Genomic DNA, 56,438 nt, shown 5'->3' on the forward strand with positions numbered 1-56,438 from the left:
GCTGAAGGGGACTTTCGTCGCGTGCGATGCGAGGAAAGTCCCCTTCAGCATCTTCAGGCCGGGAGTGGCCGTACCGGGTCGGAGCCGTCCTCGGGAGCCGGGTAGGGCTCGGCGGAGTCGGAGAGCACGGCCACCATCGCGGCACGGGTGCCGACCCCGAGCTTGGTGAAGATGCGCCGCATATGTGCCGAAACGGTGTACAGGCTGATGTCGAGCACGGTCGCGATCGCCCGGTTGGTGTAGCCGAGCCCGACCATGCGCGCGATCTCGTGCTCGCGCGGGCTGAGCACGTCGTGGGCGGCGGGCGCGATCGGGACCAGCAGGCACCGGACACCCAGTTCCGCGCAGTCCAGCAGCGGACGGCGCCGCGCCGCGTCCGGATCGGCCAGCTCGGACACCCGGCGCACGAGCGCGCGGACCAGATGCTGGACCAGCTCGTCGTCGACGGGCTCCTCGTGTCTTTCCGCCGGCCGCGCCCTGGCGGCCGTGCGTGTTCGTGGTTCGGACGTGGTCGTGGCCTGAGCCGACATGTCCTGCCTCCCCCAGAGTCCCCCCGGTTCCCTACCGACCAGGAACCCGTAAATCGGCCATTCCGCATCGTCGATTCGTGTGACACCCGGGTGAACTAGCTTTGTCGTGCTGCGGGTGAACGTGTGACTACCCGATGTCCTGGCCGCCGTGTGCACTGTCGGTCAGCGCTCACCGACGCTTCGCGCCGGGGATCTCACGGATCTGGGCTTCTTCATCGGTCATGCAGTCAAGGAGGAACATCATGAGCCGTTACCCGGCCATTCAGGGCGAGCTGGAAGACGAGTTGTCCCGCGAGCTCGAGGACGAGTTCGAGAGCGAGGTCGGCGGGCTCGCCCACGAGCTGGAAGATGAGCTCGAGGACGAGGCGTACTTCGAGTACGAAGACGAAGACGAGTTCGAGGACGAGGTCGGCGGGCTCGCCCACGAGCTGGAGGACGAGCTCGAGGACGAGGCGTACTTCGAGTACGAAGACGAGGACGAGGCCGAAGCCGAATTCGAGACGCTCGTCCGGGAGCTGGAAACCGAATTCGAACTCGAAGGCGAGGATTTCTCGAACCCCGCCCGCCGCATCTACTCCGACGCGGAAATGATGGCGCAGCTCGCTTTTCAGGCGGAGAACGCGGAATCGGAGGAAGAGGCGGAAGCATTCCTCGGCGCGCTCGCCCCGCTGGCTTTCCAGGCCGCGAAATGGGCGGCGCCGCATATCGCGAAGTACGCGCCGAAGATCATTCGCGGGGCGGTCAACCTCGGCAAGAAACTGTGGAGCAGGCCCGCCACCCGCGCCGCCGTCCGCCAGGTGCCCAAGATCCTCGGGCGCACGGTCCGCACACTCGGCAAGCACTACGCGGCGGGCAGGCCGATCGACGCCCACACCGTGTCCCGCGCGCTGGTGGGCCACGCCGTGCACGCCGCCGATCACTCGCGGCACCAGCAGCGCCGGCACCGCGGCCGTCCGCAGCAGCGACGGCGCGGGCACCGTCCGGCACACGCGCGGCGGCACGGTCACCGCAGGCAGCCGGTGCGGGCCAGGGCACGCGGGGGCAGCCGGCAGCGGCGCGGCCGGGGCCGTGCGCGCCGCCGTTAGCCCGCGTTCCGCCGCGTCCGGTGACCTCGTCGCGCTCACCGGGTCCCGGCGGGCGCGGCGCACGCTCACCACACCGGCCGCCGACGAGGAGCTGCGCACCTGGGTGCTGACCCAGGCGACCAACGTCGAACGGCATCTGGCGGCCCTGCGGCCGTTCCGGTGGTCCGAGTTCGGCGATCCGGCCACCGGCCCGAGCCGGGCCCATCTGGCCGCGGTCAACGCGATGATGTCGACCCTGCGCGCGCCGCTGTACACGGCGACGAGAGCGGCTCGCCGGGCGGCGGAAAGCGCGGCGGGGAATCCCACCGCCGCGCAGCTGGAGGGGCTGCTGTACACGAAGTCGCGCGCGCATCGCTGGGTGCGGACCACCGAGCGGGTGTGGGACTTCTACCTGGACCTGTTCAACCAGCGGCAGGGCGCGTTCGCCCCGTGGCTGGTCGCCTGCGACAGGGTCGCGCTCGACTGCTACCAGTACGCGTACCTCGGGATCGGCAGCTGGCGGTCGATCCCGTCGCCGCCGCCGTTCTGCTACCTCAAGACCGGTTCGGGGCCCGCCACCACCCGCCGCGGGATCCCGGTGCGCCGGCTGGCGAACCGGCTCAACCCGTTCCCGCTGATCCAGCTGCCGTATCACCGGCTGGTGAATCCGTGGACGCTGGGCGCGGTCCTGCACGAGGTCAGCCACAACCTGCAGAACGATCTCGGCCTGGCCAGGGCGATCCCGTTGCAGGTGGCCGCGCGCCTGACCGAGGCGGGGATCCCGCGTCCGCTGGTGTCGGTCTGGGTCCGCTGGAACCGGGAGACGTTCGCGGATCTGTCCGGGCTGCTGCTCGGCGGCCCGGAGATCGTCGGCTCGCTGTTCGACGTGATCGGGCGGACCGGGCCGGAGTCGCTCGGGTTCTCCCCGCGCGCGGTGCACCCGATCCCGTACCTGCGCGGGAAGCTGTCCGTCGAACTGTTGCGGCGCATGGGTTTTCCGCAGCGTGCCGAGGGATACGCGCGGCTGTGGCACCGGCTGTATCCCCGCCCGAAGCTCATCGACGCGCCGGCGGGGCTGCTGGCCACGGCGGGACGCGCCATCCCGGCCGTGGTCGACGCGATGTGCTTCACGTCGTTCCCTTCGCTCGGGCACCGGGCGCTCGCCGAAGTCCTGCGCTTCGAACCGAAGGAGCAGGCGATGATCGAGGAGTCGGCGCAGCGGCTGGCCGAGGGTGTCTCGCCGGGGGTGGTGCCGGAGCGGTTCCTGATCGGCGCGGTCCGGTTCGCGCTCGCACACCGGCTGGCACCGCCGAAGCGGCTGGTCGGCTACTTCATGGAGGAGCTGGGGAGGGAGTCGCGATGACGCTGGCCGACGCATTCGCCTTGCTGGGCAAGGAGATCCGGCGGCTGGCCGAGGCATGGCGCGAACTGGGCGTCAGCGTCGTGACGGATCGCCCGTCCGGGGTGGGCCTCGCGCTGGCCGATCACCTCGCCGAGGTGGTCACCGACGGCTCCGCGGAGCTGGTGCCCGCCGTGCACGCGATCGAGGGGCCGCCGGGTGCCGCGCCGCTGCACGCCGCGGCGGCGGCGCTGCTGCGGACGCGGCGGCGGCTCGACGACGAATTCAGCGCGTACACCCCGGTGAGCGAGCTGATGCGCGCGGTGCGCGGGCGCGGGGCGGACTGGCGCGGCTGGGCACAGAGCGTCCGGCGCGGCGTGGACCGCTGCGCGGAACCGCTGGCGGACGCGGAAACGGCGATGCTGCGTTGCTGGCGGGAAGTAGGAGAAGTGGCCGAACTCGACAAGTGTGGGGCATCCGATGACGATCAACGATGACCGCGGTGCGACGCTGCCGCGACCGCAGGACATTGACAGCGCGTATCCGATTCCGCCCGGCCAGCTGACCGTCGCGCCGGTCAACCCTGGCAAGCTCGCCGAACAGGCGATCGGTGACGTACTGGGCTGGAAATGGCGGGAGGGCGACACGAAGGGGTTCGTGGCCGCGCTGACCGGGAGCTTCAAGCTGACCGAGGTCCGCGGCCACACCGAGGCGGCGTGGACGCCGCGGGGCTACGCGATCCAGGCCGATCTGGGCGCGGTGACCGGTGGCCAGGCCTCGATGGCGGCGCGGGCGAGGAGCGCGGTGAAGGACTCGGTCGCCCTGCTCGACTCGCTCCGTCCACTTCGGACGAACGCGGACCCGGAGAACGCGGAGGGCTTCCGGTCGCTGGTCCGCCACGACCTCGAACAGATCCGGCAGGAACTGGAGAGCCCGCTCATCCGGGTGCCGAGGGTGGATCAGTTCTTCCTGCTGCTGCTGGGAAACGCGGCCGCGCTGACGGTTCCGCCCGGTACCGACCCCGATCGCGTCGGCGGCCACCTCGGCCAGTTGCGCGACGCCTTCGGGCTGGTGGGCGGCCAGGTGAACACCATCGAGGAGGAGCGGATCCAGACCTCCTTCATCACACTGACGGACTGGGTGGTCTCGTTGTTCCGAGGCTGGCGTGACGCGCGTGACCGGATCGACCCGTTCAACCAGCCGCCGGGCGGATCGCCGTTCTTCGGCCCCGCCGTCGTGGCGCTCTCGCAACTGCTCGCGGCCACCGCGCAGCAGGTCGACGAGGTCGTCGACATGCTCCGGCTGGTCTACATCCAGCAGGCCGACCTCGAGGTGCTGCGCGTGCCCGATCCCGACGGCGGTTCGATGTCGCTGGGCGGCCTGCTGCGGTGGGTCCGCGACTTCGCCACCTTCGAGGGTGGCCAGCTGATCGAGTCCGCGGGCAAGGAGGGCGTCAGCACGGCGTTCCTCCAGGTCGCGGTGCGGCTCCAGCGGATCGTCGCGTTCCTGCCGAGGCAGAGCCCGAACGGTGACAACCGCGACGTCCCCGGCAACTACCGCGCGACCCTGCCCCCTGGCTTCTTCAGCTCGCGGGTGCAGCGGGCCATCGACGAACTCGACGACCACCTCCAGGAGATCGTCCGGATCGCCCAGCCGATCCGCGGTCCGGAAGGGACCGATTCCGGCGGCCCGGACGACCCCGGCCCCGGTGGCCCGGACGGCCGTGGCGGCCCGACACCGCCGCCCGCGCCCCCGCAACGGAAGCAGACCGGGCAGTAGCCGGCCCCGGCAACTTGGAGGAACGTGATGGGCACCGAGAAGGAATACCGGGAACTGTTCGACCGGGTGGCCGCGCTGCGCGGCCAGGTCGCCGGCAAACTGTCGAACGAGCTGGGCAGCGACCCGAAACTGGGCGACGCGATCCTGAAGCAACTGGACGACATGCTCAGTGCCGTCGAGCTCGCGGAACGCGCGAAGCCGGGCCCGCCGGACGGCGGTCTCGCCCAGCTCGTCGGCCTCGGCGACAAGGCGGCGGGCGATCTGGGCCAGACCAGCATGCCGCCCGGGGTCGAACCCTACGACGAGACGGTCGCGTCGGAACGGATCATCGCCGTCGGCGATCTATACTACCTGTGGCAGCACGAGGCGAGCGGTGTGTTCCGGGTCGTGCAGAAGCTGCAGGAGCTGTTCCAGCGCGGCGCGATCCGGCTTTCGGACGGGCCGGGCGCGTTCGGCCTGTACCGCTTCGACCGCCGGGATGTCTTGCGCTACACGAAGAAGGACCGGCTCAGCGCGTACCGGCGCGTACTCGGCTACGGCAGGGGCCTCGGCTCGGCGAACGCCAGGCCGAACACCGATTTCCACCAGCTGTTCACCCAGTTCTCCAACCAGGTCGCGTTGTTCTGGCGGGACAAGCGGGTTTCGGACGTGATCAGGGAACGGGCGAACGATCCGAGCTTCGGCAGTATCGCGGTGGTCCGCCGCAGCGGGCTCGACCTGCGCAACAACCTGAAGTTCACCTCCTACGGCCATCTCAACGTGCTGCGCGTGGAGGTCATGCAGCTGCTGGCGGAGGCGTTCGCGATCCTCGGCGCGGAGGACGTGCTCGACCTGTTCGGCGCCACCAGCGCGTGGGACACCGTCGACGAGGTCCTGATCCGCTACTTCGACGAGCGGCTGATCTCCTCGCCGCGGCAGCGGATGGCGGTCACCGGGAGGCAGGTGCTGCGCTGGCTCGCGGCGCCGCACATCCTGGAGACGACGCGTTCGGAGTTCGAGGCGCTGCTGCTGGAGATCGCCGAACCCGCCGAGGAGTGGCTGGTTTCCGCGCAGTCGCTGCGGGTGGCCGACCGGACGTCGTCGCGGCAGATCCTGCCCTTCGACCGGCAACAGCCCGCCGGGGTGGCGACGCCCGCACCGCGGCGAGGCGAGCGGCCGGGGCGGGCGCGTGCCGCCGCGGGGAACGACCGGCGCAACGGCCAGCGGAACGGGGCGGTCGTGCCGCTGGCCGGGCGGTAGGGGACCGGCGGGCGGTGATCGCCACGTCCGATTACCGCCAGCCGGACGTCCGCACCGGACAGCAGACTGGCCGGTGTGAACGTGAATTCTCCAGTACACACCCCGATCGAACCCGGCATCCTCTACTTCGGCACGCCGGTCGTGCTGATCTCGACCCGCAACGAGGACGGCACCGCGAACCTGGCCCCGATGTCCTCGGTGTTCTGGCTCGGCTGGCGTGCCATGCTCGGCCTCGGTGCCCGCTCGAAGACGACACAGAACATGCTGCGCACCGGCGAATGCGTGCTGAACCTGCCCTCGGACGCGCTCGCGGACGCGGTCGACCGGCTCGCGCTGACCACCGGATCCGACCCGGTGCCGCCGAACAAGCGGAAGCGGGGTTACCGGTACGAGCCGGACAAGTTCGGCCGCGCGGGGCTGACGCCGATCCCGGCGGAGACCGTCGAGGCGCCGCGCGTCGCGGAATGCCCGGTGGTGATGGAGGCTCTCGTCGAAGGGGTGCACCCGATCGCGGAGGACGACGAGGCGCAGCGCGGCGGGATCGTCGCCATCGAGGTCCGCGTCCAGCGGGTCGGCGCGCACGACGACGTCCGCATGGCGGGCACGGACAACCGGATCGACCCGGACGCCTGGCGCCCCCTCATCATGAGCTTCCAGGAGCTGTACGGGCTCGGCCCCAAACTGCGGCCGTCGACGCTCGCGAGCATCCCCGAACGGCTGTACCGGAGCCCGGACATCGAACGCGCCCGCGAGGTGGGCGCCCGGGTGTCCTGACCTGAGTGTCCTTTGTGGACCTTTTCAGTTCGACGGCGTCGGCGCGGTGAAGGCTGGGGCGGCGGCCGCGATCCCGGCCGTCAGGGCGGCGCGGGCGGTGGCGTCGGCCGTCCCGGCGGGCTGTTCGGTCAGGAGGGCGACGACGTAGCGGCCGTCGACGACGCCGGTCGTGTTGAGCACGAGCGAGGAGTCCAGGATCATCCAGCCCTGCTTGACCAGCCAGCTCGACCCGGGCAGCCCGTCCGGGATCCCGAAATACTGCTGGTACCCGTCGTCGGCGGTCGGACGGGCGCCGGCCAGCGCGGTGAGGACCGGCTGGGCGACGTCGTGCGGGACGGTGTCCTCGAGGTAGTCGTAGACGCGGGCGACGTCGTCGGGGCTGGTGCGGGCCATGCCCCACTGGCCGGGATCGTCGGCGGGGGTGGTGGCGGTGAGCCCGATCAGCTCCGCCATCCGCGTCACGATGTCGCCCCCGCCGTCCTCTTCCCACAGCTGTGAAGCGATGGCGTCGTTGCTCCCGGCGAGCATGTCGGTCAGATCCGCGACGGTGGCGGCGTCCGGGACGTGCCAGCCGCCGCTGTGCGCGACGTCGAGGGCGATGAGCAGCTTCACCACGGAAGCCGTGTAGTACGGCTGGTCGGCACCCGAGGCGGCGAGGGTCCGCCCGGTGTCGCGGTCGCGGATCACGAAGCCGACCTCGGTGCCGGGTGACGCGGCCTTCACCGCGTTGGTGACCGCGGTCGCGATCTCGTCCGGGCTGGGCGGGGGAGCCGTCGAGGTGGTGGCCTGCGTGCTCGAAGGCGCTGACGTGCTGGGCGGGGCCGAGGACTTCGACGCGACGGGCGACGGCCGAGGCGGTGGCGGATCGGCGACAGGGTGCGCGCCCGCGGTGACGAACAAGCCCGAGGTGAGGACCAGCCCCGAGATTCCCGCCCCGGCCAGTGTCCAGCGGATGCGTCTGCTCATGCCCCGTCCAACGCCGGGAGCGGACCCGCCGTCGCCCGAAACGACCTGTAGGTTCCCTGTGTCTTGCTGTGGTTTCGCTGTGGGTACCCCGGTGCGGGGTCTACAAAGGACCGGGCGGCCGCCGCTTCGGGTCGACAGCGGGCGGATGGGGGTCGAAACTGGTCCGATGACCGCTGCTGGCCAGATCATCGGTGACCGCGTCCGCCTCCGGCCCGCCGGCGCCGCGGACGCTGTCCGGTTCGAGGAGATCCTGTCGCATCCGGAGGTGGCCCGGTGGTGGGCGGACGCCGAGGAGCCGGTCGCCGAGCAGGTGAAGTACCTGGTCGACCCGGAGGAGGACACGAGCACGTTCGCGATCGAGTTCGAGGGTGCCACGGTCGGGGTCGTGCTCGCGTTCGAGAAGACAGATCCGCAGTACCGGCACGCCGGGATCGACATCGCCCTGCATCCGGACTGGCAGCACCGCGGCCTCGGTGCCGACGCGATCCGTACGCTCGCGCTCCACCTGTTCACCGAGCGTGGCCACCACCGGCTGGTGATCGACCCCGCCGCGGAGAACGAGCAGGCTATCCGGCTGTACAAGTCGCTGGGTTTCCGCCCGGTCGGCACGATGCGCCGCTACGAGCGGGGCAGCGACGGCACCTGGCACGACGGGCTGCTGATGGACCTCCTGGCCGACGACCTCGCCGGGCCCGAGCCCGACGATCGTCGGTAGCCGCCGCGCCACTCACCCGAACGGGTCGACCGGGGCGATCCGCCGTGTCATCATGTCGCACGGCCGACGAGGTGGTCGGCGGGATCCTGGGGGTGCCACGGTGGTGCAACTGAAGACGGAACCGGCGCAGCTGCGGCGGGTGGCGGTGGCGAGCGCCATCGGCACGACCATCGAGTGGTACGACTACTTCATCTACAGCACGGCGGCCGCGCTCGTGTTCGGGCGCCAGTTCTTCACCACGCTCTCGCCCGCGTCCGGCACCCTCGCCGCGTTCGCGACCCTCGGCGTCGGGTTCCTCGCGCGCCCGGTCGGCGGCATCGTGTGGGGGCATTTCGGGGACCGGATCGGCCGCAAGGCGATGCTGGTGTTGTCGCTGGTGCTGATGGGGGTCGCGACCGTCGGGGTCGGCGTGCTCCCGACCTACGGCACGATCGGCGTGGCGGCCCCGATCCTGCTGCTGGCGCTGCGGCTGCTGCAGGGACTGTCCGCCGGCGGCGAGTGGGGCGGCGCCGCGCTGATGGCCGTGGAGCACGCGCCGGAGGGACGTCGCGGGCGGTACGGCTCGTTCTCGCAGATCGGTGTCCCGGCCGGGCTCATCCTGGCGCAGCTGGTGTTCTTCGTGCTCGACGCGGCACTGACCAAGGCCCAGTTCGAGAGCTGGGGCTGGCGGCTGCCGTTCCTGTTCAGCATCGTGCTGGTCGCGGTCGGCCTGGTGATCCGGCTGCGGATCGAGGAGTCACCCGTGTTCGCCGCGCTGCGGGACGATCGGGCGCGCAGCACCAAGCCGATGCTCGACGTGCTGCGCGAGCGGCCGAAGGAACTGCTGATCGCGTCCGGGAGCTTCATCGCCAACACCGCGATCGGGTACGTGTTCCTCGCCTACCTGCTTTCGTACGGCACCTCGGTGCTGAAGGTCAGCCGCACCGCGATGCTCGTGGTGGTGATCGTCGGCAGCGTGACGTGGCTGGTGAGCATCGTGGGCTCGGCGATCTGGTCCGACCGCGTCGGGCGGCGGCCGGTGTACCTGCTGGGGTCGGTTCTGCTCGTGGTGTGGTCGATCCCGTTCTTCTGGCTCGTGGACACGCGTGCCGCGTGGCTGCTCGGTGTCGCCGTCGTGGTGCTGAACATCGGCCTCGGCCTGACGTACGGGCCGCAGGCGGCGTTGTACGCGGAGTTGTTCGAGCCGCGCTACCGCTACAGCGGCGCGTCGTTCTCGTACGCGGTGGGAGCGGTGCTCGGCGGCGGGTTCGCACCGCTGATCGCGACGGCGTTGCAGGACGCGACCAAGACTTCGCTGTCGGTGTCGCTGTACATGGTCGCGGTGGGCCTGATCAGCCTGGCGGCCGTGCTCGCGTTGCCGCGCCGGACGGCTAAAGCCGGTTGAGGTCGACGGCGGCCGCCATCGCCTGGTAGCCCGCGTCGCCGGGGTGCAGGTGATCACCGGAGTCGTAGGCGGGCAGCATCCGCAGCGGATCGGCGGGATCGCGCACCGCGGCGTCGAAGTCGACGACGCCGTCGAACACCCCGCCGGTGCGGATGAAGGCGTTGACCGCCTGCCGTGTCCGCTCCAGGTTCTCGTTGTAGACACGCCAGCCCTTGAATGGGGTCAGGGTGGCGCCAAGGACGCGGATGCCGTGCGCCTTGGCCTGCGCGACGAGCTGGCGGTAGACGGAGATGATCCGCGCCGGGTCGGTCTGGTGCGGGTCCTGCTGGATGTCGTTGATACCTTCGAGCACGATCAGCGTCCGGACGCCGCCGAAGCCCAGCACGTCGTGGCCGAAGCGGGCCAGCGCGTTGCGGCCCGCCCCGGAACCGGGGACGTCGAGTAGCAGGCGGTTCGCGCTGATGCCCGCGTTCAGCACGCCGAGCGGCCGGTGCGCCGCGCGCAGCCGGTCGCTGAGGTAGTCCGGCCAGCGGTGGTTCGCCCCGGCCCGCGAGCCCGCGCCGTCGGTGATCGAGTCGCCGAGTGCCACGACCGCGCCCTGGCCGCCGTTCTGCACCTCAACGCCGGTGACGTAGTGCCACACCGCGGTCCGCTCGGTGAACGACGCGCCGGACTCCTCGGTGGTGAAGTCGCCGGCGCGGGTGAAGAACGACGTCTGCTGGGCGAGCGGGTGGAAGGTCACCGGGCCGGACTTGCCCGGCACGAAGGTGGTGACGAGCAGGTCGGCGTCGGCCGGGATCCGCAGCGGGGCCGCGTCGCTGAGCACGTCGGCACCGGCGGGCACCACCACCGTGGAGGATCCGCCGAAGGTCAGCGTCCGCACCGTTCCCGGTGTCGCACGTGGACTGTCCGAAGTGGACGCAAGTGCGACGGTCACGTGACCGAACGTCAGCGGTGCCGCGCCGAAGAGATTGGACAGCCGGACCCGCACCCCGGTCCCGCCGACGCTGCTGTGGACCACGTTGCGGATGGAGTAGTCCGGGTAGCCGTCCGGGGTGTTCGGCACGCCCGCCGCGGGGGCCGCGGACCAGGTGCCGACCCACCCACCCGGTGTCGGTTCCTGGTGCGCGCTGCTCGCCGTGGTGAGGGTGCCGAAGGTGAGCACAACCGCCGCGGTCAACCCCAGTAGCCGTCGCATACCGAAACAGTGCGCCGGAGCCTCGGAAGCGGGCGACCGCTGATCAGGTGACGGCGTCCCGCTGGACGGGAGGGGGCGGGCCCGCCCGGGCTGAGGTCGTCCGGACGGGCCCGCCGGACCGGCCGGTTGCCGCGACCGCGCCGGTCCTGGGGTGGCCCGGACCGGCGCGGGCCTGGAGGCTGGCCCGGCGGTCTCCGCGAAGCGACCCCGGAGGGCTGCGGGAGGCCCTCACCTCCAAGCACGGCCGCCGGGCCCCGGCGGTTCAGCACGGTCTTCATCGGGCGCCCAGCAGCGAACGCAGCGTGTAGAGCACGAGGACGTCCTCACCGGGTTCGAGGGTCTGTGGATTGAGGGCGATCGCGTCGCCGACCACGTTCACCGCGATCCGCGGATCGTTCTCCCACAACGCCTTCACCAGTGTCTCCGTCGTCCAGCCGGTGGCCGCCGAGACGTGGACGAGTGCGCGGCCGTGCGGCTGTCCCGCCTCACTCGGGTACCCGCGTTCGACCCGGACACCAGGCAGGCCGCCGAGGCCTTCCACCCAGCGCGTCACGGATTTCTCGTACTCGGCCAGCAGCGCGGGCTCGTCCTGCTGTAGCGACCACTCGACCGCGGCCAGCAGCCCGAGCATTTCCTCCTTCCCGACCTTCATGCCCCGGCCGACACCGTGCCGCGGCGACGCGTGCGCCCGGCAGCCCTCGATCACCGCGGTGCTCCCGAGCACCAGCCCGCTGGACTGCGGACCGCGCAAACCCTTGCCACCGCTGACAAGTACGGCGTCGGCACCGAGCCCGGCCGTGAAGTCCCAGAGCGACGAAATCGGCGGGATCTGCGCGGCGGCGTCGACGAGTACGGCCACCCCGCGGGCCTTGGCCAGTGCGACCACTTCGGACAGTGGTGGCGCGCCTTCGGCGTAGTGCGCGCCGGCGAACCAGAGCACACATGCCGTGTCGGCACCGATCGCCGCCTCCATCGAGGCGAGGTCGGCGCCGAACTCGACGATCTCGGCACCGAGCAGCCGCGCGTTGTAGTCGTACGGGTTGCGATGCCCCCGGAACATCGCAACCCGGGTCCTGGTCATCCCGGTCATCGCCGGGAATACCTCCACAGTGGACGGTTCCGGGCCGGTGACGCAGGCCGCCACCGAGAGTGTGATCCCGGCGGCCGCGCCGGAAGTCACGTACCCGGCGGTGTTCCCGGTCAGCTCGGCCAGCCGGGCACCGACCCGGCGCTGCAGCTCCGGCACGTCGACGAACTCGCACGAGGCCTCCGCCATGGCGACCACCGCCGGGGGAGCGAGCCGCGACCCGCCGAGCCGGGTCAGCGTGGCCGCCGCGTTGATCACCGGGCGCAGCCCCAGCTGCCGGTACCGTTCGGCTCTCACGCTGTGAACCTCGCCATCGGCTCGACGCCGAGCCAGCCCGCCAGCCACGCGTCGAGGGCACGCATGTCGATGGCGTCCTCGTCGGTCCGGCGGTAGGTGTCCATCCGGCCGCCGAACGCGCTGAGCAGTTCGTCGGTCCAGTGCCGAGGGGGGCCGCCGGGCAGCGTGATCAACGTCCGCGCGGTGACCGAGAGCGCGTGCCGCGCGGGTTCGAAATACGAGAGCGTGTCGACGATCCGCTCCTCGTCGCCGGGATGCCGCCGGAGATGGTCGTTGAGTTCTTCGAGCGGATACTCGCTGGTGGAATGGCGTAGCCGCAGCGCGTTGTGCAGCAGCGGCCCGGTGACCTCGACCGCGGTGAAACCGCGACGGCGGGCCGCGGTCAGCAGGGCGAGATCGTCGCCGACCAGACCGGCCCGGCCCGGGTCGAGTTCCGGGCGTCCCCACAGGAATTCGGCACCGCGGAGGCAGTCCGCGACGATGTCCCGGTAGACGTACGTCGCGGGATCGGTGATACCGCGGGTGAACAGGCCGGGGTAGGCCGCGGCGAACGGCTCGTCGGCTCGCCGTTGTCCCCGGTGCATGAGCGTGAACACGACGTACCGCAGCCGCTCGTGGTAATGCGGCGCGTTGTTCACGCTGCCGTGCCGGGGAAGCTCCAGCAGCCCGGGGAACGGGCCGGGGCCGGTCGGCACGCTGAGGTAGCCGAAGATGCGATAGCCACCCAGACTGTTCAACCGCACTTCGTAGCCGGAAAAGTCCTTTGTGGACCGTGACGGCATCGGGGTCAGGACCGCGTGTGCGGGCTCGTCGGCGAGTTCCGCGTCGAGGGCCGCCCAGTACTCGTCGAAGTTCACGCTATCGCTCCGCTCGGCTCGAGGAATCCGTCCAGGAACTTTTCGACCTCGGGCACGACCCACCGCAGCCCGGCGTGGTGCGCGCACCGCTCATAGGTGAGCAGCGTCTTCGGCTCCGGCAGCAGACGGAACACCGAGAACCCGGTTTCGGGCGGGCACACGTCGTCCTCCATGCCCAGATAGACCAGGATCGGCGCGCGGACGGCGCCGGCGAAGTTGAGACCGTCGTAATAGGACACCGTCTCGGTGATCAGCGCTTCGTCGTCGGGACGCACCCGCAGGTACTCGGTGATCTCCTCGTACGGGTAGGAATGCGTCAGCCGGGTCGCGGCCATGATCCCGCACAGGTACGGCGCCCCGGCCGCGACGCAGCGCACCAGGCCGGGCCGCAGCGCGGCGGAGATGATGCCGAGCCCGCCGCCCTGGCTCGACCCCCACACCCCGATCCGGCCGCCGTCCACGTCCGGCAGGTCCGCCACGACATCGAGCGCGCGGACGACGTCGACGTAGAACCCGCGGTAGGTGTAGGAGAACCGGTCGGTGATGTTGTCGACGAGCAGCCCGGGGAAGCCGGGGTTCACCACCGCGTTGGCCCGCAGCTTCCCGCGCGGGGCCAGATCGATGGCGACGTAGCCGCGTGCCGCCCACGACTTCATGATCGCGGGTTCGGAGATGTAGCCCGGAATGTGCAGCACCACCGGATAACCGCCGGGCGGCGCCGGTTCGGCGGGCGCGGCGTACCACGACGTGACCCGGACGCCGCCGAAACTGGTGTAGCTCAGCTCGCCGACCGTGACCCGCTCGGTCGACAGGTCGGGGCGGTGGATCAGCTCGGGAGCCGGGTCGACGGCTTCGGCCTGACGCAGCGTTTCGGCCCAGAACTCGTCGAAGTCGCCGGGTTTCCCGATGGTGATCGCGGCGGTCTCCGGCTTTCTGGGCGAAGGTGCCCCGGTCATCAGTTCACCTTTCCGTGTGGGCGGGTGCGAACAGCGCGGCGCCGCTCTCGGCGTCGAACAGGTAGAGCCGGTCCGGCCGGAACACGACCGACACCGGATCGTCATGGGAGGTGCGGAAGGGCGCCGGAACGCGGGCCTTGACCAGCGCGCCGATATCGACGGTGACGAGCACGTCGGCACCGAGTGGTTCGGCGACGAAGACCTTTCCCCGGCGGCCCTCGCCGTCCGGGCCGTTGAGCCGGAGGTCCTCGGGACGGACGCCGAGCACGACGTCGCGATCGGGGACGTCTCCGGCCCCGGCCGGGAGTTCCTGCTCCCAGGCCGGGCCGCGGAACAGCCGGCGCCCGCCGTCTTCGACGATCCGGCCACGCAGGAAGTTCATCGCCGGGCTGCCCATGAAGGAGGCCACGAACATGTTCGCGGGGCGGCGGTAGATCTCCTCGGGCGGGGCGCACTGCTGTAGTTCGCCCTCGTTGAGCACCGCGATCCGGTCCGACATCGTCATCGCTTCGACCTGGTCGTGGGTGACGTAGATGAACGTCCTGGCGAGGTCGGCGTGCAGCCGCTTCAGCTCCGCCCGCATGTCGACGCGCAGCTGAGCGTCCAGATTGGACAGTGGCTCGTCCAGCAGGTAGGCGCCGGCGTCGCGGATGATGGCCCGGCCGAGCGCCACCCGCTGACGCTGGCCGCCGGAGAGTTCCTTCGGTTTGCGGTCGAGCAGCTTCCCGATGTCCAGCGAGCGAGCGGTTTCCGTGACGCGGCGGGCGATCTCGTCCTTGGGCACCCGCATCATCCGCAAGGCGAACCCGATGTTCTGCGCGACGGTCTTGTGCGGATAGAGCGCGTAGCTCTGGAACACCATGGCGACGTCGCGCTTGTTGGCGGGCAGGTGGCCGACCGGCTCGTCGTCGAAGAACACCTGGCCCGAGCTGGCCCTTTCCAGTCCGCAGATCATCCGTAGTGTCGTCGACTTCCCGCAGCCGGACGGGCCGACGAGCGTCAGGAACTCGCGGTCGGCCACGGCCAGGTCGAGCCCGGCCACCGCGACGGCGTCGCCGTAGGCCTTGCGCAGGCCCGTCAACCTCACGTGCGCCATGACGTCACCCCTTCACCGAACCGGCCGCCATGCCCTGTACGAGCAGCCGCTGGAAGATCAGGACCAGGATCAGCGGCGGGAGGACGGCCAGCACGCCCGCGGCCGCCATCAGCGTGAACTGCGTGTTCAGGTCGGTCGCGAAGTTCGCGGCGACGACCGGCATCGTCTTCGCCGCCTTCGTCGAGGTCATGAACAGGGCGAACATGAACTCGTTCCACGCCGTCATGAACGAGAACACCGCGGCGGCCACGAGTCCTGGCGCGGCGACCGGCAGGAAGACCGTCCACATGGTACGGAACCAGCCGCAGCGGTCGACCCGCGCCGCGTCCTCCAGTTCCCTCGGTACCGCGCGGAAGAAGTCCTTGAGCACCCAGATCGTGACCGGCAGGGAGAAGGTCAGGTAGCTCAGGATCAGCGCGCCGTAGGTGTCGAGCAGGCCGAGCGAGCGCATCATGAGGTAGACCGGGATGATGATCGCCACGCTGGGCACCATGCGGGTCAGCAGGTAGCCGATCAGCAGGAGCTTGCCGCCGCGGAACTTCAGCCGGGAGAACGCATACGCCGCGGGCACCGCCAGTACCAGGTTCAGCACCGCGGTGGAGACCGCGACGACGAGGCTGTTGCCCAGCGCGAACGGAGTCTCCTCGATGGCCCGGCCGCCGACCAGCGCCTCGCCCGCGTTCGGCTTCAGGAAGCTCAGGTAGTTCTCGAGTGTCGGCTTCGCGGGAATCCATTGTGGAGGGACGGCGATCGCGTCGACCTCGTGCATGAAGCTCATCGCGAAGATCCAGTAGAACGGCATGAGCAGGTAGAGCGCGAAGCACGCGGCGATCGCGTAGACGACGATCTTCTTCCACGGCAGCCGGTACCGCAGGGGAACGGTGCTCACAGTTCGAAACTCCCCTTCCGGTAGAGCGCGGCGACGTAACCGACGGACACCAGCAACGTGATGAGCGTGATCACCCACGCGTAGGCGCTGCCGAGGCCGAAGTCGGTGTAGGTGAGCGCGGTGCGGATGTTCAGCACGGCGATGACGTCGGTCGCGTCGCCGGGACCGCCGCCGGTGAGCACGTAGATCGTGTCGAACGCCTTGAACGCGTTCATCGTCTCCAGGATCAGCACGATCAGCAGCGGATGCAGCAGCCAGGGCAGTGTCACCTGGCGGAACCGCTGGATCACGCCCGCTCTGTCCACAGTGGCCGCGTCGTACAGGTCCTTCGGGATCGTCGAGAGCCCGGCGAGCAACAGGATCACCGCGAACGGCAGCGTGTTCCACACCTGGGCGAACGCGGTCAGGAAGAACGCCCCGCCCGCCGACGACAACCAGGCCTGGTAATGGCCGATCAACCCGAGGCTACTGAGCAGTCCATTGAGGACACCGGTCTTGGCATCGAAGATCGTCCGCCACATCAGGCCGTTGACCACGCCCGGCATCGCCCACGGCAGCAGCGCCAGGCTGCGCAGCGCACCGCGGCCGAGGAACGTCTCGTTGAGTACCAGTGCCAGTGTCATCGCCAGTACGACGGTCATCGACACCACGACCAGGACGAACAGCGCGGTGGTACGCAGCGAGCCGAGGAAGGCGGGGTCGTGCCAGAGCGAAAGGTAGTTGTCCAGTCCGATGAACCGGGTCGCCTTGGGGCGCTTGAGGTTCTGCCGGTGCAGGCTGACCCAGAAGGAGTAGCCGATCGGATAGGCCACCAGCGCCAGCAGTACGACCATCGCGGGCCCGTTGAGGAGATAGGCGCGGTGGGTGTCGGTCAGTTTCGGCATCCCGCCCCCTACTCGTAACGCTTCGCGAGGGAACGGGCGGTGTCGTCGAGGCTCGCGGAAGCCGCGGCGGCCGTGGTCGCGCCGACGAGAATCCGCTGGGTCGCGCGTTGCAGGCTCTGTTCGAACTCCGGGTACCAGGGTACGGCGGTGACCGCGCGGGCCTTCGCGACGTGGGCGAGCTGCGCGTACACCTCGGGATCGGCGAACTTCCGCAGCACCCCGGTGATCTCGGGGTCGTCGGCGAGAGCGCGGTAGGCGTAGCCCAGTCCACGCTGGACGAACCAGAACCTCGCCGTGTAGGGCTTTCCCTCGGCGTCGAACCCGCCGACATAGTTGAGCAGCCGGAGGGCCTTCTCCCGGACCTCGGTGCGGGCGCCGAGGCAGTACATCCGGGTGCTGCTGACCGTGCCCCGCGTCCGGCCGTCGAGGCTGGGGAGTTGCGCGAGCCGGATCTTCCCCGCGGTCTTGGACTTCGCCGGGTCGTTGTAGTTGCGCAGGGTGTAACGGGAGGTGATCACGAACGCGTAGCGGCCCGCCATCACCGCGTTGTCCATCGGCACCGGCAGGAGTTGCAGGCACGCCGGGTCCAGCACTCGCGAGCGGCGGCTGACGCGCTCCAGCCATGCGAACACGCCGGTGAGCGCGGAACCGGACGCGCTCATCACCGGCCGCAGCCGCTCGTCGAAGAGATCGGCCTCGTTGGCGTACACGAGTCCCCACAACCAGAATCCGGCGGTGTCGGAGAGCTGGGCGGCCACCCCGATGGGGAACTCGAGGATCCCGGCCCGCTTGATCCGCAGCGCCTGCTCTTCGAGTTCGTCGAGTGTCTTCGGTGGCGCGGAAATCCCCGCCCGGCCGAGTATTTCCGCGTTGTACACCAGCGACTGCATGTCGGTGTAGTACGGCAGCCCGTAGCGTTTCCCCTGATACGTCATGGCCGCGGCGTTGGACGGGTAGACGGCGTCGTAGATCTCGTCGACGCCCGCGATGCCGTCGAGCGGCTGGAGGTATCCGGCTTCCACCGAACCGGCGAGCGAATCGTCGTACATGTAGAGCACGTCCGGTCCGCCGCCACCGAGGAACTCGGCGGTGATCTTCTGGATGAACTGCGAGCTGGTGATCGGCGTGTAGGACACCCCGACGTCCGGATTGAGCGTGGTGAACCGGGTGACGTTCTGCTGTACCAGCTGGGATTCGTAGTCCCAGCCCTCGAACCGGACCTTGCCGTCGCGGACTGTGCGGCCGCAGGCGGACAGCAGGGGGAGGGCGGCACCGAGGGAAGCGGCCTTCAGGAAGCTGCGGCGATCCATCGGCCTCCGTCCCGCGACCTACGTTCGGAAGTAGTGCGTTTCGACGATTCGAGCAGCATGACCCGGTGTCGCGCGCAGGTCAATGGCCGCGCGGCCGATCCGCATTTATGTATCCAGGTTCGTTGACAGCGCTGGGGATTCCTGCTGAAGTGCGCGCTCGATGCCGAGCCGGAACAACGTGGCGGGCCTGCCCTTACGATGGGTCTGCTCGCTGCCCTCGGGCGTCACGAGGCCGCCGGCGAGCAGGGTACGTAGTAGCCGGCGCCCACTCGGGTCGGTGATGCCGAGCGCGTTGGCGAGTTCGGCCGAGGACAACGTCCGGCCCCTCCTGCCGCGTTCCACGGCGACCAGGCGGGACAACGTCGCCGCGCTCAGCCCGACCCGCCGGGCCAGCTGTTCGAGTCGGGCGCCGTGATCGCGGTAGGTGAACTCGGCGGGTACGCCGTCGGGGCCCATCGGCCCGATGACCACCCCGGTGTCCTGGATGAGGTAGCCGGACGGACGTCCCTCGGCCTCGGCCCGCGCGGCGGCGCGTTCGGCGAGCGTGACGCAGGTGCGGGCCGAACCACCGATGCCGAACCCGGCGGCGACCCGGACGCCGAGTTTCTCGGTCGCCGCGCCCAGCACCGGCACGGTCAGCCACTGATGGGTCATCCGGTCGAACAACGCCTGGTGCGCCAGCACGATCACGCCGCGCCTGCCCCGGTTCTCGATCCAGGCGTCGGCGAACTCCGGCGTGTTGAGCAGCAGGTTCATCAGGCCGATCCGCGCGCGGTCGACGTCACGCTCGGGCGCGGCGACGAGGAAGACCCCCGCCGCGAAGCGGAACTCGGCGGCCTGGCGGGATTGGAGGCGCAGGACGAGGTCGTGCAGTTCGGCCCGCACGGTGGACGGCACGGTGAGGCTCTGCACGACCGGGACCTTGCCGCGCAGCCGATGCGTGACCTCGGTACGCGCGCTGATCACGAACCCGCCACGCCGCACCGCCCGCAGATGGTGCGTCACGATTTCGGCCGCGGGCTGCCCGGCACGGTACGGCAGCGACACGACCTGCCGGGCTCGCAGGCCCAGTGCCGTGCTGACCTCGTCGACCGCGTCCTCGGCGAACGTGTCGATGCTGACCGTGCCCGGCCGCAGATTGCGGGTCAGCGCTTTGGCGAAGGCAAGGGAAAGCGACAGCGCGGGCGGCCGGACGACCGCGACGGCGAGATCGTCGGGGAGCAGGTGACGGCAGGCGTCGTGGGGGAGCAGCCCCATGAGGAGCCCGTCGAGCCGGTCACCGTCGAGGATCTTCGCCGCGGCCTCGGGAATGTCGTCGTCGTGGGGATAGACCGCCCATTTGCACGTGACCCCGGTGAGCGTCCGCGCGGCTTCCTCGAACACCGGGACGCTCTTGGCGTGCAGCACCAGGCCGACGGTCACGGTCATGGCTTCACCACCTTCGCTTGTCGTGGCTCAGCGTGACCGCCGGAGCGGCGATGGTCAACTCGGGTTTCTCGAGATGAGTTCGGCGCAGCCGAACACTTTCGCGTGGTGGACGTCGTGAGGCCGAGGCGAGGTCTTCTGGGACGGGGCAACGCCCCGAGGGACTCCTGGACCGGATCTCTTAGCTTGCCGTTTAACCTGCGCCGAGGTCGGATGCTTCGCTGCGCGTGCGGATCGTGCTGGTGGGGCCGTCGGCGCCGTGGATGCCGAAGTACCACTGTCGTCCGGCGGGCGCCGGAGGGTGGCTGCCCTGGATGATTTTCACCAGTGCCTCGCCGAGGGCGGTGATCGGCCCGGTGCTCACCTGGTCGTGTTCGCGCCAAAGCACCGTGTGGCCGTCGAGCACCTGCCATCCGGCGGCGTCCTCGGCAGTGATCACGGCCCTGGCGGCCAGTCGCACACAGGCAGCATTGACCAGGGCGACGAAATCGCCCTCATGCCCGGCGACCCATTTGTCGAGCGGGAGCCCGAAGTCGGCTCCGACCACCGCGTGTACGCGCAGTTCGGGCAGCAGCGCCGCCAGCCGGCTGCCAGTTTCCTGCGGGCCGGTTCCTTCGGCCGTCCTGGCCATCTCGGCCAGCAGGATCGACAAGCTGACGTCATAGGCCCAGAACTCGAAACCGTTGTACTCGCCGCGCACCGTCTTGCTGATGTGCGCACCCTAATCGCCAGCTGAGCTTGCCGGTCAACTGTGGTCTGTTGAGGGTCGCGCCCAGTTGATCATGGATGCGACCCGTGGTCGATGGTTCTTCTTGCTGTGGAAGGAAGTTCGATTCAAGGGCTGCGGTGGTCAGTGTGCGTAATGGCGGGCGCGACGGCTCGCTGGCAGGCGTTCCTGTGCAGATTCGATATTGAGCACACGTTTCGCCTGTTCAAGCAGACTCTGGGCTGGACGGCGCCGAAGCCCCGCGATCCGGACGCGGCCGACCGCTGGACGTGGATCATCCTCGTCACCCATGCGCAGCTCCGTTTGACTCGGCACCTGACCACCGGCCTGCGTCGCCCCTGGGAACGACCCACCCCACCTGCCAAGCTCACCCCGGCACTGTTCGACACGGGTTCCGGACATCCGCGCGAAGATCGCCTCACCAGCAGCCGCACCGAAACCGTGCTGGCCGGGACCGGGAAGACCTCCCGGAACAAGGAACTCCGCTGCCGCGCAACACTTCGACGTCGGACGTGTCCTCGCGACCGGCGAGGCATACAGCCGCCCGGCACACGACAAGAAAGGCACCATGCCAAGGCGAACGGGCTAAACGGCAAGCTTAGGTTCTCAGGTGGATGGTGTTGCGGCGTGGTGTGCGGGTGGCGTCCAGCCACGCAGGCGGCACGAACTCCGGTAGTCCGTCGCTGGCGATCCGGACTTCCCATTCAGAATGGTGGATGAGCTTGTGGTGGACGGAACATAAGAGCACGAGATTGTCCACTTTGGTCTCACCATGATGTGCCCAAAAAACCACATGATGCGCCGTGCATCGGTAAGCGGGCGCGTCGCATCCCGGGAAGGCGCAGCCGCCGTCGCGGCGGATCAACGCCCGTCGGATGGCCGGCGTGGCCAGCCGTTGCGCCCGGCCCACGTCGAGGGGTTCGCCGTGCGAGCCCAGCACCATCGGAATGATCTTCGCGTCGCAGGCGAGGCGTCGGGCTTCGGCGGCGGTGATCTCTCCGAGTAGGTCAAGGGTGGCTTGTCCGATCCCGGACCGTAGCTCTTCCAAGCTGACTGTCACGACGATGTGGGTGGCTTCCCCGGCCTGCGTCGGCAGGTTGGGGTGTTCGGCCCACATGCGTACCAGTTCCGAGAACGCGCAGCCGCGCCGTTCCCATTGGGTTCGGGTGTCGCGGCCTTCTTCCTCGGTGGCGGGGCGGGGTTTGGCGAGCGGATCCAGCATCGCTTGCAGGCGTGCGGAGGTTTCATCGTCGACGCGGGCTTTGATCTGATGCCCGCCGTCGCGGTGCGGTGCGATCGAGAACTCGGGCTGGAACGGCTTCGGATCCCGGGTTTTCGGCTCTTTCCCATCAGGGTCGAGTTGGGAGATCAGGCGTCGTCCGGCGGCGCGGATTTCCCGGGGTCCGGCGGCGCGGGCCAGTTCGGCGAGGATTTTCTCCGCCTGGTCCCGAGCCTGCGCCGACACGGTCTGGGGAAGCTTGTCGAGCACCCGCAGGATCTCGTCGATCTGCGCTGCCCCCACCGCGCCCTCGCTCGCGGCCTGCGCGGTCGCCGGAGCCTGAGGCGGCTGCTCACCGCTGGTGAGATCCCGGGTGCCGTTCAACGCCAGCGCCCGCGCCACCCGAGCCTTCGCCTCGGCGTAGGGGATGTTCAGTGTTTCCTGCAGTAGCCGGGTGAGGTTTCCGTAGCCGGTGGTATCGCGCACTCCGCGGCGTTCCAGTTCGGCCATGATTTCGCCCTGGATCGCGGCTTCTCGCCGTTGTACGCGCTCGCTGTCGAAGAATCTGTCGAGCAGGCAGCCGACATCCTCGCGCCACCACTCGGTGCGCGAAGTCTGGGTGCTGCTCTCGACGGCCACAACACCACTTTACTCCGCCCGATCGAACATGTGTGCTATCGATCGGGTGAACCTGTAGAACGCAATTGTCCTTGCTATGTAAGGGTTTTGCGATGTCGCAGTGGTGGTGTGTGGGCAGGCGGAGGTTGCGTTTGCGCGGCTGCGTGGAGGTCTCCGGTCTTGGCGTCGGCGTCCGTCGTGAACGATGACGCCGGGGAAGCCGCGCAGGATCCCGAATTCGTCCATCGCTTCGCCGCCGCGCAGCCGGTGGGGCAGGTAGGCGGTCAACGTGGAGGTGCAGGCGGTGTGCAGCCACCAGCGTTTGCCTTCGACACGGATACCGGTTTCGTCGAAGTGCGCCACCGGCGCGGCCCGCAGTTGCTGGACGAGGCATGCGGCGAAGTCGTCCAGCTCGCTCGCGACCGGGGCCAGGACACCGGCGACCCAGCCGGTCGAGACCGGCAACCCCAGTGCATCTGCCAGCAGCGCAGCGGTCCGCGCGACCGGAATGTGCTGATACGTCAGCAGATAGACCGCCAGCGCGGCCACGTTCGGCCCGTAGCACGCCGGCGCGGCGCCTCACGCGGCGCGATCGCGGTGGTGACATGGCCGCACCCGCGGCACCGCAACCGGCGCAGACGATGCTCGGTCACCGACGGTCGCACCAGTGGCAGATCCACGACCTGACGACGGACCACTCCGGCATCGCCAGCTTGCCGCAACCCCGCACCGCACCCCGCGCACGCCGAGGGCACGTGGTTGACGATCGCGTCGGGGTTATCGACCACCGACAGGTTCGCTCCAGGGGCACCGGGTTGCTTACCCTGCCCGCGTCCAGTCTTGCCACGCAACGATTTCGGTGCCGGTTTGCTGAAGCGGTCAGCCGACGGCGGCATCGACGAGTTACCCGAGTTCGACCCGAGACGACGCTTCAACTCAGCGACCTCATCACGCAGAGCGGCGATCTCCCCACGCGCACGCGCAAGCTCCACCGCCTGCGCCGCCACCAGCGCCGCCAGCTCGTCATACGACGGCTGAACACCCTCTCCCGCAACAAGATCATCCACAAACCCCACTACGGCAAGCAAAGGGCCCTGAATAGTTACCGGGTGAACCTGTCGAAGGCAATTTCCCTTGCCGTGTAAGGGTTTCATGCAACGGCGTGATGCACTGGTCCGCGGACCTCATAGCGTGTCGAGAGGCAAGGTCCCCTCGTCTCGTTCCGGACAGGAATCTCATCTTGTCCAGCCCTGCCCGCCCGGGATCTGTCGTGATCGTCCTTTGTGGATAGTGGTGAGGCGAAGGAAATCGCAGCGACTGTAAGAGCGCTCCCGGCGTCCGGGCCGCGTCCACAAGGTGGCGGTACAGCGCCGCGAGATGCGCACGGCGCTTCTCCGAGTGGGCGAGGACCAGGCTGCGGTGTGCGTAGCACCGAACACCTCTGGACGAACTCGGCAGTCAGGGCCTGCTCGACCGGTCCCGTGCGATCGCCAAGGCCCGAATCTCATTCGAGCCATTCGGTGATGAATAGGTCGCTGGCGTGGATGTCGGTCATCTCCAGCCGCCCCGGCCCGGTCTTGGCGAACTTGTGCGGGGTGTCCGGCGGGACGACGATGATCTGCCCGCCCCGTCCGATCAGCGTCCGGTCGCCGACGGTGAACAGCGCCTCGCCGGAGCGGATGAGGAACGTCTCGGTGTAGGGATGGCGGTGCAGCCGCGGCCCCGCGCCGTCGACGTCGGTGCTCACCATGATGAAGGAGACCGGCGAACCGTGCGTCCTGCCCTCGAACTCGGGCAGGGGCCTGCCGCTCTCATCGGTCAGGTCGGCGATCTCGACCACGTTCATGAATCCTCCACTGTGGACCTTCGGTCAATAGAACTGCCGGAGCCGCGGCCAGACGCGCGACCACGGGGTGGACGGTGGCGAGCACAGCGAGATCTCGGTGCCCTGCTCGTCGTTGCCGAGGCCGAAACCGTTGTCCTGGACGGCTACCCGCTCGCACCCGCTGAGCACGTTCCGCACCGCGGGCCGGAGACGGCCGACGAACAGCACCGGACCGGTCATCGTGTCCGGCGGCGGTCCCCAGTCCGCGTAGGACATGTGGTTCGAGTACGGCTTCGGCAGGCCGAACCCGGCGCCGAACCGTTCGAGGGCGCCCGCCTGGCCGTAGTTGCCGGTGAGGAGCACCGAAACCGGGCGGCGTTCCGCCGGGATGCGCTGCCAGGCCCGCGCGACGGTCGCGGTCAGCTCCGGCCAGCCGACCTGCTCGCCCTGGTCCTTGTTGAACGCCAGCACCGGTCCCTCGAGCGCGGACACCGGGAGCACCGGCAGTCCGATCACGACCGAGATGGCGGCACCCGCGACGGCGAGCGCACCCGCCCAACCACGCCGCACACCACGGGCCAGCCACCGGAGGGCGGGCTCCGCACCGGCGGCCAGAAGGAACAGGAGCAGCGGTACCGCGTAGTACGGTTTTCCGCCCACCAGCAGCAAGATGACGCAGGCGAGCGGGTAGCTCAGCGCGTACGCGCGGGCCCAGCGCAACGGGGGATCGCGCCACAGCCGCACGAGACCGGTGAGCCAGACCGGGACGAGCACCGGGGACAGATAGACCAGTTGCATCGGGACGAACAGCAGCCGGTTCTTCGTGCCGTCGTCGGTGCTGATGCCACCGGCGACGGTCAGCATCGGGAACTCGTGACCCGCCTGCCAGAACAGCACCGGCGCCATCAGCACCACCGCGATCACGACCCCGCCGATCATCCAGCCGCTGACGAGGACCGCGCGCGGGCCGGTGATCAGCAGGCTGATCCCGAGCGCGGCGAGCAGCAGGAGCACGAGCCATTTGTTCGCGAACGCGACACCGACGGCCGCTCCGATCGCGAGCCACCACCGGCCGTCGCCGGTGCGGAGCAGACGGAGGCCGAGGAGCCCGATCACCGTCCACAGCAGCATGTCCGCACTGTTCGTGGAAACCATGTGGGACACCACGAGCACATACCCGGACAACGCCGTCGCCACGGCGGCCGCGGTCTGCGCGCCACGCCCGCCGCCGAATTCCCTCGCGACGAGCGCGACGAGCACCACTGTCGCGGCTCCGCAGAACGTCGCGGCCACTCGCAACCCGGAGGGAGTCTCGCCGAAGAGCGCGGTGGCCAACCTCGCGAGCATCGGCGTGACCGGCGGCTGGTCGACGTAGCCCCAGGCGGGACGGCGGCCCGCGGCGATGAAGTACAGCTCGTCGCGGTGAAAGCCGTAGCGGCCGGACAGTGCCGTGAGCACGGCGACCTGCGCGACGACGACGGCCGCGATCGGCCCCGCCGCGAACCGCGGCAGCAACGGTCTCTCGAGTGATACGGCGGCTTCGCCCAACGCGGCCTCCCAGTCCGTGCCGGAAGCCCGGCACCCGCGCTCGCGACGCTAGCCGATCGGAACGGCCGTGGTCGCCGGTTCGCCCGAGATCGTTGCCGGACCGGTTCCCAGCATCCGGGAGCCGGAATATCGCGCGGCGGCACGAGTTCGGCACGGATGAGGTCGCACGGCGACCAGGAAGGACACCGGACATGTCCCCAGTGCCGAAACTCCACCTCGCGGTCGCGCTGGACGCGGCGGGCTGGCACCCGGCCGCCTGGCGCGAACCCGATGCCCGGCCCGCCGAGCTGTTCACCGCCCGTTACTGGGCGGACCTGGTCGGCGAGGCCGAACGCGGGCTGCTCGACTTCGTGACGATCGAGGACTCCCTCGGCGTCCAGTCGAGCCTCCCGGACGGCTTCGACGACCGGGCCGACCAGGTGCGCGGACGGCTCGACGCGGTGCTTGTGGCGTCCCGGATCGCCCCGCTGACCCGGCACATCGGTCTCGTGCCGACGGCGGTCGTGACGCACACCGAACCCTTCCACCTCTCGAAGGCGATCGCCACGCTCGACTACGTCAGCAACGGCCGAGGCGGTCTGCGCGCCCAGGTCGCGCCGCGCCACGTCGACGCCGCGCACTTCGGCCGCCGCGAACTCGGTGAGATCAGCTGGGACGACGTCGCGCATTTCGACCGTCAGAGCGCGATCGCGGATCTGCTCGAAGAGACCGCGGACTACGTCGAGGTCGTCCGCAGGCTCTGGGACAGCTGGGAGGACGACGCCGAGATCCGCGACGTCGCGACCGGCCGGTTCGTCGACCGGGAGAAGCTGCACTACATCGACTTCGAGGGCCGCTGGTTCAGCGTCCGCGGCCCGTCGATCACCCCGCGCCCGCCGCAGGGGCAACCCCTGGTGGTCACGCTGGCGCACGCCGGGCTGCCGTACCGCGTCGGCGCGCGGGCGGCCGACGTGGTGCTGGTGACGCCGGGGGAGCGGGGGGACATCCGGCCGATCGTCGATCAGGTCCGCACCGAACAGGAGAACGCCGGGCGCGCGGGCGAACAGGTGCACGTGTTCGCGGACATCCTCGTGTTCCTCGACGAGACCGAATCGGCCGCGGCCGAGCGCAAGGCCCGGCTGGACGCGGTGGACGGCGCCGAGTACACGTCCGACACGCTGATCTTCACCGGCACCGCGGCGGGGCTCGCGGACCAGCTCGTCGCGTGGCGGGACGAAGGGCTCTCCGGATTCCGGCTGCGTCCCGGCGCGATCCCGCACGACCTCGAGGCGATCACCCGGGCGCTCGTCCCCGAACTACGGGCCCGCGGCGTGTTCCGCGACGAGTACGAAGCCACCACCCTGCGCGGGCTGCTCGGCCTGCCCCGGCCGGCGAACCGTTACGCCGCCTAGAGAACGAGGACTTCGCGATGAGTACAGACGGTAAGCCGCTGAAGCAGATCCATCTCGCCGCGCACTTCCCCGGCGTCAACAACACGACGGTGTGGAGCGATCCCGAGGCGGGCAGCCACATCGAGTTCGACTCCTTCGTCCACCTCGCGCGGACGGCCGAGCGCGCCAAGTTCGACCTGTTCTTTCTCGCCGAGGGGTTGCGGCTGCGGGAACAGAACGGCGAGATCTACGACCTCGACGTCGTGGGCAGGCCGGACACCTTCACCGTCCTGGCCGCGCTCGCCGCGGTCACCGACCGTATCGGTCTCGCCGGGACGATCAACTCCACGTTCAACGAGCCCTACGAGGTGGCCCGGCAGTTCGCCAGCCTCGACCACCTCTCGGCGGGCCGGGCCGCGTGGAACGTGGTGACCTCGTGGGACGCCTTTACCGGGGAGAACTTCCGGCGCGGCGGTTTCCTGCCGCAGGAGCAGCGGTACGAACGGGCCAAGGCGTTCCTGGCCACCGCGGCCGAGCTGTTCGACTCGTGGCACGGCGGGGAAGTGGTGGCGGACAAGGAGAACGGTGTCTTCCTCGTCGATCCGCGGGCCGGTGCGTTCGAACACCGTGACGCGCATTTCGACATCGCGGGCCGTTTCAACGTGCCGCGCTCCCCGCAGGGGCGTCCGGTGATCCTGCAGGCCGGTGATTCCGAGGAAGGGCGCGAGTTCGCCGCGTCGACCGCGGACGCGATCTTCAGCAGGCACGGGACTCTCGAAGCGGGCCAGGAGTTCTACGCCGACGTCAAGGGCCGCCTGGCGAAATACGGTCGCCGCAACGAGGACCTCGTCGTCCTGCCCGCGGCGACGTTCGTGCTCGGCGACACCGACGCCGAGGCGCAGGAACTGGCCGACGTCGTCCGGCATCAGCAGGTCAGCGGCCAGACGGCGATCAAGTTCGCCGAACAGCTCTGGAACCGGGACCTGTCCGGCTACGACCCGGACGGCCCGCTGCCCGACGTCGATCCGGTGGTGGGGGAGAACACCATCGCGAAGGGCCGCGCCAGCGTCCGGATGTACCGCGATCCGCTGGCGACGGCGAAACAGTGGCGGGAGCTGGCGGCGGCGAAGAACCTTTCGCTGCGGGAGCTGATCATCGAGGTCACCGGGCGGCAGAACTTCATCGGTTCGCCCGCCACGGTGGCGTCGTCGATCAACGAACTCGTGCAGGCCGACGCCTCCGACGGCTTCATCCTCGTCCCGCACGTGACCCCGGGCGGGCTGGACCGCTTCGCCGACGACGTCGTCCCGCTCCTGCAGGAACGCGGGGTGTTCCGCACCGAGTACAGCGGGACGACGCTGCGCGATCACCTTGGCATCGGCGCCCCGCGCCCGCTGGGCTAGCTGAGTCCACAGAGGACAGTGCGGCGTCAGGGTGTGGCGGTGGCCCGGTGCACGGGGCCGTGCGCGGTGTCGCAGTGCTCTCCGGGGGCACGCGGGCTCGGCGTGGCGTGGTCGACCTGCAGCGTCGTGTGCTCGATGTCGTGCTTGGCCGCCAGCAGGGTGGCCAGGTCGGTGCGCACGGCGTGGCAGTCGCGGCCCGGCCGCACCAGGACGTGGGCCGACAGCGCGGGCTGGCCGGACGTGATCTCCCAGATGTGCAGGTCGTGCACCTCGGACACGTCCGGCCTGCCCGCCATGACCTGCCCGATGGCGACCGGGTCGAGTCCGGCGGGCGCCGCTTCGAGGATGATGCGGCTGGACTCGCGGACGAGCGAGACCCCGGCCTTGATCATCAGCGCGACGACGACGAGTGACGCGATGGCGTCCGCGCGGGCGAATCCGGTCAGCAGCATCACCAGCCCCGCGACCGCGGTCGCGATGAACGCGAACAGGTCGTTGAGGATGTGCTGGAACGCGCCCTCGACGTTGAGGCTGGAGCGGTTGGCCTTGCTGATCATCCACGTCGCGGCGACGTTGACCACGACACCCGCGAGCGCGGTCACCAGCACGAGCCCGCCGGTGACCTCGGGCGGCGTGATCAGCCGCTCGATCGCCTCGTAGGCCAGCCACGCGGCCAGCAGGAGCAAGGTAAGGCCGTTGGCCAGCGCGGAGAGGATCTCGGCGCGTTTCCAGCCGTAGGTCATCCGGCCCTTCGCGGGCAACGCGGCGAGCCGGATCGCCCAGACGGCGAGCGCGATGGCGGCGGCGTCGGTCAGCATGTGCGCCGCGTCGGACAGCAGGGCGAGCGAGCCCGCCGCGATCCCGATGCCGACCTCGGCGGCCATGAACACCACGATCAGCCCGAGCGCGCCCAGTAGCCAGCGCTGATCGGCATTGGCCGACACGCCGTGCCCGTGGCCGTTGTGGCCGTGTCCGCTGCTCACGTCTTCGTCCTCCCGTTCGCCTCACTCCATCTGCGAATATATGCGCATATCTCTATATGTTCAAGATGTGATCACGCTCCGGTGGTGTGACCTGGTGCACCCGCCGGGGTCAGGAGGTGACGGCCTGGCCCGCCTTGGCCCAGTTGCCGTGCAGTGTGTCGAGGTAGGTCTGTACCTGGGGGCCCGGTTTCGTGCCGCGGGCGATCGTCTTCATCGTCCCCGGTCCGGCGTTGTAGCCCGCCGCGAGCAGGTCGGCGGTGCTCTGGCCCGGGTGCGCCGAGGGGAGCTGTGCGGCGAGGTCGTGCAGGTACCAGGCGGCGGCCTGGATCGCCAGGTCCGGATCGTCGGGCAGCTCCGGCCATTCCCGGTTCGCGAACGGCCTGCCCTTCTTGGTCTCGTCGAAGGCGGCCTTGTGCATATTGGCGATTCCGAACGCGGCGTCCGGTTTCAGTTTCTGCCAGGCGCGTTCCATGTCCGGATCATGTGGTTTGTAGGACTCGTTGTACAGAATCGCCATGACCAGTTGCGCGTCGACGCCGGCCTCACGGGCGCGGGCGACGACCTGCTTCGCGAAGCGTGCCGGATCCTGGTTCGTGGTGGTGGGTGCGGCCGAGGACGGGGCGGGCGTGCTCGTGGTGGCCGGCGGCGGGGCCGCTTTCGGGGGCGTCCCGTCGCATCCCGCGACGAGGAGCGCTGCCGACACGAGCACCCACCGGACCGCCTTCACATCCGCGAGCCTAGCGAAACTAGGTGATGACCTTGTCGAGGTCCCCGTCCAGGAGTAGCTGCGGGACCTGGCCGAACGTCCAGCCCCCGGCGGTCCGGGTGAACACCCAGACGACGTCGAAGCGCTCATCCGGCCACTTCGCGGGCGGGGCGGGGGTGACGGCACCGAGGTGCTTGGCGATGTCCGGGATTTCCTCGTGCTGCCAGGAAACCAGCGTCGCGCCGTGGAGACTGGTGAGCCTCGCGGCCAGTGCCTTCTCGTCCCCCTTGCCGAACGGCATCTCCAGCTTGACGCCGAGCCGTGCCGCGACGGGCGTGACCGTCTGAGAAGGGCGCTGGCTCTTGTCGCCGTTGGGCGCGGCCGCGTAGACGGCGGCGGGACGGACCAGCCCGGTCCGCACGGCTTGGCCGCCTGCCGGGGCGAACAGTTCGACCAGCGCGCCCGCCCGCGTCCAGCCGCGTACGGTCAGTGAACCGTCGCTCCGCTCGCCGTCCGCGGTGACGCCTTGTGCGGGCGAGGAGCCGTCGGGCTTCTCCGCGTGCCGGATGATCATGATCGTGTCCGCACCCTGCTGGGGATTCCCGGGCGGGACCGCCGCGGTGGCGGTCGCCTTGCCGCAGGCGGCGAGGACGGGGCCCGCCGCGACGGCGGCACCGAAAATCCCGAGTGCCCGCCGACGTGATGTCGTGTTCACGCCATTCTCCCCATTCTTTCCGGAATTCCGGACGCGGTGTCGTGAAAATGCTCCGCTGGCCGGAATGCACGATTTCGTTTCCGGTCCCGTCGCTCGGACACGATAACGGAATTCCCGGGGAGCCGGGTGCTGAAGGGCGCCTTCAGTGCATCCAACGCATCGAAGGCGCCCTTCACTGCATCGAGCGCACTGAAAGCGCCCTTCAGCTCATCCGGCGGCCGGGACCCGGGGCCGGTCGTTGCGGAATTACGTAGTTACGTAATATCCTCGTCCATGAGTGAGCACGAGGAACTGGCCGAGCGCGTCGCCGCCTTGGAGGAGCGGATGGCGCGGCTGGAGGGGACGTGGGAGCGTCCGGCGGGGCCCGATCCGGAGACGTTCTGGGCCTTGCGCGGGCTGCAGGAACGGCTGCGGGACACCGACGGGGGTGTGCTGTTCACCGGGTCGGTGCGGCTGCCGACCGGGGAGTTCTACGAATGGCAGCGTGGCGCGCCGGCGGCGGACCTGCTGGCGCGGGACTGGTCCGAGCTGAGTGGCGCGTTCGCCGCGCTCGGGCATCCGGTGCGGCTGTTGCTGCTGCGGCAGGTGCTCGGCGGCGCGCGCACGGTCGCCGAGCTGCGGGAGCACGAATCGCTGGGGACGACGGGACAGCTCTACCACCATCTCCGGCAGCTCGTCGCCGCCGGCTGGCTGCTCGCGGGCGGGCGCGGTCAGTACACCGTGCCCGGGGCGCGGGTGGTGCCGTTGCTCGTGCTGCTCGCCATCGGGGCGGACCCGGGATGAGCACGGGAAGGGGAGAATCATGACGAACCGTCGGACATTCCTCGCGGGGGCGGGGATCGCGGCACTCGGCGCGGTGGTGCCGGGGATCGCGAACGCGGCCACCACGGACAGGCTCAAGTCCCTTGTGGACAGTCAGCTCGCCGGTGCGGCAGGGAAGGGGTATCCCAGCCTGGTGATCGGCCTGTTCGACCGGCACGGGCAGTACGTCGCGGGTACCGGGAACAGCGGTCAGCCCGACGGACGCAGGCCGGATGGGCGTACGGTCTACCAGATCGGGTCCATCACCAAGACGTTCACCGGGCTCGCCGTCGCGCTGGAGGTCGTCCACGGGCGCCGCCGGTTCGAGGATCCGCTCCAGCGCTACCTGCCGGGCTGGCTGCACCTGCCCACCTGGCAGGGCAGGCAGATCACGATCGGCGACGTCGCGACGCACACGTCCGGTATCCCGTCCTTTCCGGAGAGCTGGAAGAAGCGGCCGGACGTCGATTGGCGCGACCCGTACGCGATCTTCACGCTGAAGGATGTGGCCGAGACTCTGCGGGAGACCACGTTGCCCAGGGAACCGGGCAAGGTCTTCGACTACTCGAACCTGGCCACGGGCCTGCAGGGCCAGTCGCTCGCGATCGGGGAGGAGGCGGCCTACGAGTCGGTCGTCCGGCCGCGTATCACCGGTCCGCTCGGTCTGCGGGACACCAGCACGGCGGTCCGCGGGGAGCAGTACGCGCGGAAGGCGGTGGGCCACAACGAATCCGGCGCGGTCACACCGGACTGGCACGTCCGGACCTGTGCCGCCGCCGGCGCCCTGTACGGCACGGTGGACGACCTGCTGCGGTATGTCCGTGCCTACCTCGCTCCGGCGCGGGGTCCGCTCGGCGAGGCGATGCGGCTCGTGCGCCAGCCGCGGTTCGCCGTCGATCCGGTGCGGAACATCGGCGTCAACTGGCTCCTGGAGCCGCTGCCGCGCAGCGGCAAGCAGCTGGTGTGGCACAACGGCGGTACGGGCGGATTCCGGAGTTTCGCGGGATTCTGCCCGGACAGCGGAACGGGTGTCGCCATCCTGACGAACATCGCCAAGGAGGTCGACCCGATCGCGGTCGAGCTGCTGGACGCCGTCAGCGGGCCGTAGTTCTGACCACGTGCTCGCGTTATGACGATCCCGCTATAACGGCAGCATGATTGGGCATTGGACGGGTATGGCTGGTCGGGGCCACGATGCGGACACCAGTACCGGAGGTGGCCGTGACGGCAGAGCGCACGACGTGGTGTTTCATCGAGGGAAAGTACGTCGAGGAGGCGGAAACCTGCTTCCCCAACGTGAGCCCGGTCGACGGCAGGCCCGTTTCGCGGGTTGCCGCGGCGGATCGCCCGCTGGTCGACCGGGCCGTCGCCGCGGCGCGTAAGGCGTTCGACGGCCCGTGGGGTGCGATGGGAGTCCTGGAGCGGGCGGGGCTGCTGCGCCGGATCGCCCGGCGGATCGAGGAACGGGCGGACGATCTCGCGCGGGCCGAGGTCGAGGACACCGGCAAACCTTGGGCGCAGGCAAGGGATTTCGAGGTCTCGCGAGCCGCTGCGAACTTCGCCGCGTTCGCGGACGTCATCGCGGCGGCGGGACTCGACTCGTACCTCACCGAGTTGCCCGGCGGCCGGCGTGCGCTGAATTACGCAGTGCGCAAACCACTCGGCGTGGTCGCGGTGATCGTGCCGTGGAACCTGCCGCTGCTGTTGCTGACCTGGAAGGTCGCCCCGGCGCTGGCCTGCGGGAACACCGTGGTCGTCAAACCGTCGGAGGAGACGCCGTCGAGCGCGGCGTTGCTCGCCGAGATCCTCGCCGAGGCCGGTGTCCCGGACGGGGTGTATAACGTCGTGCACGGCTTCGGAGCGGGCTCCGCCGGGGAACTGCTCACCACGCACCCCGGCGTGGACGGCATCACGTTCACCGGCGAATCCGCCACCGGCGCGGCGATCATGCGGGCCGCGTCCGCCCGCGTGCGGCCGGTTTCGTTCGAACTGGGCGGCAAGAACGCGGCGGTGGTGTTCGACGACGCCGAGCTGGAACGGACCGTCGAGGGGCTTGCGCGCTCGGTGTTCACCAATACCGGGCAGGTGTGCCTGTGTACCGAACGGGTGTATGTCCAGCGCGGCGTCTTCGACGAAGTGGTCACTGGACTGGCGGCCGCCGCGAAACAGCTGCGGCTCGGCAGGCCCGAGGATCCGCTGACCACCACCGGGCCGCTGATCTCGTTAGGACACCGGGAAAAGGTAATGTCCTATTTGGACCAAGCGAGGGCCGACGGCGCCGAAGTGGTGACCGGCGGCGGCGTGCCGGAACTCGGTGACGAACTCGCCGGGGGCGCCTGGATCGAGCCGACAGTATGGACCGGGCTCGATCACGGTTCCCGGGTGCTGCGCGAGGAGGTGTTCGGCCCGGTCGCCGCGCTGATCCCGTTCGACACCGAGGAAGAGGCCGTCACGTTGGCCAACGACACCGACTACGGGCTGGCCGCCGCCGTGTGGACGACCGATCTGGAACGCGGGCACCGGGTCGCGCAGCGGATGCGGGCCGGGATGTCCTGGGTGAACACGTGGTATCTGCGCGACCTGCGGTCTCCCTTCGGCGGCTCCGGGCTCTCCGGCATCGGCCGCGAAGGCGGCGCGCACTCGCTCGCGTTCTACAGCGAGCCGACGAATGTGTGCGTGCAGCTGTGAGCGGGGCGGACGCGCGAGTGGTGGCGGGCAAGGCGAAACCTCGCGGCAGGTTCCCGCACGTGCGGCTGGCGGGCGGGTTCGCGTTCGTGTCCGGGACGAGCAGCCGCCGTCCGGACAACACCATCGTGGGCGCCGAGGTGGACGCGATGGGCACGACCCGGCTCGACATCCGGGCGCAGACCACCGCGGTGATCGAGAACATCGGGGAGATCCTCGCGGACGCCGGGGCGAGCCTCGCCGACGTCGTCCAGGTGACCGCGTACTTGGTGAACATGAACGATTTCGCCGGGTACAACGAGGTTTACGGGAGCTTCTTCGACGAAACCGGTCCGGCGAGGACGACCGTCGCGGTGCATCAGCTGCCGCATCCGCACCTGCTCATCGAAATCCAGGCGGTGGCGCTGCTTCCGCAGTCATAGCCGGTCCCGGATCTCGGCGGCCACCGCCCGCAGGCAGCCCAGCAGCAGGCTCGCACTCGGGCTCGCGGACCGGTCGCGGGGAAGCGTGACACCGACGAGCCTGCTCACCGAGGGCAGCAGCGGCGGCAGCAGGGCGAGCTCGCCGGAGCCGGTCGCCACGAGCATCGGCAGCGCCGCGATCGCGTCGGTCTCGGCGAGCAGGGTCTTCAACGTCATCATGCAGGTGCATTCGACGCGGTTTTCCGGGATCGAGAGCCCCTCGGCGAAGAAGACCTGTTCGAGTTCTTCGCGCAGCGCCGTTTCGCGCACCGGGACGATCCACGGATAGCCGAGCAGATCGGCCCAGCCGGGCGAGGACAGCTCCTGCGCGGGGTGGCCGGCGCGGGTCACCAGCCGGACCGGCTCGTGGTAGAGGCGGTGCTGGGTGACGTGGTCGCGGTCGCCCGACGTCGTCAGCCTGCCCACCATCAGGTCGATCCGGCCGGTGCGCAGTTCGGCGTGCAGGGTGTCCGGGGTCGCTTCGCGGACGACGACGGTGACTTGCGGACGCTCCCGCTTGAGTCGCGCGATCGCCCGCGGCAGCAGGACGTTCGACCCGGCGAGGTGGGTGCCGACGGTGACCGTGCCGACCTGTGCCGAGGCGAGTTCCCCGAGATGCTGCCCGGCCGTGCGGACCTGGGCGAGGATGGTTTGCGCGTGTTCGACGAACGCGGTGCCGTAGATGGTCGGGGCGACACCGCGCGGCCCGCGTTCGAACAGCTCGGCCCCGAGAATCGTCTCCAGTTCGCGCAGGCCGCGGGTCACCACCGGCTGGGTGACGTGCAGCTGTCTCGCCGCGCGCAGCACGCTGCCGTGTTCGGCGATGGTCGTGACGAGCACGAGATGCCGCAGTTTGAGCCGTCCGTCGAGCAGTTTGTCCGGATGCATCGCACCCCTTCCGCGCTATGACGATCCGAGCATAGCCATGGCGCGCAATGCTATTGGTCAGGCATGGCCGGATGCGCGAGCATCGGAGCGGAAGAGAGTTCGGCGAAGGAGGCGACTTGTCCGAGATTCCCCCGGTGATCGACTTCGTGGCGTGGGTCGAGGAAAACCGGCACCTGCTCGTGCCGCCGGTCAACAACAAGCAACTGTGGACGCGGACGGGGGATTTCATCGTGATGGTCGTCGGCGGCCCCAACCGGCGCACCGACTTCCACGTCGATCCCTACGAGGAATGGTTTTACCAGGTCAGGGGCGACATGCACGTCAACCTCATGACCGGGGACGGCCCGCACACCGTCGAGATCGCCGAGGGCTCGATGTGGCTGCTGCCCGGCAATGTGCCGCATTCGCCGCAGCGGCCGGACCCGGACTCGATCGGGCTCGTGATCGAACGGATCCGGGACGAGGGGACGCTGGAGAAGTTCCAGTGGTACTGCCCGGACTGCGCCGCGCTCGTGCACGAGGTCGAACTCCAGGTGCGGGACATCGTCGACGACCTGCCCCCGGTGTTCCAGCGGTTCTACGGCGACGAAGCGGCCAGGACCTGCCGGGCGTGCGGCGCGCTGCACCCTGGCAAGGGCTGAGCGGAATTCCGGCAGCAGGATGCACGAGAAGGGGTTTCAAGCGTTGGCACGGGAACCGGTCATCGACGCGCACACGCACTACGTCCCGCGGGGCTGGCCCGAGCTCGGGGACGGCTGGCCGTGGCTGCGCGTCGAGTCCGAAAAGGACGCCACGATCATGCTGCGGTCACAGGAGTTCCGGCGAATCCGGAGTGACTGCTGGGACGCGGGCGAGCGGCTGGCGGCCATGGACGCCGACGGCGTGGACGTCCAGGTCGTGTCCCCGACGCCGGTGTTCTTCTCCTACCTCCGGCCCGGTGCCGAAGCGGCGAAGGCGGCGCGGATCTTCAACGATCTGGCGCTGGAGATCTGCGCGCCCGCGCCGGAGCGGATGCTGCCGTTCTGCCAGGTTCCGTTGCAGGATCCGGACGCCGCGTGCGCCGAACTGGATCGTTGTCTCGCCGCCGGGCACCGCGGTGTCGAGATCGGGAACCACGTGGGCGACCGGGACCTCGACGACGCCGGGATCGTCACGTTCCTCCAGCACTGCGCGGCCGTCGGGGCGCCGGTGTTCGTGCACCCGTGGGACATGCCGGGCTCGCCCCGGCTGGACCGCTGGATGTCACAGTGGCTCACCGGGATGCCTGCCGAAACCCACCTGTCGATCCTCGCGCTGGTGCTGGGCGGGGCGTTCGACCGGTTGCCCGGCTCGCTGCGGCTGTGTTTCGCGCACGGCGGCGGTTCGTTCCCGTTCTGGGTGGGCCGGATGGACAACGCCTGGCACCAGCGTCCCGACGTGTTCGGTTCGTCGGAGTTCCCGCCCTCGCACTACCTCGACCGGTTCAGCGTGGACTCCGTCGTGTTCGACGAACGGGCGCTGCGGCTGCTGGTCGACACGATGGGTACGGACCACGTGCTGCTGGGCAGTGACTACCCGTACCCGCTGGGGGAGCGGCCGGTCGGCGAGGTGGTGCGCAAGGCGACCTTCCTTGCCGGCACGGACCGCCGGAAACTCCTCGGGGGCAACGCGGCGAAGTTCCTCGGGCTGCCCTGAAATCGTTGTCAGGAAACGGGTTCCGCGTTGTCGAGAGCCGCGGGCCGGTCGTCCTGCCTCGGCTCGGCGGGGACGGTGACGAACCAGGTCGCCGCCGCCGCGGCGAAGGCCACCACGGCCGCGACGAGGAAGACGTGGTTCAGACCCGCGGTGAAGGCGGTGTCCACGGCTTCCGTCAGCGCGGCCCGTCGCGGCTCGGGCGTCGCGGCGAGCAGACCGGGCGTGCCACCTCCGGCCACGGCCGCGGCGAACCCCGGATTTCCCGCTCCCACACCGGAAACGGCGAGGCTCGCTTCGACATGGCGGGTGAACAGGACGCCGAGGATCGCGATGCCGAGCGCGTTCCCGAGCTGGGCGAAGGTGTTGTTGGCACCGGCCGCCATCCCCGCGCGTTCCGGCGGCACGACGCTCATCGCCGTCGCGGACAACCGGGGGCTGGCGACGCCGACACCGAGGCCGCCGACCAGGAGACCGGGCAGCAGCGCCGTGCCGGTGGAATCCTTGTCCAGCCCGAGGAAGAGCAGCACGCCGACACCGCAGACCACGAGCCCCGCGCCGATCTGCGCCCGGGCGGAGAGCCGGGGTGTGAGGTGTTTGCCCGCGAGTGGTGAGACGACCAGCGCCACCAGGCTCAGCGGCAGGAAGGTCAGCCCGACCTCGACCGGCGAGAACCCGAGCACGGACTGCAGCCACAACGCGAGGAAGAGGAACAGCGAGAAGAGCGCGAACGGCATCGCCATCGCGGTGAACGAAATGGCCGGGAACGCGGGCCTGGTGAACAGTTTCAGATCCAGCATGGGCTCGGCGCTCCGCCGTTCGACGACCACGAACGCGGCGAGCGCCAGCGCGGCCACCGGGTACATCCACGGCGACCACGAGGCGGTGCCGATCAGACCGAGCAGCAGCGCGGCCATGGCGACCGAGAAGGTCAGCGCCCCGGCCCAGTCGACGCGCCGTGCCCCCGGATCGGCCGACTCGGCCAGCACCCGCAGCGCCAGCAGGATCGCGACCACGCTGATCGGCACGTTCACCAGGAAGATCCACCGCCAGCCGAGGTGTTCGGTGAGTACTCCGCCGAGGATGGGGCCGATCGACGTCGCCGCGCCGTTCACCGCGCCCCAGACGCCGTAGGCGATCCCGCGCTCGCGCCCGCGGTAGCTGTTGCTCAGCAAGGCCAGCGTGGTCGCGAACATGAGCGCGCCGCCCACGCCCTGCAGGCCGCGTGCCACGACGAGCATCGTGGGTGTCGCGGCGAGCCCGCAGCCCAGCGACGCGGCGGCGAACAACGCGAGCCCGGCGACGTAGGTCCGCCGCCTGCCCCGCAGGTCGGCCAGCGAGCCCGCGGAAAGCAGCAGCACCACCAGGCCGAGCACGTAGCCGTCGACGACCCACTGCAGATCGCCGAAGCCCGCGTGCAGGTCCACGGCCACCGCCGGGAGCGCGACGTTCACGATGGTGATGTCCAGCAACAACATGAACGTGCCGAGGCAGACGGCCGTCAAGGGCCACCAGTTGCGCATCTGTCCTATCTCCCAGGAAAGTTCCGGAGGCCACCGACGGCCTCGATCGGGAACTGGATATCAGTGCGCTCGGCGCTCCCTGCGCAATATTCGGCCTGATATGCTGGATTCCTCCATGAAGAACGTAGAAGCAGTGGATTACGACACCCTCGACGAAACGGATCAGGCGCTGGTCGCGGCGCTGCGCGTCGACGGCCGCGCCTCCTGGACCCAGCTCGCCGCCGTGCTGGGCATCTCGGAGCAGACGGTGGCGCGCCGGTACCGGCGACTGCGCTCGGCCGGGCTGCTGCGGGTCGTCGGCATCCCGATCGGCAGGCGCCTCGGCTATTCCGAATGGCTGTTCCGCATCCAGTGCACGCCGAACACGGCACCGGCGGTCGCGCTGGCGCTGGCCGGGCGGCCGGACATCCTGTGGATCGACCTGCTGGCGGGCGGCACCGAGATCATCTGCTTTCCGCACGCCCGCTCGGTCCGGGAACGCAATGATCTGTTGCTGGACAAGCTTCCCCGCAGCGGCCGGGTGGTCGGGGTGTCCGCGCAGTCGGTGCTCCGCCACTTCTTCCGGGAACCCGCGCCGGTTCCGCCGGGCGCGGCCTCGCCGCGTCTCGACGAGAACGACGAGCTGCTGCTGCGCGCGCTGGCCAGGGACGGCCGCGCGACCTACACCGAGCTGGCCGAGGTGACCGGACGCTCCGAAACCACGGTCAAACGCCGGCTGGAGCAGCTCATCGCCGTGGGCGCGGTGGCCTTCGCCCCGGAGATCGACCCGTCGCTGCTCGGCATGGAGACCGAGGCCGTGCTGTGGCTTTCGGTGGCGCCCGCCGATCTCGACCACGTCGGCCGGACCATGAGTGGTCACCCGGAAATCAGCTACGTCGCGGCGATCACCGGTCCGGCCAACCTGGTCGCGATGCTCGTCTGCCGGGACGCCGACGCCTTCTACGACTACCTGACCACCACGCTGGGCGCCATGCCCGAGGTGCGGACGGTCGAGACGAGCCCGCTGATCCGCAACGTCAAGCGCTCCGGCTTCGTCAAGGACGGCGTCCGGCTGCTGGACCCGCCGGAGCTGCCTCGACGCTCCTGAGGACGTGGTCGCGGAAACCGGCCGACGCGGGCGGGAGACTGCGGTCGGCGAGCCAGGCCAGCCCGAGGTCGCGGCTGCTCTGGACGTCGGTGACGGTGAGGTGCGGTGCCAGCGGCTCGGCGCGGGACGACGGGAAGGTGGCGGTCTGAGGCAGCGGGAGCAGGGAGACGCCGAGTCCGGCGGTGACGAGACCGCGCAAGGTCTCGACCTCCTCGCCTTCGAAGCCGACGCGGGGCGTGAAGCCGGCTTCGCGGCACAGCCGTTCCGTGGTGTCGCGAAGGCCGTAGCCGGGCCGCAGCAGCACGAACGTCTCGTCCGCGACCTCGGCGAGGCGGATCCTCCTGCGTCCGGCGAGCCGGTGGTGCGGGGGCACTGCCAGCCGCAGCGGCTCGACGAGCAGGCGCTTCCAGCGGATGGCCGGGTTGCCCGGGTCGCCGCTGGTGAGCACGAGGTCGACGCCGCCGTCGAGCAGTTCGCGGACGAGTCCCTCCTCGCCGTGCTGGTGCAGTTCGAACCGGGTTTTCGGGAACCTGTCGCGAAAACCGCTCAGCAGTGGCGGGACGAGCCAGGTGCCGAGGGTGTGCAGGAAGGCCAGCGGGACGAGGCCCGCCTCGGGGTCGATCATGTCCTGGACCGCGCGCAGCCCGCGGTCGTAGTCCTCCAGCAGCGCCTCTACGTGCCGGGCGAAGACGGTCCCGATCGGGGTCAGCCGCAGCGCCCGGCCGACGCGCTGGAACAGTTCGGCGCCGGCCTCCCGTTCGATCTTGTCCAGCGCGCGGGAGAGCGCGGGTTGTGTCATGTTCGCCTGGGCTGCGGTCTCCGTCACGGTCGCGCCGCGGGCCACCGCCTGGAAGAGGCGCAGTACCTGGAGATCCATAAGGTCCATGCTCTCAGGACATGGATGCGACGTCTACTAGGCATTGGACGCATACGGCAAACCGCGCGACGATGATCTCGGAACGTCAGCGGAGGGCAAGGGAGGACGACGATGGCCACGGTGGCCGAGCAACTGGTACGGATCCTGCGGGATTCCGGGGTGCGGCGGATCTACGGGATCGTCGGCGACAGTCTCAACCCGATCGTGGATGCCGTGCGGCGCACGGAAGGTATCGATTGGGTACATGTGCGGCACGAGGAGACCGCGGCGTTCGCGGCGGCGGCCGAGGCGCAGCTGACCGGCGAGCTGGCGGTGTGCGCGGGTAGCTGCGGCCCCGGCAACCTGCATCTCATCAACGGGCTCTACGACGCGCACCGCAGCGGCGCGCCGGTGCTGGCGATCGCCTCGCACATCCCGTCGCCGCAGATCGGGACCGGGTTCTTCCAAGAGACCCATCCGGACCGGCTGTTCGCCGAATGCAGCCACTACAGCGAGCTGGTCTCGCAGCCCGAGCAGATGCCGCGCCTGCTGCGGATCGCCATGCAGACCGCCGTCGGCAAGGGCGGGGTGTCGGTGCTGAGCATCCCCGGCGACGTCTCCGAGCGGAAGGCGGCGGTGGCGGGGTTCGAGCGGATCACGCCGGTGACGCCGTCGCCCGTCGTGCCCTCCGCCGACCGGATCGCCGAACTGGCGAAGGTGCTGAACTCCGGGGAAAAGGTGATGCTCTTCGCGGGCGCGGGCACCCGGGGCGCGCACGCCGAGGTGATGGAGCTCGCCGACGCCCTCGCCGCGCCGGTCGGGCATTCACTGGGCGGCAAGGAATGGATCCAGTACGACAACCCGTACGACGTCGGCATGAGCGGGCTGCTCGGCTACGGCGCCTGCTACGACGCGATGCACGAGGCCGACCGGATCGTGTTGCTGGGCACGGACTTCCCCTACGACAACTTCCTGCCGCAGGCCCGCACCGTCCAGATCGACCACGAGACGTCGCGGCTGGGCAGGCGCACGCCGCTGGACCTCGCGGTGCACGGCGACGTCAAGGAAACCCTCCAGGCCGTGCTGCCGCTGCTGGAACGGCGCACCGATCGGTCCTATTTGGACAGGATGCTGCGCGAACACGCGCGGCGGCTGGAAAAGGTCGTCGACGCCTACACGGACAAGATCGAGCACCGCACCCCGATCCACCCGGAGTACGCCGCCGACATCCTCGACGACCTCGCCGCCGACGACGCGGTGTTCACGGTGGACACCGGTATGGGCAACGTGTGGGCGGCCCGTTACCTCACTCCGAACGGCCGTCGCAGGGTGATCGGCTCGTTCCGGCACGGGAGCATGGCCAACGCCTTGCCGCACGCGATCGGCGCGCAGCTGTCGCATCCGGGCCGTCAGGTGGTGTCGATCTCCGGCGACGGCGGTCTCGCGATGCTGATGGGTGATCTGCTCACGCTGTCCACCTACGACGTCCCGGTCAAGGTGGTGTTGTTCAACAACGCCTCGCTGGGCATGGTGAAGCTGGAGATGCTGGTCGACGGGCTGCCCGACTACGAGACCGACCACGCCCCGGTGAACTTCAGCGCCATCGCGGCCGCGTGCGGCATCCACGCGACCCGCGTCGAGAAGCCGGGCGACGTACGGGACGCCCTGGCCAAGGCGTTCGCCCACCCCGGGCCCGCGCTGGTCGAACTCGTCACCGACCCGAACGCGATGTCGATCCCGCCGAAGATCACCGGCGAGATGGTCCGGGGCTTCGCGCTCGCGGCGAGCAAGACGGTCCTCACCGGCGGCGTCGGCAAGATGGTCGAACTCGCCCGCAGCAACCTGCGCAACATTCCCCGTCCCTGACGTACGCCTGCCGTGAAGGGGCCTTCGCAGCGCTCAGCGCTGGTAAGGCCCCTTTCACGGCACCGCACTCAGCCGCCGCTGGTCACCAGCGTCAGGCCGAACCGCTGGAGTGCCTCGCCGACCGGCTGGAAGAACGTGACTCCGCCGGACGCGCAGTCGCCCGAACCGCCCGAGGTCATGCCCTGGGCCTGGCCGCCGGACACGAACGGCCCGCCGGAGTCGCCGCCCTCCGCGCACGCCGTCGTCCTGGTCAGGCCGCGCACGATCTTCCCGTTCCCGTAGTTCACGGTCTGGTTCAGCGCCTGGATCTCTCCACAGTGGAATCCGCTGGTGGATCCCGAACGACAGACCGTCGAACCGACGTCGGCGGGGGAGGAGCCGGTGACCGGAACGACGGACTGCCTGCTTCGCAGGACGGCGGGCTGGAGCCGGGCGTCCGGATCGGTCACGTCGACGAGGCCGAAGTCGCCGTCGTGGCCGAACGTGCTCTGGGTGATCGGCCCGATCTCGCCGCCGTCCGCGCCGACGGCGGTTCCGCCCTGTTCGGTGCAGTGTCCCGCGGTGAGGAAATGCTTGCCGCCGCCGGAATCGGTCGCGGCGAAGCCGATGGAACACCGGGCCTGGCCGCCGCTGGCGGCGAAGGTGAACGGCGCGCCACCGACGATGTCGGCGAGTGGGCGGGGCCGGGCCGTGGCGCGCTGGACGCGGACGACGCCGTCGGTCCCCTTCGCCCTGGTGACGAAGTCGGTCGTGCGCGCGTCCTGTTTCGCCGGGTCGATCTCGACGACCACATCGTTGTTCTTCGGCTCGACGTACCAGCTGGTGACGGCGTCGGGCGCGGTGGCAGCGAGCCGGTCGATGCGGTTCTTGGCGGCGGCGAGCGTCGTCAGCGGATGAGTGACCACTGTGGACTCGACGCCGGTGGACCGCAGCCGGGCGGCCTGCCGTGGATCGGTCACCCCGATGACCGGTCCCCCGGTGGCCGCGTCGAACCACGCCCCGGCGTAGCTGTCGCCGACGCCCTGGCGCAGCTCCCGGATCCGTTGTGCTGCCGACGATTCGCTGTCGAGCCGTTGCTTCACCTTGTCCAGGGGCAGCTTGAGGTCCCGTTGCAGGGCGGCGAGGACGTCGCCCGCTGCCACGGCTCGCGGTGGCGCGGGGCGGGCGAGCGCGGGGACCGCTATGGCGGCCGCGAGGCCGGCGACGGCCGCCGCCGTGCAGATGATCGGAATGACTACCTTCCGCCGATAGCGATGTCGACTCATGCGATCGCCTCGCCGCGCGAGACAGCGTTCGATCTTTTTTGGCGCATGATTTCCATGATTCGCTCGCAATCTTCGCTCATGTGCCAGGCCTCCTCGGTCTCACGGACTCCGATCATGGATACGGCCCCGGCGCCGATCCGGTTCACCCGAACTCCGCCGGCCGGCGTTGCTCCAAACGGGGTCACGCTGCTTGACCGGACGAGTACCGGGGTACCCGGAATACGCAGAGGTGCCTGCGTGGAGGGGAACCGAGGATGACGGCGCCGCGGATCACGGTCGTGATCATCACCCACAACAGGCGCCGGCAGCTGATGGCGACACTGGCGCGGATGACCGCGTTGCCCGACGCCGCACCGATCATCCTGGTGGACAACGGATCCACCGACGGTACGGCGGAAGCCGTGGCCGACATCCATCCCGACGTCCGGCTGATCCACCTCCAGGAGAACATCGGCGCGGTCGCGCGCAATGTGGCGGTGCGGCAGGTGCGGACCCCGTATGTCGCCTTCTGTGACGACGACACGAGCTGGCAGCCCGGCTCGCTGACCGTCGCCGCCGACACGCTCGACGGCCATCCCGCACTGGCCGCGGTCATCGGCCGATGCCTGCTGGAACCGGACCTGGCGGAGGATCCGCTCATCCCGGAACTGCGTGCTTCCCCGGTACCGGGGCCCGCGTGGCTGCCAGGGCCCGCGCTGCTGAACCTGCTGGCGGGACTTTCGGCGTTCCGGGTGGCGGCGTTCACCGACGCGGGCGGGTTCTCGGCCAGGATGTGGCTGGGCGGGGAGGACGAGCTGCTCGCCCTCGACCTGGCGGCCCGCGGCTGGTGGCTGTGCTGGCTGGAGGACGTGGTGATCCACGCCCCGTCCCGGCTGCGCGATCCCGGACGCCGTCGCCGGATGCGGCTGCGCAACACGCTGTGGACACTCTGGCTGCGGCGGCCGCTTCCGGTGGTCTTCTGGCGCACGGTCACCCTGCTTTCGACAGCCCCCGCCGATCGCACCACGGCGGGGGCCCTGCTCGACGCGCTGCGTGGCCTGCCATGGGTGCTGCGCGAGCGCGCGGTGGTGCCGACGCAGGTCGAGTCCGGGCTCCGGTTGGCGGAACAGCCGCGTCGCCCCGCCGAACGCCGGGTCGCGGGCTGAGACCGTCCTTTGTGGACTCAAAGCGGTGGTGTGACTTGACCGTCACCGCGACAGGCGTATGGTCGTTCGTGTACTGACTGTTGTTCAGACACGTGCTCCGGTCAGCTCCGGTGAATTCTGCTGCGAGAAGGAGTGCCGATGCCAGTACCGATGTCAAGGCCGAGCGCGGGCGCGGATCCGCGAGGTACCGGGGAACTCTTCCTCACCATCACCCGTCGTGGTGACGACACGGCCGTCCTGACGGTCGTGGGTGACATCGATGTCGCCACGGCCGACCAGTTCCGGGCCGCGCTGCTGCGCTGCGACGCGCGGTGCTCGGGCCTGGTGGTCGACCTTTCCCGGGTCGACTTCCTGGGCTGTGCGGGCGTCCGCGCCCTGCTGAACGCGGGGGAGCGCAATCCCGAAATGGTGGTCGTCGCGAGCGGGCACGCCGTGCGCCGCGCGCTCAAGGTCACCGGCGCCGAACGCGGGCTGGACGTCCGCGGCGTGCTACCGGAACTGGTCCGTTCCTGAGCTTCACGACCTCGCCGCCGGGCGAGAAGGCCTGGATGACCGCGGCTTCTTGCCCGGGTTCGGCGGGGTGTCGTCCGGAAGTGGTTCGTGGTGGCAGGCGCGCAGGCCGTCGAGGGAGATGCTCACCAGCCTTTTCCACATGTCCGGGCGGTGGCACTCGTCGCCGACCTGGACGGCGTGGCCCAGTGAGACCAGCAGGAGCAGCAGGTCGTCGGTGGTCACGTCGGGGCGTAGCAGACCCGCGGCACCAGCGCGGGCGCACAGTTCCTCGATGACGAGGCGAAGCTGCTGGATGCCCTCCAGATCGGGAACCGACCAGGTCAACGAGAAGTTCTCCATGATCGCGCGGTGGCGCGCGCAACCGGTCAGGGCCTGCTGGTAGAAGTCGGCCAGTGCCGCCCAGGGGTGTTCGGTGTCGATCGCCGCCTGGCGCGCGGATTCGGCCCAGTCCGAGAATTCCTTGCGCAGGACCGTGCGGACGAGGTCCTCCTTCTTCGGGAAGTGCCGGTAGAGGGTGCCCATGCCCACCCCGCCGCGGCGGGCGATCTCGCGCACGTCCACCGCGGTGCCCTGCTCGGCCAGTACCGCGGTAGCGGCCGCGACGATCGCTTCGCGGTTTCGGAGCGCGTCCACGCGTGGTGCGCGGCGCCGGGTGGTGCTTTCCGGTTCGGTCACTGCCATGCGGCCGAGTCTACCGCCTTATCCGGAGCAGTTGCTCCCCATCTGTGCTACTGTGCGGAGCAAGTGCTCCGGATAACAAAGGGGATGCCGTGTCCGAACCGTCCACGACCGAGGCCAAGGTCGCCGACATCACGAGCTGGAACGACCGCATCATCGCCGAGTTCCGCGCGAACGCCGGCTATGTGTCTTGGAGCAGCGACGAGGAATTCGCCGCGGGTCGCCCCGTCCCGCCCCGGATGCCCGGCTTCGACGAGCAAGGCCTGCCACTGATCCTGGTGCACCACATCGGGGCCAAGACCGGGCGCGAGCGGATCAGCCCGTTGTTCTCCCAGCCGGTCGGCGATGGCTGGGCCGTCTTCGGCACCCACGGTGGCAGTCCGCGTCATCCGGTCTGGTACCACAATCTGATGGCGAATCCGCGGACCACGGTCGAGGTGGGCACGGAACGAGTGCCGGTCGTGGCCCGGCTCGCGCAGGGCGCGGAGCGCGAACGGATCTGGGCGGAAGAGGTCGCGCTCGTGCCGAAGTTCGCCGAGTTCGAAGCGGCCGCCGGCAGGCAGATCCCCGTCGTAGTGCTGGAGCGTGTCCAGGAACGAGACCAGGAACCGGGTCTGCGGTGAGCCTGCGAAAACAACGATGGCGGGAAAGGCTTTCCCGCCATCGTTCCGTCCTTTGTGGTCACTTCGGCGCTGTGGTCACTCCGGCTCGTCGGCCGGGTCCTCCTCGAGGATCTTCTCGCGCAGTGTCTGCAGGGTCTGGGAAAGCAGCCGCGACACGTGCATCTGGGAGAGCCCGACCCGCGCGGCGATGGCCGACTGCGTCATGTTCCCGAAGAACCGCATGACGAGGATCGACCGTTCACGGGCGGGCAGCCGCCGCAGCAACGGCCGCAGCGCTTCACAGTTCTCCACCTTCTCCAGCGCGGAGTCCTCCTCGCCGAGCGTGTCGGCCAGGGAAACCGGTTCGGTCTCGTCGTGCACGGGCCGGTCGGTCGACGCGGTCTGGTAGGCGTTCCCGGCGATCAGTGCTTCGGTGACCTCTTCGACGCCGATGCCGAGATGTTCGGCGAGCTCGGTGGCGTTGGGGGCGCGGCCCCAGCGCTGGGCCAGCGTCGTGGTCGCCTGGCTGATCGAAAGGTGCAGCTCCTTCAGCCGCCGCGGTACCCGCAGCGACCAGGACGCGTCCCGGAAGTAGCGGCGGACCTCGCCCATCACCGTCGGGATGGCGAAGGAGAGGAACTCGTTCTCCCGCGCGGGATCGAAGCGGTCGACCGCGTTGATGAGCCCCAGCCGCGCGACCTGCACCAGGTCTTCGCGTGGCTCGCCGCGCCCCGAGAAGCGGCGGGCGATGTGCTCGGCGATCGGCAGGTGCTCCTCGATCAGCTTCTGGCGCAGGCGTTTCCGGTGCGCGTCACCGTCGGGCAGCGCGTGCATTTCGTCGAACAGCACCGCACAGTGGCGATAGGTGTCGCTCCGTCGTCGATAGGAGGTCGTCATGGTCCTCCTGTCCAAGACCGTTTGGTGAACCGGAGGTGCAGGAACCACGTTTCCCCTGCGTCGACCGCCGGACCGGGCTCGATCCAGGTCGTGAGGGCGTCGGTGAGCGTGCGCAGCACGTGCCATTCGAAACCTCCCGTGCCGGGTGTGGTCGCGGATGTCGTCGCGGCGGTGAGCTGGACCGTGACCGACCGCCCGGACTCCTCGAACCGGCACCACAGCTGGGTCCCCGGCCGTGCGCGCGGGAAAAGGCAGCCCGCTCCCTCGTCGACCGCCATGCGGAGATCCGCGATCTCGTCCAGATCCAGCTTGGCGCGCACGGCGATGCCCTCGGCCACCATGCGGACGAGGAACAGCAGGCTCGTATCGAGCGGCACCCGGAGGTCGACGGTCCCGGCCGACACGGCGGCTGGGACCGCCCCGTCCACGTTCGCGGTCGTGCTGTGGTCCATGGAGAAAAGGTACCCACGGACGTCGTTGCCCATTCGTGATCGGGCGGGTGTGTCGCGTTTACGCGCCGCCACACCGGGTTATCCGCCGGGTATGGACACGAACGGATACCTCACGTTCCTGCTCATCGCCGTGGTGCTCGTGGCGCTGGACGGGCAGATCATCTATCGCAGCGGGCGAAGGTACCTTCAGAACTCCTACGGGGGCTCCGACGCGGGTGACGCGGGTGTCGCGATGGCGCGCCTCATCACCGTGATGTTCCATTTCGCGGTGCTCGGCGTGGTCGCGCTGATCTCGACGGTGCCGATGTTCGACGGACCGGGGCCGACCGCGATCGTGGGCAGGCTGGGCATCGTGCTGCTGATCCTGGCGCTCGCGCACGGGGTCACGCTGAGTGTGCTGGCGAAGATCCGCGACGACCAGGTGGGCGAGACGCTGGTGACGCGCAAGCAGGAAGCACGTCACGCCGAGGTCACGCAGGGGACGGCGACGTGGTCACAGAATGAGCCGGTGGTGAACCCGGTGCCCGGGCAGCGCGGCCGTCCCGCCCAGGTCAGCCCGGATCTCGAGCGGGGCGCGACCTATCCGATGGACCAGTGATGGACCAGTGATGGACCGGTTCGGGCGGTGTGGCCCTTGCGCCGACGGCGTATCTTGGACGGATGGGTGTCCGCTCGGGGCACGTCGTGGGTGAGGTGACCACGGCGCCGGGGCCGGAGGCGATCCGATTCGGTGGTCGCCCCCGCGGGCCGCGTGGTGCCGTGTTGCTGTCGCTGGCCCGCACCACCGACCCGAAGGTGATCGGGCAGCTCTACCTGGTGACGTCGTTCGCGTTCTTCATGGCGGGTGGCGCGATGGCGCTGCTGATGCGGGGTGAGCTGGCGCGCCCCGGTCTTCAGTTCCTCTCCCAGGAGCAGTTCAACCAGCTGTTCACCATGCACGGCACGATCATGCTGCTGCTGTACGCGACGCCGAACCTGTTCGGGTTCGCGAACTTCGTGCTGCCGCTGCAGATCGGCTCCCCGGATGTCGCGTTCCCCCGGCTGAACGCCTTTTCCTACTGGCTGTACCTGTTCGGCGGGCTGATCGTGCTGAGCTCGTTCCTGACGCCGGGCGGCGCGCCGGACTTCGGCTGGACGGCGTACACCCCGCTGTCGGAGGCGGCACATTCGCCGGGCATCGGCGGCGACCTGTGGATCATGGGCCTGATCGTGTCCGGGCTCGGCACGATCCTCGGCGCGGTCAACATGATCACGACGGTGCTGTGCCTGCGCGCGCCGGGGATGACGATGTGGCGGATGCCGCTGTTCACCTGGAACATCCTGTTCACCGGGGTACTGGTGCTGCTCGCGTTCCCGATCCTCACCGCCGCGCTGTTCGCGCTGGAGGCCGACCGTCAGCTGGGCGCGCACGTGTTCGACCCGGCGAACGGCGGGGCGATCATGTTCCAGCACCTGTTCTGGTTCTTCGGTCATCCCGAGGTCTACATCGTCGCGCTGCCCTACTTCGGGATCATCACCGAGATCGTCCCGGTGTTCAGCAGGAAACCGCTGTACGGCTACCGGCTCATGGTGTTCGCGACGCTCGGCATCACGGCGTTGTCGGTGGCGGTGTGGGCCCACCACATGTTCGCCACCGGATCGGTGCTGCTTCCGTTCTTCTCGTTCCTGACGTTCCTGATCGCGGTGCCGACCGGGATCAAGTTCTTCAACTGGATCGGCACGATGTGGAAGGGGCAGCTGAGTTTCCAGACGCCGATGCTCTGGTCGATCGGGTTCATGGTGACGTTCCTGTTCGGCGGGCTGACCGGGATCATCCTGGCGTCGCCGCCGCTGGATTTCCATGTCACCGACAGCTATTTCGTGGTGGCGCACTTCCACTACGTGCTGTTCGGCACCATCGTGTTCGCGACGTTCGCCGGGATCTACTTCTGGTTCCCCAAGATCACCGGCCGGATGCTCGACGAGCCACTCGGGAAATGGCACTTCTGGACGACGTTCCTCGGGTTCCACACCACGTTCCTCGTCCAGCACTGGCTCGGCGCGGAGGGCATGCCCCGCCGGTACGCCGACTACCTGCCCACCGACGGATTCACGTGGCTGAACACCATCTCGACGATCGGCGCGTTCGTGCTCGGCGCCTCGATGATCGTGTTCATCTGGAACGTGGTGCGCAGTTACCGGTTCGGCGAGGTCGTCACGGTGGACGACCCGTGGGGCTACGGGAACTCGCTCGAATGGGCGACGACGACCCCGCCGCCCCGGCACAACTTCCTCGAACTGCCGAGGATCCGCTCGGAACGGCCCGCCTTCGAACTGCACTATCCGCACATGGTGGAGCGGATGCGCGAGGAGGGGCACGTCCGGTCCCGCCGGTACCGCGCGAAGGCAGTGTCGAAGCAGAACTGAAGGTGAAGCAGAAGTGACTCAGCCTGCCGCGTCGGTGAGGTGACGGGCGAAGACCACGCGATCGGCCGAGGCGCCGTCGTAGGCGGTCACGGGTTCCGAGACGCTGAAACCCAGTGAACCGTGGAAGGCGATCGAACCCTCGTTCTGCGGTGAGGTGATCGCCCGCACGATGGTCCGCCGATCCGCCCGCGCGAGCGCGAAGAACCGTTCGTACAGCGAGCGGGCCAGCCCGCTGCCGCGGCACTCCGGGGCCACACCGGCGAAGTGGATGTACGCGGCGTCCGAAATGGACGGTGACAGCAGGCCGATCAGGAAACCCGCGAGCACACCGTCGCGCTCGGCCACGAAACTGGTGCGGTGGAAGTGATCGAGGAACAACCGCGGCAGCAGGGTGTGCACGGCCCGGCCCCACCAGTCGTCGACGACTCCGACGATACGGTCGTAGTCGGCGGGCGCGGCGTGGCGGATCGCGATTTCTGACACCATGCCGGCGATTCTAGCCACGCGGCCGGGCCCGCTTCTCATCGCGCGAGAGTGATCGGTTCGGCGGCGTAGCGGTTCTGCTCGGCGAGCAGGCGGGCGAAGGCGCCGCCCGCCTGCTTGAGCTGCGCGTAGGTACCGCGTTCGACGATCCGGCCCGCGTCGAGGACGACGATCTCGTCGACATGACCGAGCGTGCTGAGCCGGTGTGAGATCATGATGACCGTGCGGCCCGCGGTGAGCCGCTCGATCGCGCGCATGACCTCCACCTCCGCTTCCACGTCCAGATTGGCGGTGGGTTCGTCGAGGATGAGGATCGGGGCGTCGCGCAGGATGGCACGCGCGATGGCGATTCGCTGCCGTTGCCCGCTGGAGAAGTTCCTGCCCTGCTCCCGGACCTGCGCGTCGTAGCCTTCGGGGATCGCCATGATCGTCTCGTGCACGGAGGCCTGCCGCGCGGCCGCGACGATCTCGTCCGGCGAGGCGTCCGCGCGGCCGATGCGGATGTTGTCCCGGATCGTGCCCTCGAACAGCACCGAATCCTGGAGCACCATCCCGATGTTGCCGCGCAGCACGTCGAGCGGGTAGAGGCGGACGTCGGTGCCGTCGATCGTGATCGTCCCCGACCACGGCTCGTGGAACCGGGGCAGCAGCTTGACCAGCGTGGTCTTCCCGCTGCCGGACAGGCCCACCAGGGCGATCCGGGTGCCGGCGTGTACTTCGAGGTCGACGCCGTGCAGGACCGGCCTGCCGGGGTCGTAGCCGAACACGACATCGCGCAGGGCCAGCTCGCCGCGTACCCGGATCGGCTCGGCGTGCTCCGCGGGTTCCGGTTCCTCCCAAGGCTGGTCCAGCAGATCCTGGATGCGCTGGGCGGCCGCCGCTCCGGCGGAGGACAGGAGCATGAGCTTGGACAGGTCCCGCATCGGCTGGTACAGCAGCTTGGAGTAGGCCAGGAACACCGTCAGGGTCCCGACGGTGACGCTGCCCGCCGGGACGGTGAGCACGCCGAGGCCGAACCCCGCGTGCCCGGCGGCGATCCACGCGCCGAGCATGATGATCACCGCGGTGCTCACGGCGATGAGCACGATGACCATCGGGCTGAACTCGGCCTGCCGCCGTCCGGCGCGCAGGCCCGAGCGCCGCTGGGCGCCGACCCGTCCGGCGAAGGTGGCCGCCGCCCACGCCTGCACGGTGAACACCTTGATCTCGGCGATGGCGTTGAGGTTCTCGGCCGCGACTTCGGCGACCTGGCCCGCGGCGCGCGCCGTCTCCCGCGAGGCGCGTTTGATCCAGCGGGTGTAGCAGGCGACGATCAGGAACAGCGGCGGGACGACGCACATCGACAGCAGCGTGAACTGCCAGTTGGTCAGCACCAGCACGCCGAGGATCCCGAACAGGGTGAGGATTCCCGACAGCAGGTTCACCAGTCCGTCGGTGACCATCTTTTCGATCTCGGAGACGTTGCCGGTGAGCCGCTGGACGACCTCGCCGATCCGCTGGCGGCCGTGCCAGGCAAGGGAGACGTGCTCGAGGTGGACGAACACCCGGGTGCGCAGCCGCGCGCCGAGGTCCTGGCCGATGAAGGTGCTGATGGACAGCTGCGCGTACGACACCACCGCGTCGGTCAGGCCGAGGGCGAGCAGGAGCCCGCCGGCGAAGAGGATCACCCCGAGCTGGGTGTGCGTCTCGGCGGTACCGAGCCCGGTCCGGTCACCCAGCCGGTCGAGGCGGGCGATCAGCGGGTCGAAGACCGGGAGCCCCGGATCACGGTGGTGCACGATCTTGTCGAGGATGAACTTGAGCGGGAACGCCATGAACACGTTGCTGGCCACGGTGACGAACGTCAGCGCGATCGCCGCCGCGACCAGCAGCCGTCTGCCTTCCAGATGCCGGTACAGGAAACGGATCACGTCCAGCGGTCCTTCCCTGTGCCGTATCGCCGTGCGCACCGGGTGATTTCGGCGAGGGCGGTGGCCAGCTCGGCGGCCCCCGGGGTGCCCAGCCGCCGGACGGGGCGCGACACGATCTTCAGCAGTGCGGCGGCCTCATACAGGCTGCTGCGTCGCACCAGGCTTTCGAGGTGCGCGGCCGGGGTGCCGTGAGCGCGCAACGCGTCGGCGTAGCTGCGGAGGAACAGGCGGGCGGCCGCGGCGAACCAGTCGTGCCCCTCGGGACAGCCCCGCCACAGCTCGGGCGGACGCAGGTAGGCGAGGAAGTAGCCGACGTCGAGTGCCGGATCCCCGGCGCAGGCCTTGTCGAAGTCGGTGATCACCGGGTGCGCGGGGGCGGGAAAGACGAGCTGAGCGGGCTTGAACGCGCCGTGCACCAGGCCGGGCGACTCCGGCACGGTCTCACGCAACGCGCGGGACAGCTCGCGGACGGTCTCGCTCAGGTCCATTGTGGATAGTGGTGCGGCCGTGGTCAGCGTGGTGGTCCACTCCGCGGCGTGGTGCGCGTACGTCGCGCCGGAGGAAGTCGTGGACAGTCCACTGTGGATAGTTCGGGTGTGCAGCCACGCCAGTGCCCTTGCGGAAGCGGTGAGCGCGGCTTCGTCGAGACGGGCCACGGCTGGAGTACCGGCGGCCGCTGTCAGTACCAGGTTCAGCCCCTCGACGAGCGCGATCGGCCGTGGTACGAAGGCCTGCTCGCCGGGGCGCGCGCGCCAGAGCTGTTCGAGCAGTCCATGCGCTGTCACGGCGTCGCCGGGTTCCCGGTAGATCTTGCCGTACACCGTCGGGTGCGGCCCGGGGCCAGGGACCTCGATGATCCGGTACCGGATCACGCAACGTGTCCCCGGCTTGTAGCGCACCGGCGTCGCGTACACCGCGGCGATGCCCGGGGCGGGACGGCCGGTGATCAACCGGAAACCCGACCGCAGTTCCCTGGCGAGCTTGCCGCCGGTGCGCGGCGACAGCGCGGCGGGGAGCGCGGGCAGGTGCTCGTCGACGGGAAATCGTTGCACCGCAAGGCCGAACCGCCGGCAGCGCAGCACCCCGGGCCAGGTGCCGTGCAGGTCCGCCGCGGTGAGGGAGCCGAGTTGGTCCGGCAGCCGGGACGGTTCGGTCAGTGCCCGTTCGGTCAAGCGTGCCGTCACCAGGTCCCCGGCACCCGGATCGTTCTGGTCCCGTGGCTCCCGGAGGACGCGGTAGCTCGCCACCAACCCGTTTCCGGGTTTGCGGCGGAGATAGCGCTCACGCACCGAGACCGCGCCGAACCGGCGGGAATCCTCGTCGGCGACGAGGTCACGCACGACCGCGCGCAACGCGTCGGCCACCGCCTGCTCCGGTCCTGGCGCCGTGGCCATTCCCTCGACCAGGGCCGCGAGTGCCCCCGGCGCCGCCGGGACGTCACGGAAACCAGGGAACGCGTTGATGTCGACGATCACCGGCCCTCGGTTGGTGGCGAGGACGTCCACGCCGTACACCTGCAGGCCGAACACCCGGCCGACCTCGACGGCGAGCCCCCGCCAGCCGGGTGGCGGCACGCGTTCCGCCCCCGGCGAAGGCGCGGTGCCCAGCCGGCTTCCCCGTCGTGTCGCGAAGGCCCGGCCGCCGATGACCCACAGCTTGTGATCCCAGCCGTCGTGGGAGACGAACGGCTGCAGCACCACCGGCTCGTGAGCCCAGCCCGTGGCCAGCTCCCGCAGCCGGGTCAGATCCCCGACCGAGGTCACGACGTCGCGTCGGCGGCTGTAGCGGCTCTTGACCATCACCGGGAACCGGACACCGACCGTTGTGGACAGATGAGCGAGATGGGCCAGCAGGCCCGACAACCTGCCGAAGCTCACAGTGTCCACGAACGGCAGCCCGTGCCGGTGGGCCAGCCGCGCCATCGCGACCCGGTCCCGGCACAGCGCCGCCGCGACCGGGTCGTTGACCACGCGCTCACCGCGTCCGCGCAGCGCCGACGCCAGCTCGAGCGATCGCGGCGAATGGGACTTGAGCAGATACACATCCGCGGGCTCCACGCTCGACGCGCCCTCCGCGTCCGGATCGAACACGGCCACGGTGTGGGCCGGATCCATCAGCTCGGCGAACCGGGACAGGGTGGGGTGCCCCGGGCGGTCGGTCAGCAGGCAGACCTTCACTCAGCTCGCCCGCCCCAGCGCACCCGGACGGGGCAGCTCGCCCGCCACCGTCCGCACGATGCTCCGCGCGACCTTGGTGACGGCGTCCGGAACCCAGTGGTAGCTGGGAAAGTCGTTGACGTCCACGACCACCCAGCCGTCCGGCCCCTCGAGCACGTCCACCCCGTAAAGGCTCAGCCCGAACACCGCGCCGACGCCGGAAACCAGCGCCGCCAGCTCGGCCGCCAGTGGAATCGCCCGCCCTTCGACGATCCGCCGCGGATGCAACGGTGACGGCTGCTCCGTGGCGTACAGTTCGTCCCCGACGCAATACACCTTCACATCGGCACCCGGATTCATCACATAAGGTTGTGCCAGCAGAAAACCCTCGCCGATCAGCCTGTCCCGCAGGTCGATCAGATCGTCGGGCCTGCGTACCAGATGAACCGAACGACAAGAACTGCCGGCGGCCGGCTTGACGACCACCGGATACAGGTCGTCCGGAATATCCCGCAGCAAATCCGGGACCGCCGCGAAATACGTCACCGGAAAAGGAATACCGTGCTTCCGCGCCACCGCGGCGGCCACCGCCTTGTCCCGCACCGGCCGGATCGCGCGAGCGTCGTTGATCGTCATCACCCCGGCCGCCGCGGCCGCTTCCAGCAGGCTCAGTCCCGGACCGCCGGAAACCGTCTTGAGGACCCACACGTCGTGCCCGCGGTCACGCAACAATTCCGTGACCCGCGAGACCGCTCTCCCCGGCTCCACGACATCGACCTCGTGCCCCCAGGCGGTCAGCTTCCTCGCCACGGCGAGCGGCATTCGTTCATTTCGATAGCGATCTTCAACGAGAAAGCAAGCCTTCATCGCGCCGCCGCCCTCACACCGTTACTGGTAAAGCCAAGGTTAACGACCAGTCTCCAGTGGTTATCAGAAGATTAACAAGCGGCCAGTGGTCGGTTGTTCGTGGTCCGATCGGCGGGCCGGATCTCCCGCCTGGGCGGCGGATGGACCACGTGCGGCAACCGGTTCGCCGCGGTTTTCGAACCGGCGGTTAACCGTGAAGAACACCAGACAAACCTCGAAGGCGGCCTTGACAATGACACGGCGGCACGGCCGGACTAAGGAAAGCTCCGCCGTAGCCCTGCTGTCCGGCGCTGACGAACAGCGCCATAACCGGCCACCATAAC

General features: G+C 69.6%; 54 protein-coding genes and 1 pseudogene. 23 read left to right on the forward strand and 32 right to left on the reverse strand.

Features of this window, described 5'->3' with window-relative positions; genetic code table 11:
* Window positions 1-53: 53 nt before the first annotated feature.
* Window positions 54-530, reverse strand: a complete 477-nt coding sequence (locus ACFWY9_RS11010; RefSeq protein WP_378322501.1) for a LuxR C-terminal-related transcriptional regulator — start codon at window positions 528-530, stop codon at window positions 54-56.
* Window positions 531-772: 242 nt separating this feature from the next.
* Here ACFWY9_RS11010 and ACFWY9_RS11015 point away from each other — a divergent pair, with 242 nt between their 5' ends.
* The 6 genes from ACFWY9_RS11015 to ACFWY9_RS11040 all read left to right on the forward strand — a co-directional run bounded on the left by ACFWY9_RS11015 (window position 773) and on the right by ACFWY9_RS11040 (window position 6,725).
* Entirely contained in the window at window positions 773-1,615 is an 843-nt protein-coding gene (locus tag ACFWY9_RS11015) for a hypothetical protein (RefSeq protein WP_378322503.1), read from the forward strand.
* Window positions 1,599-2,957 (forward strand): hypothetical protein, encoded by a 1,359-nt coding sequence (locus tag ACFWY9_RS11020; RefSeq protein WP_378322504.1) that lies wholly within the window; start codon window positions 1,599-1,601, stop codon window positions 2,955-2,957. Before ACFWY9_RS11015 ends, ACFWY9_RS11020 begins: the two co-directional genes overlap by 17 nt.
* Complete coding sequence (locus ACFWY9_RS11025; protein ID WP_378322505.1) at window positions 2,954-3,430, forward strand: hypothetical protein; 477 nt, start codon at window positions 2,954-2,956, stop codon at window positions 3,428-3,430. The genes ACFWY9_RS11020 and ACFWY9_RS11025 overlap by 4 nt, the downstream gene beginning before the upstream one ends.
* Complete coding sequence (locus tag ACFWY9_RS11030) at window positions 3,414-4,712, forward strand: hypothetical protein (protein ID WP_378338739.1); 1,299 nt, start codon at window positions 3,414-3,416, stop codon at window positions 4,710-4,712. The genes ACFWY9_RS11025 and ACFWY9_RS11030 overlap by 17 nt, the downstream gene beginning before the upstream one ends.
* Before the next feature lie 27 nt (window positions 4,713-4,739).
* Entirely contained in the window at window positions 4,740-5,951 is a 1,212-nt protein-coding gene (locus ACFWY9_RS11035) for a hypothetical protein (RefSeq protein WP_378322507.1), read from the forward strand.
* Window positions 5,952-6,032: 81 nt separating this feature from the next.
* Window positions 6,033-6,725, forward strand: a complete 693-nt coding sequence (locus ACFWY9_RS11040) for a flavin reductase family protein (protein ID WP_378322743.1) — start codon at window positions 6,033-6,035, stop codon at window positions 6,723-6,725.
* A 24-nt stretch (window positions 6,726-6,749) separates the two neighbouring features.
* Here the strand turns inward: ACFWY9_RS11040 and ACFWY9_RS11045 are convergent, their stop codons facing one another.
* Window positions 6,750-7,691 (reverse strand): hypothetical protein, encoded by a 942-nt coding sequence (locus tag ACFWY9_RS11045; protein ID WP_378338740.1) that lies wholly within the window; start codon window positions 7,689-7,691, stop codon window positions 6,750-6,752.
* 166 nt (window positions 7,692-7,857) lie between these two features.
* Here ACFWY9_RS11045 and ACFWY9_RS11050 point away from each other — a divergent pair, with 166 nt between their 5' ends.
* Both ACFWY9_RS11050 and ACFWY9_RS11055 read left to right on the forward strand, forming a co-directional pair.
* A complete protein-coding gene (locus ACFWY9_RS11050; RefSeq protein WP_378322510.1) occupies window positions 7,858-8,406 on the forward strand; it encodes a GNAT family N-acetyltransferase in 549 nt (182 codons plus the stop codon).
* Window positions 8,407-8,506: 100 nt separating this feature from the next.
* On the forward strand, window positions 8,507-9,790 hold the full coding sequence (locus ACFWY9_RS11055) for an MFS transporter (protein WP_378338741.1): 1,284 nt from the start codon (window positions 8,507-8,509) through the stop codon (window positions 9,788-9,790).
* Here the strand turns inward: ACFWY9_RS11055 and ACFWY9_RS11060 are convergent.
* The 15 genes and pseudogenes from ACFWY9_RS11060 to ACFWY9_RS11130 all read right to left on the reverse strand — a co-directional run bounded on the left by ACFWY9_RS11060 (window position 9,777) and on the right by ACFWY9_RS11130 (window position 25,726).
* Entirely contained in the window at window positions 9,777-10,988 is a 1,212-nt protein-coding gene (locus tag ACFWY9_RS11060) for an SGNH/GDSL hydrolase family protein (RefSeq protein ID WP_378338742.1), read from the reverse strand. The two genes, ACFWY9_RS11055 and ACFWY9_RS11060, sit on opposite strands and share 14 nt — an antisense overlap.
* Before the next feature lie 274 nt (window positions 10,989-11,262).
* Entirely contained in the window at window positions 11,263-12,372 is a 1,110-nt protein-coding gene (locus ACFWY9_RS11065; RefSeq protein WP_378322513.1) for an aminotransferase class V-fold PLP-dependent enzyme, read from the reverse strand.
* Window positions 12,369-13,229, reverse strand: a complete 861-nt coding sequence (locus ACFWY9_RS11070; protein ID WP_378338743.1) for an acetylxylan esterase — start codon at window positions 13,227-13,229, stop codon at window positions 12,369-12,371. Before ACFWY9_RS11070 ends, ACFWY9_RS11065 begins: the two co-directional genes overlap by 4 nt.
* On the reverse strand, window positions 13,226-14,185 hold the full coding sequence (locus ACFWY9_RS11075) for an acetylxylan esterase (RefSeq protein WP_378322515.1): 960 nt from the start codon (window positions 14,183-14,185) through the stop codon (window positions 13,226-13,228). Before ACFWY9_RS11075 ends, ACFWY9_RS11070 begins: the two co-directional genes overlap by 4 nt.
* Before the next feature lie 4 nt (window positions 14,186-14,189).
* Entirely contained in the window at window positions 14,190-15,281 is a 1,092-nt protein-coding gene (locus ACFWY9_RS11080; RefSeq protein ID WP_378338744.1) for an ABC transporter ATP-binding protein, read from the reverse strand.
* Window positions 15,282-15,285: 4 nt separating this feature from the next.
* Window positions 15,286-16,170, reverse strand: a complete 885-nt coding sequence (locus ACFWY9_RS11085) for a carbohydrate ABC transporter permease (protein ID WP_378322518.1) — start codon at window positions 16,168-16,170, stop codon at window positions 15,286-15,288.
* The gene (locus ACFWY9_RS11090; protein ID WP_378338745.1) at window positions 16,167-17,054 is read right to left on the reverse strand and encodes a carbohydrate ABC transporter permease; all 888 of its coding nucleotides are present in this window, start codon (window positions 17,052-17,054) and stop codon (window positions 16,167-16,169) included. Before ACFWY9_RS11090 ends, ACFWY9_RS11085 begins: the two co-directional genes overlap by 4 nt.
* 8 nt (window positions 17,055-17,062) lie before the next feature.
* Complete coding sequence (locus tag ACFWY9_RS11095) at window positions 17,063-18,364, reverse strand: ABC transporter substrate-binding protein (RefSeq protein WP_378322520.1); 1,302 nt, start codon at window positions 18,362-18,364, stop codon at window positions 17,063-17,065.
* A 105-nt stretch (window positions 18,365-18,469) separates the two neighbouring features.
* The gene (locus ACFWY9_RS11100) at window positions 18,470-19,792 is read right to left on the reverse strand and encodes a helix-turn-helix domain-containing protein (protein WP_378338746.1); all 1,323 of its coding nucleotides are present in this window, start codon (window positions 19,790-19,792) and stop codon (window positions 18,470-18,472) included.
* Window positions 19,793-19,982: 190 nt separating this feature from the next.
* The gene (locus ACFWY9_RS11105) at window positions 19,983-20,489 is read right to left on the reverse strand and encodes a hypothetical protein (RefSeq protein ID WP_378338747.1); all 507 of its coding nucleotides are present in this window, start codon (window positions 20,487-20,489) and stop codon (window positions 19,983-19,985) included.
* 625 nt (window positions 20,490-21,114) lie between these two features.
* Window positions 21,115-22,374, reverse strand: a complete 1,260-nt coding sequence (locus tag ACFWY9_RS11110; protein WP_378338748.1) for a DUF222 domain-containing protein — start codon at window positions 22,372-22,374, stop codon at window positions 21,115-21,117.
* 9 nt (window positions 22,375-22,383) lie between these two features.
* Window positions 22,384-22,905, reverse strand: a pseudogene (locus ACFWY9_RS11115) (transposase); the annotation flags it as partial.
* Complete coding sequence (locus ACFWY9_RS11120) at window positions 22,875-23,507, reverse strand: DUF6444 domain-containing protein (RefSeq protein ID WP_378338749.1); 633 nt, start codon at window positions 23,505-23,507, stop codon at window positions 22,875-22,877. The gene ACFWY9_RS11120 and the pseudogene ACFWY9_RS11115, both read right to left, overlap by 31 nt.
* 350 nt (window positions 23,508-23,857) lie before the next feature.
* Entirely contained in the window at window positions 23,858-24,199 is a 342-nt protein-coding gene (locus ACFWY9_RS11125) for a cupin domain-containing protein (RefSeq protein ID WP_378338750.1), read from the reverse strand.
* A gap of 24 nt (window positions 24,200-24,223) precedes the next feature.
* Complete coding sequence (locus ACFWY9_RS11130; protein WP_378338751.1) at window positions 24,224-25,726, reverse strand: ArnT family glycosyltransferase; 1,503 nt, start codon at window positions 25,724-25,726, stop codon at window positions 24,224-24,226.
* A 191-nt stretch (window positions 25,727-25,917) separates the two neighbouring features.
* On the opposite strand from ACFWY9_RS11130, the gene ACFWY9_RS11135 reads away from it, so the two are divergent.
* Both ACFWY9_RS11135 and ACFWY9_RS11140 read left to right on the forward strand, forming a co-directional pair.
* Window positions 25,918-27,117 carry an LLM class flavin-dependent oxidoreductase gene (locus tag ACFWY9_RS11135; protein WP_378322527.1) on the forward strand — a complete coding sequence of 400 codons (1,200 nt, stop codon included), beginning with the start codon at window positions 25,918-25,920 and terminating at the stop codon, window positions 27,115-27,117.
* A 17-nt stretch (window positions 27,118-27,134) separates the two neighbouring features.
* On the forward strand, window positions 27,135-28,499 hold the full coding sequence (locus ACFWY9_RS11140; protein WP_378322528.1) for an NtaA/DmoA family FMN-dependent monooxygenase: 1,365 nt from the start codon (window positions 27,135-27,137) through the stop codon (window positions 28,497-28,499).
* A gap of 26 nt (window positions 28,500-28,525) precedes the next feature.
* On the opposite strand, the gene ACFWY9_RS11145 is transcribed toward ACFWY9_RS11140, so the two are convergent.
* The 3 genes from ACFWY9_RS11145 to ACFWY9_RS11155 form a co-directional block, all read right to left on the reverse strand.
* On the reverse strand, window positions 28,526-29,482 hold the full coding sequence (locus ACFWY9_RS11145) for a cation diffusion facilitator family transporter (protein WP_378322529.1): 957 nt from the start codon (window positions 29,480-29,482) through the stop codon (window positions 28,526-28,528).
* Window positions 29,483-29,591: 109 nt separating this feature from the next.
* Window positions 29,592-30,209: a transglycosylase SLT domain-containing protein gene (locus ACFWY9_RS11150; protein ID WP_378322530.1), complete on the reverse strand. Its 618-nt coding sequence runs from the start codon at window positions 30,207-30,209 to the stop codon at window positions 29,592-29,594.
* Between the two features lie 19 nt (window positions 30,210-30,228).
* Complete coding sequence (locus tag ACFWY9_RS11155; protein ID WP_378338752.1) at window positions 30,229-30,903, reverse strand: hypothetical protein; 675 nt, start codon at window positions 30,901-30,903, stop codon at window positions 30,229-30,231.
* 273 nt (window positions 30,904-31,176) lie between these two features.
* Here ACFWY9_RS11155 and ACFWY9_RS11160 point away from each other — a divergent pair, with 273 nt between their 5' ends.
* The 4 genes from ACFWY9_RS11160 (at window position 31,177) to ACFWY9_RS11175 (ending at window position 34,811) form a co-directional block, all read left to right on the forward strand.
* Entirely contained in the window at window positions 31,177-31,686 is a 510-nt protein-coding gene (locus ACFWY9_RS11160) for an ArsR family transcriptional regulator (protein WP_378338753.1), read from the forward strand.
* A 19-nt stretch (window positions 31,687-31,705) separates the two neighbouring features.
* Window positions 31,706-32,812 (forward strand): serine hydrolase domain-containing protein, encoded by a 1,107-nt coding sequence (locus ACFWY9_RS11165; RefSeq protein ID WP_378338754.1) that lies wholly within the window; start codon window positions 31,706-31,708, stop codon window positions 32,810-32,812.
* 113 nt (window positions 32,813-32,925) lie between these two features.
* Window positions 32,926-34,392 (forward strand): 2-hydroxymuconic semialdehyde dehydrogenase, encoded by a 1,467-nt coding sequence (locus tag ACFWY9_RS11170; RefSeq protein ID WP_378338755.1) that lies wholly within the window; start codon window positions 32,926-32,928, stop codon window positions 34,390-34,392.
* Window positions 34,389-34,811, forward strand: a complete 423-nt coding sequence (locus ACFWY9_RS11175) for a RidA family protein (RefSeq protein ID WP_378338756.1) — start codon at window positions 34,389-34,391, stop codon at window positions 34,809-34,811. The genes ACFWY9_RS11170 and ACFWY9_RS11175 overlap by 4 nt, the downstream gene beginning before the upstream one ends.
* Here the strand turns inward: ACFWY9_RS11175 and ACFWY9_RS11180 are convergent.
* Complete coding sequence (locus tag ACFWY9_RS11180) at window positions 34,806-35,738, reverse strand: LysR substrate-binding domain-containing protein (protein ID WP_378338757.1); 933 nt, start codon at window positions 35,736-35,738, stop codon at window positions 34,806-34,808. The genes ACFWY9_RS11175 and ACFWY9_RS11180 overlap by 6 nt on opposite strands.
* A gap of 116 nt (window positions 35,739-35,854) precedes the next feature.
* Between ACFWY9_RS11180 and ACFWY9_RS11185 the strand changes: the two genes are divergently transcribed.
* Both ACFWY9_RS11185 and ACFWY9_RS11190 read left to right on the forward strand, forming a co-directional pair.
* Window positions 35,855-36,379, forward strand: a complete 525-nt coding sequence (locus tag ACFWY9_RS11185) for a 3-hydroxyanthranilate 3,4-dioxygenase (RefSeq protein ID WP_378322539.1) — start codon at window positions 35,855-35,857, stop codon at window positions 36,377-36,379.
* A gap of 43 nt (window positions 36,380-36,422) precedes the next feature.
* Window positions 36,423-37,412: an amidohydrolase family protein gene (locus ACFWY9_RS11190; protein ID WP_378338758.1), complete on the forward strand. Its 990-nt coding sequence runs from the start codon at window positions 36,423-36,425 to the stop codon at window positions 37,410-37,412.
* An 8-nt stretch (window positions 37,413-37,420) separates the two neighbouring features.
* On the opposite strand, the gene ACFWY9_RS11195 is transcribed toward ACFWY9_RS11190, so the two are convergent.
* On the reverse strand, window positions 37,421-38,932 hold the full coding sequence (locus tag ACFWY9_RS11195; protein ID WP_378338759.1) for an MFS transporter: 1,512 nt from the start codon (window positions 38,930-38,932) through the stop codon (window positions 37,421-37,423).
* A 115-nt stretch (window positions 38,933-39,047) separates the two neighbouring features.
* On the opposite strand from ACFWY9_RS11195, the gene ACFWY9_RS11200 reads away from it, so the two are divergent.
* Complete coding sequence (locus ACFWY9_RS11200) at window positions 39,048-40,019, forward strand: Lrp/AsnC family transcriptional regulator (protein WP_378338760.1); 972 nt, start codon at window positions 39,048-39,050, stop codon at window positions 40,017-40,019.
* Here ACFWY9_RS11200 and ACFWY9_RS11205 read toward each other — a convergent pair.
* Window positions 39,967-40,896 carry a LysR family transcriptional regulator gene (locus tag ACFWY9_RS11205; protein WP_378322544.1) on the reverse strand — a complete coding sequence of 310 codons (930 nt, stop codon included), beginning with the start codon at window positions 40,894-40,896 and terminating at the stop codon, window positions 39,967-39,969. The genes ACFWY9_RS11200 and ACFWY9_RS11205 overlap by 53 nt on opposite strands.
* Before the next feature lie 111 nt (window positions 40,897-41,007).
* Here ACFWY9_RS11205 and ACFWY9_RS11210 point away from each other — a divergent pair, with 111 nt between their 5' ends.
* On the forward strand, window positions 41,008-42,741 hold the full coding sequence (locus tag ACFWY9_RS11210) for a pyruvate dehydrogenase (protein ID WP_378322545.1): 1,734 nt from the start codon (window positions 41,008-41,010) through the stop codon (window positions 42,739-42,741).
* Window positions 42,742-42,809: 68 nt separating this feature from the next.
* On the opposite strand, the gene ACFWY9_RS11215 is transcribed toward ACFWY9_RS11210, so the two are convergent.
* Both ACFWY9_RS11215 and ACFWY9_RS11220 read right to left on the reverse strand, forming a co-directional pair.
* The gene (locus ACFWY9_RS11215) at window positions 42,810-44,006 is read right to left on the reverse strand and encodes a S1 family peptidase (RefSeq protein ID WP_378338761.1); all 1,197 of its coding nucleotides are present in this window, start codon (window positions 44,004-44,006) and stop codon (window positions 42,810-42,812) included.
* A complete protein-coding gene (locus ACFWY9_RS11220; protein ID WP_378322547.1) occupies window positions 44,003-44,152 on the reverse strand; it encodes a hypothetical protein in 150 nt (49 codons plus the stop codon). The genes ACFWY9_RS11215 and ACFWY9_RS11220 overlap by 4 nt, the downstream gene beginning before the upstream one ends.
* Before the next feature lie 108 nt (window positions 44,153-44,260).
* Here ACFWY9_RS11220 and ACFWY9_RS11225 point away from each other — a divergent pair, with 108 nt between their 5' ends.
* Window positions 44,261-45,151, forward strand: coding sequence for a glycosyltransferase family 2 protein (locus ACFWY9_RS11225; RefSeq protein WP_378322548.1), 891 nt, complete (start codon window positions 44,261-44,263; stop codon window positions 45,149-45,151).
* A gap of 138 nt (window positions 45,152-45,289) precedes the next feature.
* Entirely contained in the window at window positions 45,290-45,664 is a 375-nt protein-coding gene (locus ACFWY9_RS11230) for an STAS domain-containing protein (protein ID WP_378322549.1), read from the forward strand.
* A 3-nt stretch (window positions 45,665-45,667) separates the two neighbouring features.
* Here ACFWY9_RS11230 and ACFWY9_RS11235 read toward each other — a convergent pair whose 3' ends face one another.
* Window positions 45,668-46,345, reverse strand: a complete 678-nt coding sequence (locus ACFWY9_RS11235; protein WP_378338762.1) for a TetR/AcrR family transcriptional regulator — start codon at window positions 46,343-46,345, stop codon at window positions 45,668-45,670.
* 89 nt (window positions 46,346-46,434) lie between these two features.
* Here ACFWY9_RS11235 and ACFWY9_RS11240 point away from each other — a divergent pair, with 89 nt between their 5' ends.
* Window positions 46,435-46,965, forward strand: a complete 531-nt coding sequence (locus ACFWY9_RS11240) for a nitroreductase/quinone reductase family protein (RefSeq protein ID WP_378322551.1) — start codon at window positions 46,435-46,437, stop codon at window positions 46,963-46,965.
* 75 nt (window positions 46,966-47,040) lie between these two features.
* Here the strand turns inward: ACFWY9_RS11240 and ACFWY9_RS11245 are convergent, their stop codons facing one another.
* Window positions 47,041-47,841, reverse strand: coding sequence for a SigB/SigF/SigG family RNA polymerase sigma factor (locus ACFWY9_RS11245; protein WP_378322552.1), 801 nt, complete (start codon window positions 47,839-47,841; stop codon window positions 47,041-47,043).
* A complete protein-coding gene (locus tag ACFWY9_RS11250; RefSeq protein ID WP_378322553.1) occupies window positions 47,838-48,293 on the reverse strand; it encodes an ATP-binding protein in 456 nt (151 codons plus the stop codon). The genes ACFWY9_RS11245 and ACFWY9_RS11250 overlap by 4 nt, the downstream gene beginning before the upstream one ends.
* Window positions 48,294-48,384: 91 nt before the next feature.
* Here ACFWY9_RS11250 and ACFWY9_RS11255 point away from each other — a divergent pair, with 91 nt between their 5' ends.
* Both ACFWY9_RS11255 and ctaD read left to right on the forward strand, forming a co-directional pair.
* On the forward strand, window positions 48,385-48,891 hold the full coding sequence (locus tag ACFWY9_RS11255) for a hypothetical protein (RefSeq protein ID WP_378322554.1): 507 nt from the start codon (window positions 48,385-48,387) through the stop codon (window positions 48,889-48,891).
* A gap of 62 nt (window positions 48,892-48,953) precedes the next feature.
* Entirely contained in the window at window positions 48,954-50,699 is a 1,746-nt protein-coding gene (ctaD, locus tag ACFWY9_RS11260; protein ID WP_378322555.1) for a cytochrome c oxidase subunit I, read from the forward strand.
* Window positions 50,700-50,717: 18 nt separating this feature from the next.
* On the opposite strand, the gene ACFWY9_RS11265 is transcribed toward ctaD, so the two are convergent.
* Genes ACFWY9_RS11265 through ACFWY9_RS11280 form a run of 4 tightly spaced genes read right to left on the reverse strand, consistent with a single transcriptional unit; the run spans window position 50,718 to window position 56,070 of the window.
* Window positions 50,718-51,185: a GNAT family N-acetyltransferase gene (locus tag ACFWY9_RS11265; protein WP_378322557.1), complete on the reverse strand. Its 468-nt coding sequence runs from the start codon at window positions 51,183-51,185 to the stop codon at window positions 50,718-50,720.
* A 35-nt stretch (window positions 51,186-51,220) separates the two neighbouring features.
* Window positions 51,221-53,092 (reverse strand): ABC transporter ATP-binding protein, encoded by a 1,872-nt coding sequence (locus ACFWY9_RS11270; RefSeq protein WP_378338763.1) that lies wholly within the window; start codon window positions 53,090-53,092, stop codon window positions 51,221-51,223.
* Window positions 53,089-55,269 carry a phosphotransferase gene (locus tag ACFWY9_RS11275; RefSeq protein ID WP_378338764.1) on the reverse strand — a complete coding sequence of 727 codons (2,181 nt, stop codon included), beginning with the start codon at window positions 55,267-55,269 and terminating at the stop codon, window positions 53,089-53,091. The genes ACFWY9_RS11270 and ACFWY9_RS11275 overlap by 4 nt, the downstream gene beginning before the upstream one ends.
* Entirely contained in the window at window positions 55,270-56,070 is an 801-nt protein-coding gene (locus ACFWY9_RS11280) for a RimK family alpha-L-glutamate ligase (protein ID WP_378322560.1), read from the reverse strand.
* Window positions 56,071-56,438 lie beyond the last annotated feature (368 nt).

This window comes from Amycolatopsis sp. NPDC059027 (assembly GCF_042739735.1).
Classification (GTDB): Bacteria; Actinomycetota; Actinomycetes; order Mycobacteriales; family Pseudonocardiaceae; genus Amycolatopsis.

Coding starts and splice junctions, on each gene's coding strand:
- ACFWY9_RS11010 (WP_378322501.1), bottom strand. CDS start 530: ATGTCGGCTCAGGCCACGACCACGTCCGAACCACGAACACGCACGGCC.
- ACFWY9_RS11015 (WP_378322503.1), top strand. CDS start 773: ATGAGCCGTTACCCGGCCATTCAGGGCGAGCTGGAAGACGAGTTGTCC.
- ACFWY9_RS11025 (WP_378322505.1), top strand. CDS start 2,954: ATGACGCTGGCCGACGCATTCGCCTTGCTGGGCAAGGAGATCCGGCGG.
- ACFWY9_RS11030 (WP_378338739.1), top strand. CDS start 3,414: ATGACGATCAACGATGACCGCGGTGCGACGCTGCCGCGACCGCAGGAC.
- ACFWY9_RS11035 (WP_378322507.1), top strand. CDS start 4,740: ATGGGCACCGAGAAGGAATACCGGGAACTGTTCGACCGGGTGGCCGCG.
- ACFWY9_RS11045 (WP_378338740.1), bottom strand. CDS start 7,691: ATGAGCAGACGCATCCGCTGGACACTGGCCGGGGCGGGAATCTCGGGG.
- ACFWY9_RS11050 (WP_378322510.1), top strand. CDS start 7,858: ATGACCGCTGCTGGCCAGATCATCGGTGACCGCGTCCGCCTCCGGCCC.
- ACFWY9_RS11060 (WP_378338742.1), bottom strand. CDS start 10,988: ATGCGACGGCTACTGGGGTTGACCGCGGCGGTTGTGCTCACCTTCGGC.
- ACFWY9_RS11075 (WP_378322515.1), bottom strand. CDS start 14,185: ATGACCGGGGCACCTTCGCCCAGAAAGCCGGAGACCGCCGCGATCACC.
- ACFWY9_RS11080 (WP_378338744.1), bottom strand. CDS start 15,281: ATGGCGCACGTGAGGTTGACGGGCCTGCGCAAGGCCTACGGCGACGCC.
- ACFWY9_RS11090 (WP_378338745.1), bottom strand. CDS start 17,054: ATGCCGAAACTGACCGACACCCACCGCGCCTATCTCCTCAACGGGCCC.
- ACFWY9_RS11095 (WP_378322520.1), bottom strand. CDS start 18,364: ATGGATCGCCGCAGCTTCCTGAAGGCCGCTTCCCTCGGTGCCGCCCTC.
- ACFWY9_RS11100 (WP_378338746.1), bottom strand. CDS start 19,792: ATGACCGTGACCGTCGGCCTGGTGCTGCACGCCAAGAGCGTCCCGGTG.
- ACFWY9_RS11120 (WP_378338749.1), bottom strand. CDS start 23,507: ATGAAACCCTTACACGGCAAGGGAAATTGCCTTCGACAGGTTCACCCG.
- ACFWY9_RS11125 (WP_378338750.1), bottom strand. CDS start 24,199: ATGAACGTGGTCGAGATCGCCGACCTGACCGATGAGAGCGGCAGGCCC.
- ACFWY9_RS11135 (WP_378322527.1), top strand. CDS start 25,918: ATGTCCCCAGTGCCGAAACTCCACCTCGCGGTCGCGCTGGACGCGGCG.
- ACFWY9_RS11140 (WP_378322528.1), top strand. CDS start 27,135: ATGAGTACAGACGGTAAGCCGCTGAAGCAGATCCATCTCGCCGCGCAC.
- ACFWY9_RS11160 (WP_378338753.1), top strand. CDS start 31,177: ATGAGTGAGCACGAGGAACTGGCCGAGCGCGTCGCCGCCTTGGAGGAG.
- ACFWY9_RS11165 (WP_378338754.1), top strand. CDS start 31,706: ATGACGAACCGTCGGACATTCCTCGCGGGGGCGGGGATCGCGGCACTC.
- ACFWY9_RS11180 (WP_378338757.1), bottom strand. CDS start 35,738: ATGCATCCGGACAAACTGCTCGACGGACGGCTCAAACTGCGGCATCTC.
- ACFWY9_RS11195 (WP_378338759.1), bottom strand. CDS start 38,932: ATGCGCAACTGGTGGCCCTTGACGGCCGTCTGCCTCGGCACGTTCATG.
- ACFWY9_RS11200 (WP_378338760.1), top strand. CDS start 39,048: ATGAAGAACGTAGAAGCAGTGGATTACGACACCCTCGACGAAACGGAT.
- ACFWY9_RS11205 (WP_378322544.1), bottom strand. CDS start 40,896: ATGGATCTCCAGGTACTGCGCCTCTTCCAGGCGGTGGCCCGCGGCGCG.
- ACFWY9_RS11210 (WP_378322545.1), top strand. CDS start 41,008: ATGGCCACGGTGGCCGAGCAACTGGTACGGATCCTGCGGGATTCCGGG.
- ACFWY9_RS11215 (WP_378338761.1), bottom strand. CDS start 44,006: ATGAGTCGACATCGCTATCGGCGGAAGGTAGTCATTCCGATCATCTGC.
- ACFWY9_RS11225 (WP_378322548.1), top strand. CDS start 44,261: ATGACGGCGCCGCGGATCACGGTCGTGATCATCACCCACAACAGGCGC.
- ACFWY9_RS11230 (WP_378322549.1), top strand. CDS start 45,290: ATGCCAGTACCGATGTCAAGGCCGAGCGCGGGCGCGGATCCGCGAGGT.
- ACFWY9_RS11235 (WP_378338762.1), bottom strand. CDS start 46,345: ATGGCAGTGACCGAACCGGAAAGCACCACCCGGCGCCGCGCACCACGC.
- ACFWY9_RS11245 (WP_378322552.1), bottom strand. CDS start 47,841: ATGACGACCTCCTATCGACGACGGAGCGACACCTATCGCCACTGTGCG.
- ACFWY9_RS11250 (WP_378322553.1), bottom strand. CDS start 48,293: ATGGACCACAGCACGACCGCGAACGTGGACGGGGCGGTCCCAGCCGCC.
- ACFWY9_RS11255 (WP_378322554.1), top strand. CDS start 48,385: ATGGACACGAACGGATACCTCACGTTCCTGCTCATCGCCGTGGTGCTC.
- ctaD (WP_378322555.1), top strand. CDS start 48,954: ATGGGTGTCCGCTCGGGGCACGTCGTGGGTGAGGTGACCACGGCGCCG.
- ACFWY9_RS11265 (WP_378322557.1), bottom strand. CDS start 51,185: ATGGTGTCAGAAATCGCGATCCGCCACGCCGCGCCCGCCGACTACGAC.
- ACFWY9_RS11280 (WP_378322560.1), bottom strand. CDS start 56,070: ATGCCGCTCGCCGTGGCGAGGAAGCTGACCGCCTGGGGGCACGAGGTC.